The sequence below is a fragment of the Enterovibrio sp. QJM3NY_24 genome (assembly GCF_057786035.1).
Genome location: NZ_CM173519.1, coordinates 3170615 through 3227402, shown reverse-complemented (window position 1 = coordinate 3227402; position 56788 = coordinate 3170615). Strand labels below are relative to the sequence as shown.

General features: G+C 48.3%; 60 protein-coding genes, 1 other RNA gene and 1 pseudogene (2 of these 62 cut by a window edge). 36 read left to right on the top strand and 26 right to left on the bottom strand.

Going from position 1 to position 56788, the window contains the following annotated elements:
- Window positions 1–584: the end of a metalloprotease TldD gene (tldD, locus tag AC3CIC_RS14440; protein ID WP_016960797.1), read on the top strand. Its footprint begins 862 nt before the window's first position; 584 of the gene's 1446 nt are visible here — the last part of the coding sequence; its start codon lies off the left edge, out of view; it ends in the stop codon at window positions 582–584.
- A gap of 103 nt (window positions 585–687) precedes the next feature.
- Here tldD and yjgA read toward each other — a convergent pair whose 3' ends face one another.
- Window positions 688–1218, bottom strand: coding sequence for a ribosome biogenesis factor YjgA (gene yjgA, locus AC3CIC_RS14435; RefSeq protein ID WP_016960796.1), 531 nt, complete (start codon window positions 1216–1218; stop codon window positions 688–690).
- A gap of 318 nt (window positions 1219–1536) precedes the next feature.
- On the opposite strand from yjgA, the gene pmbA reads away from it, so the two are divergent.
- Window positions 1537–2877 (top strand): metalloprotease PmbA, encoded by a 1341-nt coding sequence (gene pmbA, locus AC3CIC_RS14430; RefSeq protein ID WP_016960795.1) that lies wholly within the window; start codon window positions 1537–1539, stop codon window positions 2875–2877.
- A gap of 135 nt (window positions 2878–3012) precedes the next feature.
- Here the strand turns inward: pmbA and mgtE are convergent, their stop codons facing one another.
- The 12 genes from mgtE to AC3CIC_RS14370 form a co-directional block, all read right to left on the bottom strand.
- On the bottom strand, window positions 3013–4380 hold the full coding sequence (gene mgtE, locus AC3CIC_RS14425; protein WP_016960794.1) for a magnesium transporter: 1368 nt from the start codon (window positions 4378–4380) through the stop codon (window positions 3013–3015).
- Between the two features lie 127 nt (window positions 4381–4507).
- Window positions 4508–4783, bottom strand: a complete 276-nt coding sequence (locus AC3CIC_RS14420; protein ID WP_016960793.1) for an HPr family phosphocarrier protein — start codon at window positions 4781–4783, stop codon at window positions 4508–4510.
- Complete coding sequence (gene rapZ, locus AC3CIC_RS14415; protein ID WP_017005098.1) at window positions 4780–5631, bottom strand: RNase adapter RapZ; 852 nt, start codon at window positions 5629–5631, stop codon at window positions 4780–4782. The genes AC3CIC_RS14420 and rapZ overlap by 4 nt, the downstream gene beginning before the upstream one ends.
- A gap of 18 nt (window positions 5632–5649) precedes the next feature.
- The gene (ptsN, locus tag AC3CIC_RS14410; protein ID WP_394211676.1) at window positions 5650–6093 is read right to left on the bottom strand and encodes a PTS IIA-like nitrogen regulatory protein PtsN; all 444 of its coding nucleotides are present in this window, start codon (window positions 6091–6093) and stop codon (window positions 5650–5652) included.
- A 2-nt stretch (window positions 6094–6095) separates the two neighbouring features.
- The gene (hpf, locus tag AC3CIC_RS14405; RefSeq protein ID WP_016960790.1) at window positions 6096–6383 is read right to left on the bottom strand and encodes a ribosome hibernation promoting factor; all 288 of its coding nucleotides are present in this window, start codon (window positions 6381–6383) and stop codon (window positions 6096–6098) included.
- A 25-nt stretch (window positions 6384–6408) separates the two neighbouring features.
- Complete coding sequence (locus AC3CIC_RS14400; RefSeq protein ID WP_016960789.1) at window positions 6409–7884, bottom strand: RNA polymerase factor sigma-54; 1476 nt, start codon at window positions 7882–7884, stop codon at window positions 6409–6411.
- Between the two features lie 74 nt (window positions 7885–7958).
- Window positions 7959–8684 (bottom strand): LPS export ABC transporter ATP-binding protein, encoded by a 726-nt coding sequence (gene lptB, locus AC3CIC_RS14395; protein WP_488514927.1) that lies wholly within the window; start codon window positions 8682–8684, stop codon window positions 7959–7961.
- A gap of 6 nt (window positions 8685–8690) precedes the next feature.
- Window positions 8691–9200 carry a lipopolysaccharide transport periplasmic protein LptA gene (gene lptA, locus AC3CIC_RS14390; protein ID WP_016960787.1) on the bottom strand — a complete coding sequence of 170 codons (510 nt, stop codon included), beginning with the start codon at window positions 9198–9200 and terminating at the stop codon, window positions 8691–8693.
- Window positions 9181–9747: an LPS export ABC transporter periplasmic protein LptC gene (gene lptC, locus AC3CIC_RS14385; protein ID WP_488514926.1), complete on the bottom strand. Its 567-nt coding sequence runs from the start codon at window positions 9745–9747 to the stop codon at window positions 9181–9183. Before lptC ends, lptA begins: the two co-directional genes overlap by 20 nt.
- A complete protein-coding gene (gene kdsC / locus AC3CIC_RS14380; RefSeq protein WP_016960785.1) occupies window positions 9744–10301 on the bottom strand; it encodes a 3-deoxy-manno-octulosonate-8-phosphatase KdsC in 558 nt (185 codons plus the stop codon). Before kdsC ends, lptC begins: the two co-directional genes overlap by 4 nt.
- A complete protein-coding gene (locus AC3CIC_RS14375; protein WP_488514925.1) occupies window positions 10301–11269 on the bottom strand; it encodes a KpsF/GutQ family sugar-phosphate isomerase in 969 nt (322 codons plus the stop codon). The genes kdsC and AC3CIC_RS14375 overlap by 1 nt, the downstream gene beginning before the upstream one ends.
- Window positions 11270–11280: 11 nt before the next feature.
- Window positions 11281–12243 (bottom strand): calcium/sodium antiporter, encoded by a 963-nt coding sequence (locus AC3CIC_RS14370; protein WP_488514924.1) that lies wholly within the window; start codon window positions 12241–12243, stop codon window positions 11281–11283.
- Window positions 12244–12643: 400 nt separating this feature from the next.
- Here AC3CIC_RS14370 and mlaF point away from each other — a divergent pair, with 400 nt between their 5' ends.
- The 7 genes from mlaF to murA are packed head-to-tail and all read left to right on the top strand — an operon-like array spanning window position 12644 to window position 17208.
- On the top strand, window positions 12644–13441 hold the full coding sequence (gene mlaF, locus AC3CIC_RS14365; RefSeq protein WP_394211673.1) for a phospholipid ABC transporter ATP-binding protein MlaF: 798 nt from the start codon (window positions 12644–12646) through the stop codon (window positions 13439–13441).
- Window positions 13438–14220 (top strand): lipid asymmetry maintenance ABC transporter permease subunit MlaE, encoded by a 783-nt coding sequence (gene mlaE / locus AC3CIC_RS14360; protein WP_488514923.1) that lies wholly within the window; start codon window positions 13438–13440, stop codon window positions 14218–14220. The genes mlaF and mlaE overlap by 4 nt, the downstream gene beginning before the upstream one ends.
- A gap of 4 nt (window positions 14221–14224) precedes the next feature.
- Window positions 14225–14701, top strand: coding sequence for an outer membrane lipid asymmetry maintenance protein MlaD (mlaD, locus tag AC3CIC_RS14355; RefSeq protein WP_017005096.1), 477 nt, complete (start codon window positions 14225–14227; stop codon window positions 14699–14701).
- A 6-nt stretch (window positions 14702–14707) separates the two neighbouring features.
- Complete coding sequence (gene mlaC / locus AC3CIC_RS14350; protein WP_488514922.1) at window positions 14708–15355, top strand: phospholipid-binding protein MlaC; 648 nt, start codon at window positions 14708–14710, stop codon at window positions 15353–15355.
- Complete coding sequence (locus AC3CIC_RS14345) at window positions 15352–15675, top strand: STAS domain-containing protein (protein ID WP_488514921.1); 324 nt, start codon at window positions 15352–15354, stop codon at window positions 15673–15675. Before mlaC ends, AC3CIC_RS14345 begins: the two co-directional genes overlap by 4 nt.
- 26 nt (window positions 15676–15701) lie before the next feature.
- On the top strand, window positions 15702–15935 hold the full coding sequence (locus AC3CIC_RS14340; RefSeq protein WP_371733296.1) for a BolA family protein: 234 nt from the start codon (window positions 15702–15704) through the stop codon (window positions 15933–15935).
- A 16-nt stretch (window positions 15936–15951) separates the two neighbouring features.
- Entirely contained in the window at window positions 15952–17208 is a 1257-nt protein-coding gene (gene murA, locus AC3CIC_RS14335; RefSeq protein ID WP_016960776.1) for a UDP-N-acetylglucosamine 1-carboxyvinyltransferase, read from the top strand.
- Between the two features lie 128 nt (window positions 17209–17336).
- Here murA and degS read toward each other — a convergent pair whose 3' ends face one another.
- The 3 genes from degS to zapG all read right to left on the bottom strand — a co-directional run bounded on the left by degS (window position 17337) and on the right by zapG (window position 20397).
- Complete coding sequence (gene degS / locus AC3CIC_RS14330) at window positions 17337–18401, bottom strand: outer membrane-stress sensor serine endopeptidase DegS (RefSeq protein WP_016960775.1); 1065 nt, start codon at window positions 18399–18401, stop codon at window positions 17337–17339.
- Window positions 18402–18529: 128 nt separating this feature from the next.
- Complete coding sequence (locus AC3CIC_RS14325) at window positions 18530–19897, bottom strand: Do family serine endopeptidase (RefSeq protein ID WP_017007147.1); 1368 nt, start codon at window positions 19895–19897, stop codon at window positions 18530–18532.
- A gap of 86 nt (window positions 19898–19983) precedes the next feature.
- A complete protein-coding gene (gene zapG, locus AC3CIC_RS14320; protein ID WP_016960773.1) occupies window positions 19984–20397 on the bottom strand; it encodes a Z-ring associated protein ZapG in 414 nt (137 codons plus the stop codon).
- 183 nt (window positions 20398–20580) lie between these two features.
- On the opposite strand from zapG, the gene zapE reads away from it, so the two are divergent.
- The 8 genes and pseudogenes from zapE to sspB all read left to right on the top strand — a co-directional run bounded on the left by zapE (window position 20581) and on the right by sspB (window position 26944).
- The gene (zapE, locus tag AC3CIC_RS14315) at window positions 20581–21684 is read left to right on the top strand and encodes a cell division protein ZapE (protein ID WP_016960772.1); all 1104 of its coding nucleotides are present in this window, start codon (window positions 20581–20583) and stop codon (window positions 21682–21684) included.
- Window positions 21685–21917: 233 nt separating this feature from the next.
- Window positions 21918–22346, top strand: coding sequence for a 50S ribosomal protein L13 (rplM, locus tag AC3CIC_RS14310; protein ID WP_016960771.1), 429 nt, complete (start codon window positions 21918–21920; stop codon window positions 22344–22346).
- 12 nt (window positions 22347–22358) lie between these two features.
- Window positions 22359–22748 (top strand): 30S ribosomal protein S9, encoded by a 390-nt coding sequence (rpsI, locus tag AC3CIC_RS14305; RefSeq protein WP_016960770.1) that lies wholly within the window; start codon window positions 22359–22361, stop codon window positions 22746–22748.
- A 394-nt stretch (window positions 22749–23142) separates the two neighbouring features.
- Window positions 23143–23733 carry a ubiquinol-cytochrome c reductase iron-sulfur subunit gene (gene petA / locus AC3CIC_RS14300; RefSeq protein ID WP_016960769.1) on the top strand — a complete coding sequence of 197 codons (591 nt, stop codon included), beginning with the start codon at window positions 23143–23145 and terminating at the stop codon, window positions 23731–23733.
- Complete coding sequence (locus AC3CIC_RS14295) at window positions 23733–24995, top strand: cytochrome b (protein WP_016960768.1); 1263 nt, start codon at window positions 23733–23735, stop codon at window positions 24993–24995. The genes petA and AC3CIC_RS14295 overlap by 1 nt, the downstream gene beginning before the upstream one ends.
- Window positions 24995–25731, top strand: a pseudogene (locus tag AC3CIC_RS14290) (cytochrome c1). Before AC3CIC_RS14295 ends, AC3CIC_RS14290 begins: the two are co-directional and overlap by 1 nt.
- An 86-nt stretch (window positions 25732–25817) precedes the next feature.
- Window positions 25818–26453 (top strand): stringent starvation protein SspA, encoded by a 636-nt coding sequence (sspA, locus tag AC3CIC_RS14285; RefSeq protein WP_016960766.1) that lies wholly within the window; start codon window positions 25818–25820, stop codon window positions 26451–26453.
- Window positions 26453–26944, top strand: coding sequence for a ClpXP protease specificity-enhancing factor (gene sspB / locus AC3CIC_RS14280; RefSeq protein WP_016960765.1), 492 nt, complete (start codon window positions 26453–26455; stop codon window positions 26942–26944). The genes sspA and sspB overlap by 1 nt, the downstream gene beginning before the upstream one ends.
- Window positions 26945–26994: 50 nt before the next feature.
- On the opposite strand, the gene AC3CIC_RS14275 is transcribed toward sspB, so the two are convergent.
- The 4 genes from AC3CIC_RS14275 to AC3CIC_RS14260 are packed head-to-tail and all read right to left on the bottom strand — an operon-like array spanning window position 26995 to window position 30337.
- Window positions 26995–27546, bottom strand: a complete 552-nt coding sequence (locus tag AC3CIC_RS14275) for a BON domain-containing protein (RefSeq protein WP_488514920.1) — start codon at window positions 27544–27546, stop codon at window positions 26995–26997.
- A 3-nt stretch (window positions 27547–27549) separates the two neighbouring features.
- Complete coding sequence (locus AC3CIC_RS14270) at window positions 27550–28140, bottom strand: phosphoheptose isomerase (protein WP_016960763.1); 591 nt, start codon at window positions 28138–28140, stop codon at window positions 27550–27552.
- Between the two features lie 3 nt (window positions 28141–28143).
- The gene (locus AC3CIC_RS14265; protein WP_017005092.1) at window positions 28144–28512 is read right to left on the bottom strand and encodes a YraN family protein; all 369 of its coding nucleotides are present in this window, start codon (window positions 28510–28512) and stop codon (window positions 28144–28146) included.
- Window positions 28496–30337, bottom strand: coding sequence for a penicillin-binding protein activator (locus AC3CIC_RS14260; protein WP_488514919.1), 1842 nt, complete (start codon window positions 30335–30337; stop codon window positions 28496–28498). Before AC3CIC_RS14260 ends, AC3CIC_RS14265 begins: the two co-directional genes overlap by 17 nt.
- 55 nt (window positions 30338–30392) lie before the next feature.
- Between AC3CIC_RS14260 and rsmI the strand changes: the two genes are divergently transcribed.
- From rsmI to lpxC, 17 genes are all read left to right on the top strand, one after another.
- A complete protein-coding gene (rsmI, locus tag AC3CIC_RS14255; RefSeq protein WP_016960760.1) occupies window positions 30393–31253 on the top strand; it encodes a 16S rRNA (cytidine(1402)-2'-O)-methyltransferase in 861 nt (286 codons plus the stop codon).
- A 146-nt stretch (window positions 31254–31399) separates the two neighbouring features.
- Window positions 31400–31798: RNase P RNA component class A (gene rnpB, locus AC3CIC_RS14250), an RNA gene on the top strand.
- A gap of 328 nt (window positions 31799–32126) precedes the next feature.
- The gene (mraZ, locus tag AC3CIC_RS14245; protein WP_016960758.1) at window positions 32127–32585 is read left to right on the top strand and encodes a division/cell wall cluster transcriptional repressor MraZ; all 459 of its coding nucleotides are present in this window, start codon (window positions 32127–32129) and stop codon (window positions 32583–32585) included.
- A gap of 12 nt (window positions 32586–32597) precedes the next feature.
- Window positions 32598–33551, top strand: a complete 954-nt coding sequence (gene rsmH, locus AC3CIC_RS14240) for a 16S rRNA (cytosine(1402)-N(4))-methyltransferase RsmH (RefSeq protein WP_017005090.1) — start codon at window positions 32598–32600, stop codon at window positions 33549–33551.
- The gene (gene ftsL, locus AC3CIC_RS14235; RefSeq protein WP_488514918.1) at window positions 33551–33862 is read left to right on the top strand and encodes a cell division protein FtsL; all 312 of its coding nucleotides are present in this window, start codon (window positions 33551–33553) and stop codon (window positions 33860–33862) included. Before rsmH ends, ftsL begins: the two co-directional genes overlap by 1 nt.
- Window positions 33862–35613, top strand: a complete 1752-nt coding sequence (gene ftsI / locus AC3CIC_RS14230) for a peptidoglycan glycosyltransferase FtsI (protein ID WP_488514917.1) — start codon at window positions 33862–33864, stop codon at window positions 35611–35613. The genes ftsL and ftsI overlap by 1 nt, the downstream gene beginning before the upstream one ends.
- Window positions 35613–37100, top strand: coding sequence for a UDP-N-acetylmuramoyl-L-alanyl-D-glutamate--2,6-diaminopimelate ligase (murE, locus tag AC3CIC_RS14225; protein WP_488514916.1), 1488 nt, complete (start codon window positions 35613–35615; stop codon window positions 37098–37100). The genes ftsI and murE overlap by 1 nt, the downstream gene beginning before the upstream one ends.
- Window positions 37097–38458 carry a UDP-N-acetylmuramoyl-tripeptide--D-alanyl-D-alanine ligase gene (locus AC3CIC_RS14220; RefSeq protein ID WP_488514915.1) on the top strand — a complete coding sequence of 454 codons (1362 nt, stop codon included), beginning with the start codon at window positions 37097–37099 and terminating at the stop codon, window positions 38456–38458. Before murE ends, AC3CIC_RS14220 begins: the two co-directional genes overlap by 4 nt.
- The gene (gene mraY / locus AC3CIC_RS14215; protein WP_016960752.1) at window positions 38452–39534 is read left to right on the top strand and encodes a phospho-N-acetylmuramoyl-pentapeptide-transferase; all 1083 of its coding nucleotides are present in this window, start codon (window positions 38452–38454) and stop codon (window positions 39532–39534) included. Before AC3CIC_RS14220 ends, mraY begins: the two co-directional genes overlap by 7 nt.
- Window positions 39535–40878 carry a UDP-N-acetylmuramoyl-L-alanine--D-glutamate ligase gene (gene murD, locus AC3CIC_RS14210; RefSeq protein WP_488514914.1) on the top strand — a complete coding sequence of 448 codons (1344 nt, stop codon included), beginning with the start codon at window positions 39535–39537 and terminating at the stop codon, window positions 40876–40878.
- Window positions 40875–42086, top strand: coding sequence for a cell division protein FtsW (ftsW, locus tag AC3CIC_RS14205; protein ID WP_016960750.1), 1212 nt, complete (start codon window positions 40875–40877; stop codon window positions 42084–42086). Before murD ends, ftsW begins: the two co-directional genes overlap by 4 nt.
- A complete protein-coding gene (murG, locus tag AC3CIC_RS14200) occupies window positions 42058–43128 on the top strand; it encodes an undecaprenyldiphospho-muramoylpentapeptide beta-N-acetylglucosaminyltransferase (RefSeq protein ID WP_488514913.1) in 1071 nt (356 codons plus the stop codon). The genes ftsW and murG overlap by 29 nt, the downstream gene beginning before the upstream one ends.
- 12 nt (window positions 43129–43140) lie before the next feature.
- Complete coding sequence (murC, locus tag AC3CIC_RS14195; protein ID WP_488514912.1) at window positions 43141–44604, top strand: UDP-N-acetylmuramate--L-alanine ligase; 1464 nt, start codon at window positions 43141–43143, stop codon at window positions 44602–44604.
- A 207-nt stretch (window positions 44605–44811) separates the two neighbouring features.
- Window positions 44812–45582, top strand: a complete 771-nt coding sequence (locus AC3CIC_RS14190) for a cell division protein FtsQ/DivIB (protein ID WP_016960747.1) — start codon at window positions 44812–44814, stop codon at window positions 45580–45582.
- A gap of 17 nt (window positions 45583–45599) precedes the next feature.
- Window positions 45600–46856, top strand: coding sequence for a cell division protein FtsA (ftsA, locus tag AC3CIC_RS14185; protein WP_016960746.1), 1257 nt, complete (start codon window positions 45600–45602; stop codon window positions 46854–46856).
- A 33-nt stretch (window positions 46857–46889) separates the two neighbouring features.
- On the top strand, window positions 46890–48068 hold the full coding sequence (gene ftsZ / locus AC3CIC_RS14180) for a cell division protein FtsZ (protein WP_371733282.1): 1179 nt from the start codon (window positions 46890–46892) through the stop codon (window positions 48066–48068).
- 118 nt (window positions 48069–48186) lie between these two features.
- A complete protein-coding gene (lpxC, locus tag AC3CIC_RS14175; protein ID WP_016960744.1) occupies window positions 48187–49104 on the top strand; it encodes a UDP-3-O-acyl-N-acetylglucosamine deacetylase in 918 nt (305 codons plus the stop codon).
- A 126-nt stretch (window positions 49105–49230) separates the two neighbouring features.
- On the opposite strand, the gene AC3CIC_RS14170 is transcribed toward lpxC, so the two are convergent.
- Window positions 49231–49701, bottom strand: coding sequence for a DUF721 domain-containing protein (locus AC3CIC_RS14170; RefSeq protein WP_016960743.1), 471 nt, complete (start codon window positions 49699–49701; stop codon window positions 49231–49233).
- Between the two features lie 459 nt (window positions 49702–50160).
- On the opposite strand from AC3CIC_RS14170, the gene secA reads away from it, so the two are divergent.
- Window positions 50161–52881 carry a preprotein translocase subunit SecA gene (gene secA, locus AC3CIC_RS14165; RefSeq protein WP_017005082.1) on the top strand — a complete coding sequence of 907 codons (2721 nt, stop codon included), beginning with the start codon at window positions 50161–50163 and terminating at the stop codon, window positions 52879–52881.
- An 85-nt stretch (window positions 52882–52966) separates the two neighbouring features.
- Entirely contained in the window at window positions 52967–53371 is a 405-nt protein-coding gene (gene mutT / locus AC3CIC_RS14160) for an 8-oxo-dGTP diphosphatase MutT (protein WP_488514911.1), read from the top strand.
- Window positions 53372–53470: 99 nt separating this feature from the next.
- Here mutT and yacG read toward each other — a convergent pair whose 3' ends face one another.
- The 5 genes from yacG to AC3CIC_RS14135 all read right to left on the bottom strand — a co-directional run.
- Window positions 53471–53668 carry a DNA gyrase inhibitor YacG gene (yacG, locus tag AC3CIC_RS14155; RefSeq protein WP_016960739.1) on the bottom strand — a complete coding sequence of 66 codons (198 nt, stop codon included), beginning with the start codon at window positions 53666–53668 and terminating at the stop codon, window positions 53471–53473.
- Between the two features lie 24 nt (window positions 53669–53692).
- Window positions 53693–54433: a cell division protein ZapD gene (gene zapD / locus AC3CIC_RS14150; RefSeq protein WP_016960738.1), complete on the bottom strand. Its 741-nt coding sequence runs from the start codon at window positions 54431–54433 to the stop codon at window positions 53693–53695.
- Window positions 54426–55046 carry a dephospho-CoA kinase gene (gene coaE, locus AC3CIC_RS14145; protein WP_488514910.1) on the bottom strand — a complete coding sequence of 207 codons (621 nt, stop codon included), beginning with the start codon at window positions 55044–55046 and terminating at the stop codon, window positions 54426–54428. The genes zapD and coaE overlap by 8 nt, the downstream gene beginning before the upstream one ends.
- Entirely contained in the window at window positions 55047–55919 is an 873-nt protein-coding gene (locus AC3CIC_RS14140; RefSeq protein ID WP_488514909.1) for a prepilin peptidase, read from the bottom strand.
- 139 nt (window positions 55920–56058) lie between these two features.
- Window positions 56059–56788 carry the 3' portion of a type II secretion system F family protein gene (locus tag AC3CIC_RS14135; protein WP_488514908.1) on the bottom strand. It continues 494 nt past the right edge of the window, so the window shows 730 of its 1224 coding nt (coding positions 495–1224); its start codon lies off the right edge, out of view — the gene reads right to left on this strand; the stop codon is at window positions 56059–56061.

Here is a 56788-nt window from a genome sequence, read left to right as displayed (position 1 = left end):
AAGTAACATCAACGCTTTGCACTATTGTTGATGACGGTACGCTGCAAGATCGACGTGGTTCGTTGAACATCGATGATGAGGGTGTTCCAGGCCAATACAATGTGCTGATTGAAAACGGTATTTTGAAAGGCTATATGCAAGATAAGCACAATGCACATCTGATGGGGGTTGCGCCAACAGGGAATGGCCGTCGTGAATCGTATGCTCACCTGCCCATGCCACGCATGACCAATACCTACATGTTGGGTGGTGAAAGCACACCGGAAGAGATGATCAGCAGTGTTGAATACGGTCTTTATGCACCGAATTTCGGCGGTGGTCAGGTCGATATTACATCTGGCAAATTTGTGTTCTCCACCAGTGAAGCCTACCTGATTGAAAACGGTAAAGTGACAACGCCAGTGAAAGGGGCGACTTTAATCGGCAGCGGCATTGAAGCGATGCAACAGATTTCGATGGTCGGTAACGATCTTAAACTGGATCGTGGTGTGGGCGTGTGTGGTAAAGCGGGTCAAAGTGTTCCAGTCGGGGTTGGACAGCCAACGCTGAAAATCGATGCGATGACCGTCGGTGGAACAGAATAACCGCCAGATACTGTGCGTTGAAGCAGAAACAAAAAAAACCGGGGATCTCCCGGTTTTTTTATAGATAGCAATGTCGCCCTGATTGGTCGCAAAACAGAAGTACCTATTTATCGGCTTCTGCTTTGAGTGCTCGTAGGATTTTGAAAATCTCACGAGACGCTTTAGGGGGCTTGTTGCTTTCTTGTTCTTTTTTCGCCTGACGAGCCAATTGACGAAGCTTCTGACGATCGGCATTAGGGTGCGCATCCATGACTTCATTAATGACGTCATCACCATCAGCAATCATGCGGTCACGCATTTTTTCAAGCTTATGCAGCTCGATGGTTTGCTGATTGTGCTTGTTCTGTAGAAGATCTATTGCAGCTTGAATAGGCTCAATGTCGCGGGTACGCATCATTTTACCGATAAGCTGAAACTGGCGACGTCGTGCTTCTTTTTCAAAGCGTTGTGCATCCGTTACTGCGGTACGCAGATCGTCGTCCAGTGGAAACTTTGCCAGTACTGACGGCCTAAGCTCGACCAGCTCTTGACCTAGTTTTTGCAATGCTTCCATGTCTCGCTTCATCTCGGATTTGCTGACCCAGATGATCTCTTCTTCCTCTTCCCAAGGCTCACGTTTGTTCTTACGGCCCATAATCTTTCCCGAGGTTATCGCTTACTTTAGCGCCTTAGTTTATACCAATATCTACAAATATTCGCTCATTCTTAGCGCTTAAAATCATCGAATATTATGTGATGAGCATTGATATGAACGTGTTCAGCCACTTCTGTGGTTGCTCGCCCATTGTGATTGTTTCATTGTGGCAGGATGTTGGGACAGCGCGGGATGTGAATTAGGGAGATTGATTCATGTTGGTATGGTTAAGAATGTGGAGTTTTGCAGGTGTTTTATAAGCACGGTAATGGCTTCGAATGGTATGCTTATTAGCAACACACATCAATTTAAGACTTTATGGACGTGAAACAACAGGTTGCTCAGCAACGTGCTGAGTTAGAAGCTGCGGTCACCCGTGCTTTAGAGCTGGCTGGGAAAAAAGCAGATGCCGCTGAAGTCGCGATCACCAAAACTACGGGGATCAGCGTTGCTACTCGTATGTGCGAAGTGGAAAGCGTCGAATTTAACAGCGACGGTGCTCTGGGTATCACGGTATATCGTGGCCAGCGTAAAGGCAGCGCATCAACGTCTGATCTGTCTGAAAAAGCCATTGCCCAAACTGTTGCTGCTGCGTTAGATATTGCTAACTACACGTCAGAAGATCCGTTTTCAGGTCCCGCACCCGCTGAATTGATGGCTTACGATTACCCCGATTTAGATTTGTTCTACCCTGACGAGCCTGAGCCTGACCATGCCGCTGAAAAAGCGATTGCCGCCGAACGTGCGGCACTGGATTACGATAAGCGTATCAAGTTCAGTGATGGTGCGAGTTACGACAGCCATTACGGCGTGCGTGTGTATGGCAACAGCCATGGCATGCTGGGTAGCTACGCTTCAAGCCGTCACAGCATTAGCTGTAGCGTGATTGCTGAAGACAGCAAAGGCATGGAGCGAGATTATAGCTACACGGTTTCTCGTGATAAAAACGAGCTTTGGGCTCCTGAAAAAGTCGGTATCGAAGCGGCACAACGCACGATTGACCGTATGGAGCCGCGTCGCCTAACCACGCGCAAAGTGCCTGTGATGTTTTCTGCTGATGTAGCAACAGGGCTGCTTGGTCACTTAGTTGGCGCGATTAGCGGCTCAAGTTTGTATCGTAAGTCTTCGTTCTTGTTAGATAAGCTAGGCCATCAGATTTTACCTGAGTGGTTTTCTATCTATGAGCGTCCACATATCCTTAAAGGGATGGCCAGCTCTCCGTTTGATAGCGAAGGGGTGATCACCAAAGATCTCGATATTATCAAAGATGGCACGCTACAAACCTACTTGGCGACCAGCTACGCAGCGCGTAAGTTGGGAATGCAACCGACAGGTCACGCGGGTGGGATTCATAACTGGTTTGTGGGTAACACGGGGCAATCTTTTGAGCAAATGCTGAAAGCCCTAGGCACTGGATTGTTGGTCACTGAAGTGATGGGCCAAGGCGTGAATATTGTTACGGGTGACTATTCGCGTGGCGCCGCGGGCTTTTGGGTAGAGAATGGTGAAATTCAATATCCAGTCAGTGAAATTACCATCGCAGGAAATCTTGCCGATATTTACAAACAGATTGTTGCTGTCGGTGCTGATATAGAATATCGCAGCCAAATCCAAACCGGATCGATTTTGGTGGAATCACTGAAAATTGGCGGTGAGTGATAGGTTAAAGGCTAGGAATAGCCGATCCTAGGAAAAGAAAAAGCGGCTCTGTTTTCAGAAGCCGCTTTTTTGTATCGAGTTCAGTTAAGCTTTTATTCAGGACCTAGGAACTAAGATTTGGCATCTAAGATCTCGTTAAACTAAGAAAACCGTCGCAAGACCGAGGAAAACAGACAAGCCAATCATATCGGTAATCGTGGTCAGTGCCATGCCGCCAGCAAGAGCGGGGTCGATTTTCATCTTCTTGAGCATGATGGGTACAGTCACACCTGCAACACCAGCCACCACTAAGTTGGTCAACATCGCTGCCGCGATAATTGCCCCTAGCATGAGGCTACCCTTCCAGAGAACGACCACGCCACCAATGATACACGCCCAAATAACGCCGTTGAGTAAGCCAACGAGTGCTTCTTTTCTTAGTAACCAACGCGTGTTGGAGTCACCAATGTGTCCGACGGCCAAGCCGCGAATAACCAGTGCCACGGTTTGGTTACCGGCAACGCCACCCATCGAGGGTACGATGGTCATCAAAACAGCAATAGCAGCCATTTGCTCGAGTGTGTTTTCAAATAGATTAGAGACGGATGCAGCGGCAAGGGCTGCGAGAACGTTGGCGCCGAGCCAAATGCTACGGCTACGGGCAGATTTGAGTACGGGTGCAAAGGTATCTTCTTCGTCATCCAGACCCGCCATGCTCATCATGGAATGCTCGGCGTCTTCACGAATAATATCTACCACGTCATCGATGGTGATACGCCCCACAAGGTGTTGATTTTCGTCAACGACAGGTGCGGAGACCCAATTTCGGCGTTCGAAAAGGCTCGCTACTTCACCATCATCCATATCAACAGGAATCGCTTCGTCTGCGTCTTCCATGATGTCGAGAATGTCGGTGTCGGGCTGCGTGGTCAACAGGGCAGTGATAGGTAATGAACCGATAAGATGACTGTTTTCATCCACCACATAGAGGGTATCAGTGGCTTCAGGCAGTTCGCCTTTCATACGCAGGTAACGCAGTACTACATCCACGGTAACATCAGAGCGAATGGTCACCACGTCGGTGTTCATCATCCCGCCTGCGGTGTCCTCTGGGTATGCCAGAGCTTGCTCAACCCGTGCACGATCTTGTGCATCCATTTGGGCAAGAACGTCTTGAGAGACGCTATTCGGTAGGCTTCGAAGTAGATAAGCGACATCATCTGTATCCATGCCTTCCGTTGCAGCGGCAAGCTGCTCCGGTTGCATACGGACCATGATGCCGTCTTTTACGTCTTCGGAAAGCTCTTCGAGGATTTCACCTTGTTCTTCGGGATCGGTAAGCTGCCACAGAACCAAGCGGCTCTTTGGTGGGGAGGCTTCTAGAAGGTGAGCAATGTCCTCAGGTTCCATGTCCTCAAGTAAACGACGGACGTGAACAAACATGCCGTTTTCTAAGGCGCGGCTAACTTCCTGCAAGGTTTGATGCGTCTGACTTGACGCTTCTACTTCGTAATTCTCTGCCATGGAAATGTCCGTGTGACGGCGAGTGGCGCAATGGTATGAATATTAACGTAATCTGAACAGGCTGTCTTATGCGTTTTTTGTCCCAAGCAGAACGAAATGGGCGGTTGCGTCTCAGATGAGAATTTACTCAGCTTTCTTCGTCAAAGCCCGCTTCGATGAGCGCGGTAACCGCGTCTAAGGCTTGCTGTGCCTGTTGCCCTTCGGCTGATATTGTAATTTGCTCACCCTGACTAGAATCCAGCAAAAGGATAGCCATCACGCTGTCAGCAGTGACGGTTTGGTCGTCTTTAGAAATCATTACTTCGGCTTCAAAGCTTTGTGCCATTTCTACCAGTTTGACGGCTGCACGAGCGTGTAACCCAAGTCGATTTTGAATCAGTACTTCCTTGCTGACATGATTCATATTTTCCCTTCGAGTGTGCGGTGTCTAATTTGGACTTGATGGTTATGCGCGGCGAAGTAATCGGCTAAAAATTGCGCGATATACACAGAGCGATGTTGCCCACCCGTACAACCGATAGCGACGGTCAGGTAGCTGCGGTTATTTTTTTCTAGCGCCGGTAACCAAGACTCGAGAAAGCTTTTGACTTGCGCGATCAACATGGCAACGTCTTGCTCTGCGGCGAGGAACATTTTGACCGGTTCATCGAGACCAGTGAGCGGGCGTAGTGCCGGTTCCCAATGTGGGTTTGGCAAAAAACGCACATCAAACACAAAGTCAGCGTCAGACGGTAAGCCATGCTTGAAGCCGAAAGATTCAAAGACCATCACCAGATCACGGTTGGTTCTTCCTAACACTAACGCACGAACCGCTTCACTGAGGTCATGGATGGAATGTTTGGAGGTGTTGATAACTTTATCGGCACGCTCTTTCAATGGCGTCAGCAGTTGCTTCTCTTTGTCGATAGCTTGTTCGAGCGAGAGGTTGTCGCGAGATAACGGGTGTAGGCGTCGGGTTTCGCTAAAGCGTTTCACCAATTCGTTGTCATCAGCATCAAGAAAGAAGATATCGACATCAACGTCATCAGGCAATTGGGCGAGGGTCTGGGTGATCTCTTCTGGGTCGGCCGGCATGTTGCGAATATCGATGCTGACGGCAATTTGAGAGTCGTCGCCATTTTGAGCCGCGACAAACTGAGGCAGCAAATTTACAGGAAGGTTATCGACACAGTAGTAGCCGAGATCTTCTAAAACACGGAGCGCAACAGACTTTCCTGAACCCGAACGGCCACTGACGATTTTCAACTGCATGGTGTATTCCTGGTGGCGTTATCCGGTAATGATGTCGTAAAGCTCTTGATCTGAGTTTGCATGACGCAGCTGCCGACAAATTTGTTTGTCGCCGAGTTTCTGCGCGATCAAAGACAGGGTCTTCAAGTGCTCTTTGCATTGATCATCAGGAACCAGTAGCGCGAATAAGAGATCGACGGGTTGGTTATCAATAGCATCAAACTCAATAGGTTCAGCACATTGAATGAATACACCGACGGCGTGATCGCTGTTGAAGATACGGCCATGGGGAATGGCTATTCCATTCCCAATGCCCGTACTGCCCATTTTTTCTCTGCCCAACATGCACTCAAAGAGTTTCTGTGGGTTTTGATCCAATTCGATGGCAGCGAGTTCACTGATCATTTCAAGTGCGCGTTTCTTACTTGAACAAAGGACTGCACTTTTCGTGCAGTCCAATTTAAGTACGTCTTTAAGTTCCATGATTAATGGTGATTCATCTTTTCTTTGTGTTTACTTAACTGCTTAATTAGCTTGTCTGTCAGCGAATCGATGGCAGCGTACATGTTCTCTGAATCTGCTTTTGCGAAAATTTCGCCGTTGTTTACATGCAGGGTCGCTTCGGCAATCTGTTGGAGTTTTTCGACGTTAAGCACGACATGAACGTTATTGATATGATCAAAAAATCGTTCGAGCTTATCAAACTTGGTTGTCACATATTCCCTAAGGGCGTCGGTGATCTCTACGTGGTGACCGGTGAGATTGATTTGCATAAACATCTTCCTTTTGATTGGACGCCTAGATAAGGCGTTTACGCTGATTTGACGGGGCAATACCCAGAGACTCGCGATATTTGGCGATTGTTCGCCTTGCGACCTGGATCCCTTGCTCCGCCAGCAGTGTGGCAATCTTGCTGTCGCTAAGTGGTTTTGCCTGATTTTCGGCGGCTACCAACTTTTTGACCAATGCACGAATTGCCGTAGAGCTGCATTCACCGCCATTGTCAGTACTGACATGGCTCGAGAAGAAGTATTTCAGTTCAAAAATGCCCCTAGGGGTATGCATGTATTTTTGGGTCGTCACCCGAGAGATGGTGGATTCATGCATTTCCACTGCCATGGCGATATCGTTTAGTACCATTGGCTTCATCGCTTCTTCGCCGAATTCAAAGAAATCTTGCTGATGCTCAACGATGCATCGTGCCACTTTGAGCAAGGTTTCATTTCGACTTTCTAAGCTTTTTATCAACCACTTAGCATCTTGTAAGTGGCTGCGAATAAATTGGCTATCTGCTGCACTACAGCCATTTTTGGTGAGCGCGGCGTATTGCTGATTCACCTTTAGACGAGGCACGCTGTCAGGATTGATGTTAACCATCCACTTGCCACGATCTTTGATCACAGACACATCTGGGATCACATATTCCGCTTCATTGGTCACAATGAGGTTGCCAGGGCGAGGCTCAAGCGTGTGAATGAGCTGCATCACTTCTTTGAGCTCGGGCTCGCGAAGTTTACTTTCTTTCATTATCAGCCGGAAATCGCGATTAGCCAACGCGTTCATGTGGCCTTTTAGCACCATACGGGCTTCAGCAAGCCATGGCGTATCTTCCGCAAAGGCGGCGAGTTGGAGCAGCAGACACTCTTGCAAAGATCGGGATGCGACACCGAGAGGGTCGAATTGCTGAACGCGTTTAAGAACGGCTTCAACTTCATCTAATTCAATGTCGTCATCTTCAGCGCCCATGCTCTCTAAGATGTCTTCGCAAGTTACGGTGAGGTAGCCTTTATCATCGACTGCATCAATGATAGCCGTAGCGATTGCGAGGTCGACTTCAGAAAATGGTGTGAGCTGGACTTGCCAAGTGAGGTAATCGTGCAGGGTTTCGGTGGTTTCCCCCTGATAGACAGGTATGTCATCACCGAGGGAAATACCTGTACTGCCGGTGTTGGCGCTGTACATGTCATCCCATGTTGTATCAACAGGAAGATCTTCGGGCATTTCCTGTTGTTCCATGGCATCAGAGCTATCGAGCGTGTCTTGTTGACTGTCGGCAGTGGCGCTTGTGTTGTCATCACCGTTAAACGTCTCTTCACCCTCACCGTCTTCGCTATCCGTCGACTCGTCCTGCTCTAGGAGAGGGTTAGCTTCCAATGCTTCTTGGATTTCTTGTTGCAGATCGAGCGTCGACAACTGCAATAGGCGGATCGCCTGTTGCAACTGCGGCGTCATCGCAAGTTGTTGGCCAAGCTTAAGCTGAAGCGAGGGTTTCATACTGATTCTGGCACCTTTCCTAATTTTATTATTAGTGCATATATTTGGAGCGGTTCGCCAACCGAACTCTATAACTATAGCCTGAACTGGTCTCCGAGATAGACTCGTTTTACATGCTCATCGTTGAGCACTTCATCAGGAGTACCATGCGCAATCAAGTGTCCTTGACTCACAATATAGGCGTGCTCACACACACTGAGCGTTTCACGTACGTTGTGGTCCGTAATTAAGACACCTAAGCCACGGTCTCGAAGATGTTCAATGATTTTTTTGATATCAATAACCGAAATGGGGTCAACACCCGCAAATGGTTCATCAAGAAGAATAAATTTTGGATTTGCCGCGAGTGCTCGGGCGATTTCCACACGGCGACGTTCACCACCGGACAATGCCATACCCATGCTGTTTCTGATATGTTGGATGTTGAACTCATCGAGTAAGTCCTCAGCTTTGTCTTGTTTCTCTTCTTTTGATAAATCTGAACGGGTTTGCAATACCGCCATCAAATTATCGTAAACACTGAGCTTACGAAAAATAGAGGCTTCTTGGGGTAAATAGCCAATTCCCATGCGAGAGCGGTTGTGCATGGGCTGGATGCTGATGTCGAGATCATCAATATGAATCGTGCCTTCATCGCGGGCCACTAGGCCAACAATCATGTAGAAAGAGGTGGTTTTACCGGCGCCATTAGGGCCAAGTAAGCCAACAATTTCGCCAGATTTCACTTCGAGGCTGACATCAGTAACGACCTTTCGGCCGTTATAGCTTTTCGCAAGATTTTTAGCGGTGAGTATGGTCATTCAGATTTATTTCTTATCTTGTTTGGTTTGTGGTTGCAGTACAGTCGTCACGCGACTGCTTGAATCACTTTCTGCGACCAAAAGCTGTTTATCGATGTTATAGGTGATCTTTTGACCTTCGACCTGATTGCCACCTTCTTGTGTCAATACGGCCCTGTTGGTCATCGTCAGGAAGCTTTTTGCTGTTTCGTACTGAAGATCGAGCGCTTCACCGTTTATCTTTTTGCCATCATCCAACGTTTGTTCAAAGGTCGCAGGCTTGCCATAAGCGTCAATAATTTCAGCGCCTTCTTGACCCGATGGGCGAGTCACCACAACTTTGTCGGCGTTCAAGCGAATAGAGCCCTGACGGAGATAAACATTGCCCGTGAAAATCACGGTGTTGGTTGTCATGTCTAGGTTTTGCGAGTCGGAGTCAATATAAATTGGCTGCTCAGCATCTGTTGACAAGGCCATAGCACTGCTTGAAATTAGCATCACAATGACGGCAAAGAATTTATTTCGTTTTTGCTTCATATCTACTCTTCACTTGTTCAATCAGTTCCATCTGATGGGAGCCAAAATTGCCTTTCGCCCTGAGCCCACTCGTTTGAAGCCCTGTTCCTGTGATTTCGGTTTCTGTATCTGACCAAAAATCATGTGAGGTAAGGTTGAGGGTGAGTTTCTCTGTGGTGACAACTTTTATCTGTGCGTCTGGCAACAGGTTAAAGATCCTGACTCGACCTGTCATCACTAGAATGTGCTTATTCTCAAGAACAGCAAACTCAGAGCTTATCCGCCACTCTTCGGCAGTGCCATCTTTATAAGTCCACAAGACGGGTTCATTAAAATGGGTCTCGTCAATTTGCTGATAATACTCTAGATGTGTTGAGTCCAGCGTGTAATTGCGAATACCTTGTTCGTTGTAGGAGGTAGATTTCACATCTTCCGCCGTGAATAGGGGTTTTTCTGCATCGGGAGCCACTTGTGTTTCGGTTTGCCAGTAGTGTTGGTTCAACAGGTAATAGCCTGTGTAACCGCACACCGCCAGCAGTACAACCATACCGAGACGTTGCAGCATCATATGCTCAGCCCTTTATGCGCATCGAGCTCTCCTCGCGCTTCAAGGATAAGATCGCAGACTTCACGAACCGCGCCGTAGCCGCCTGGAATACGTGTTACCCAATCAGCACGTTGTGCGAGCAAAGGGTGTCCGTCATTGACGCAGACTGACAGACCCACTTGTGACATGACCGCCCAGTCAATTAAATCGTCACCCATGTAGGCCGTTTGCTCGGCAGGTACACCCAGCTTTGCCGCAAGATCTTGATAAGCCGAAGCCTTGTCATCTTGGCCTTGATAAATGTGGGTGATACCAAGGGCAGACATGCGTCGTTCAACGATGGCTGACTTTCGGCCCGTAATGATAGCGATGTCGATACCTGCGCTCATTAGTGCTTTGATGCCGTAGCCGTCTCGGGTGTGGAACGTTTTAAGCTCCTCACCGTCGTTACCCATATAGATGCGTCCATCAGAGAACACACCATCCACATCGCAGATCAGCAGCTTTATCGATGCCGCACGTTCGACGATGCGGGTGGGAACGGGGCCGTATAGCGTTTCGGTCTCAGTATGCATTACATGACTCCAGCTTTAAGCAGGTCGTGCATATTTAGCGCGCCAATCAGCTTGCCGTTTTCAGTGACCAGCAAACCATTGATCTTTTTCTCTTCCATTTGCTTAAGGCCTTCAGCCGCCAGTAAGTCGGCACTGACAGACTGTGGGTTTTGACCCATCACATCGCCAATGCGTGTGGTGTGTAAATCCCAGCGTTGGTCGAGTAAGCGGCGTAAATCACCGTCAGTGAAAATACCGCATAGCGCACCATCATGCTCCACAATGGCTGTCATACCTAGCCCTTTGGCAGATATCTCGAGCAGGGCATCGCGAACGGTAGCATCGGGTATGACGGTCGGTAGCGCATCACCGGAGTGCATCACATCAGAAATGCGCAGCAGCAGTTTTCTACCAAGTGCGCCACCGGGATGAGACAGAGCAAAGTCATCGGCAGTAAAGCCTTTGGCTTGCATTAGCGCAATAGCGAGTGCATCACCCATCACCAATGTCGCCGTGGTGCTCGAGGTTGGTGCAAGGCCAATAGGGCAGGCTTCTTTTGGTACTTTGATACAAAGGTTAACTTGTGCCAAACGCGCCATGGTCGATGATGGGTTGCCCGTCATGGTGATCAGTGAAATGCCACGACGTTTAACGACGGGCAGCAACGTAATGATCTCCGCTGCTTCCCCTGAGTTTGATATTGCTAACACCACATCGCCTTTTTCGATCATGCCAAGATCGCCATGACTGGCTTCACCAGGGTGCACAAAAAAGGACGGCGTACCGGTACTTGCCAGCGTCGCCGCGATTTTATTGCCAATGTGACCAGATTTGCCCATTCCCATGACAACGACCTTACCTGTAGCACTTTGAATCAGCTGACAAGCTTGTTCGAAATCTTGGTTGATGTATTGCTCCAATTGAGCAATGGCATCCAGTTCGATTTTTAGTGTGGTGATGCCTGCTTGGCAAAAATCAAAATCAGTCATAGGTAATCCGATCAGGATGCAAAGTTAGTGAGCAAGTAGCCTTGATAGCCGACGAAACAAATCAACAGCACGATACCTTCCCAGCGTCTGATGATTCTGTTTTTGCCTGCTGCGAACAAAAATAGCAATACAGAGAGGGCGAGCATGACATAGAAGTCACGTTCCATCGCAAGTGGGTTAAGGGATGATGGTGCCAGAATCGCTGGGATGCCCATGACGGCAAGAATATTGAAGATGTTTGAGCCGATGATGTTACCCACCGCCAGATCGTCTTCACCTTTCAATACACCAGCGACAGAAGCCGCGAGTTCAGGAAGGCTTGTACCTACAGCGACAATGGTTAGACCGATGACCAGATCACTCATACCGAATGACTTAGCGATAATCACGGCTGAACCTACGACCATGTCGGCGCTGAAAATAAGTAGTGCCAGCCCGATAACAACCCATATACCAGCGGAAACATTGCTGACCCCTTGAGGGATCTCTGCTTCTTGTTCTGTAAGCATAGGGTCTTCTTTGTCACTCTCTTTACCAAATTGCATCATGATAAGTAGGAAAATGACAAACATAACGGCGAGCGCGATACCTTCAAAGTAGCCAAGGTAATTATCCCATAGCATGGCGCCGGCGACCAAGGTAACGGCAAGCATCAATGGCAATTCGCGGCGAAGGATGCCCGAACTGATAGCAAGCGGCTTGATAAGCGCAGTTACGCCTAAAATCAAAGCAATATTAGCGATGTTCGAACCAAGAACGTTGCCCACTGCCGTGTCGGTTTTACCACTAAGAGCCGCAGTTGCTGACACCACCATTTCAGGGGCTGAGCTGCCCATCGCAAGAATAGTCATACCGATGACTAACGGTGAAATCCCAACATTACGGGCTATAGCGGCTGCACCGTAGACCAGCCTGTCAGCACTCCATACTAACAAACACAGTCCAACGACGAGAATGGCGGTCGCTTCAAACATTTAATTACCTTTGATCAGAAATAGTGCGGATGAATCAAAAAGCAATTTTGACTGCTAATTGAGTAAATGTGAAGGAAAACGGCGTGATAGTTGCGACAGGCTTAAGTGTTAAAGGTTAATGAAGGGGTGAAGTGCCAAGTAATTAAGGCAGGCTAGGTCACATTCTTGGGGGAAAGTCTGTCTTTATCAGCGCGTAGTGGGGAGGAGTTTTCTAGCCTGATTAAAGAAGTGATCTTGATTCAACGTGATGCATACATAAAAAGACAGTGTTTGCGGGGAAATTGATAGTTTTCTTACTGAGAAATCACAAATGAATACTGTTCAATTACTTGTTTTGCAATACCGTTAACTCTATGATCGGGCGCTTAATATTCAAGGACGTTATTATCAAAGGCCGTCGATGAGTACAAATAACTTAGTGGAAATCAATAGCCTGTCCTTCTCCCGTGGTGATCGGGTGATATTTGATGATGTGAGCTTGACCGTACCCGTCGGCAAAATCACAGCAATCATGGGCCCATCCGGAATAGGTAAAACCACATTACTCCGTTTGATTGGCGGCCAGTTACCGCCTGATAGCGGCACTATCGAGTTTGCTGGACATGATATTCCGACCCTTTCACGTCGCAAATTATATGACGTTCGAAAGCGCATGAGCATGCTGTTTCAATCTGGCGCACTGTTCACGGATATGACCGTTTTTGATAATGTTGCTTTCCCTTTGCGAGAGCATACAGAGCTATCTGAAGCGCTTATTAAAACCATCGTCTTACTTAAGCTAGAGGCTGTGGGGCTTCGAGGGGCGGCAGATTTGATGCCGAGCAGTTTGTCTGGCGGCATGGCGAGACGTGCCGCGTTGGCGCGCGCGATTGCGCTTGACCCAGAAATGATCATGTTTGATGAGCCTTTTGTTGGGCAAGATCCGATCACTATGGGCGTGTTGGTCTCTCTGATTCGCAATCTCAATCAAGCGTTAGGTCTTACGGCGATAGTGGTGTCGCATGATGTACCTGAGGTAATGAGCATTGCTGATCATGTCTATTTGCTCACCGATGGCAAAATTATCGCATCAGGATCACCGCAATCATTACGTGACAATCCGGACCCGAGGGTTAGTCAATTTCTTAAAGGCGATGCAGATGGCCCTGTGCCATTTCGGTATCCCGCCAAAGACATCACACAGGAGCTGTTTTCGTGATCGTTAATACGGTTCAAGATCTTGGCGCCCGCGTCATGTCCGTGTCTCGGACAATGGGGCGTGCCACCTTTGTTTTAATGGGGGCGTTAATTGGCAAGCCGCAACCCAAGAAAATGTTCCCGCTGTTAATCACTCAGCTCTATTCCGTTGGTGTACGTTCACTCGCGATCATTATGGTGTCTGGTTTGTTCATTGGCATGGTTTTGAGCTTGCAAGGCTATCTGGTTTTGGCCGGCTTTGGCGCTGAAAGTTCTTTGGGACAAATGGTTGCACTGTCTTTATTGCGAGAATTAGGACCTGTTGTCACCGCGCTCTTGTTTGCGGGTCGTGCCGGTTCGGCGTTGACCGCTGAAATTGGTTTGATGAAAACCACTGAACAACTTTCTAGTTTGGAAATGATGGCAGTGGATCCGTTGCGTCGTGTCATTGTACCGCGTTTTTGGGCGGGAGTGATTTCTATGCCGCTACTGACCATGATCTTCATGATTGTCGGTATTTGGGGTGGTCAGCTTGTCGGTGTTGATTGGAAAGGAATTGATTACGGCAGCTACTGGTCCGTCATGCAGTCTTCAGTCGAGTTAGGCTATGACATTGGCCAGTCTTTCATTAAGAGTTTGGTGTTTGCCATTACGGTCACCTGGATTGCTCTTTTCAACGGCTACGATGCGATCCCCACTTCAGAAGGGATCAGCCGAGCAACGACACGTACTGTCGTGCATTCGTCTTTAGCAGTGTTGGGGTTGGATTTTATCCTTACAGCACTGATGTTTGGGAGCTAAGTAAATGCAACAAAATCGTAAAACAGAATTTTGGGTCGGCACGTTCGTGATTGTTGGGATCATCGCAGTGATGCTGCTTATTTTTCAAGTGGCTGATGTGAAGAGTTTTTCTCGTGGCGACAGCTATCGTTTGGAAGCACATTTCGACAATATTGGTGGTTTAAAGGTGCGTTCTCCTGTGAAAGTGGGGGGCGTTGTGGTCGGTCGTGTTAGTAGTATTGCTCTGACAGTGCCAGATTACGTGCCGTCGGTGACGATGGAAATTGATCGCCAATACGGCTTCTTTCCAGAAACAAGCTCCGCAGCAATTTTGACCTCAGGTCTGCTGGGAGAGCAATACATCGGTATCCGTCCTGGTTTTCTTGATGAAGACATTGAGCTACTTCAAGACGGCGATTTACTGGAAGACACCCGTTCAGCAATGGTGTTAGAAGATTTGATTGGTCAGTTCTTGTATAGCGTCGGGGACTCGAAGGAGTAATCAATAATGAAAAAATGGATAGTTTTGGTGTTTGCAGCAATCAGTATGATGTTGCCGTCGCTGTCTGTGGCAGCGACAGTAGATGCCACAAACCCCTATGTACTGATCGATGGCGTAGCAGAGAACGCTTTTAGTCGGTTGAAGAAAGATAAAGAGATCTATCAGGAAAATCCTGAGTTGCTTCGTGTGGTGGTAGAAGAGGAGTTAATGCCTTATATCAATGCGCGCTATGCGGCACTGAAAGTATTAGGGCCACAGGCTAGAAAAGCGAGTAAGGAACAACGCGATCAGTTTACGGATGCATTCTACGATTATTTGGTCGCATCTTATGCGCAAATACTGACCCAATATACTGATCAAGTCGTGAACGTGGAGCCGTCAAAATCCATTGCAGAGAATCGCACGGTGGTTTCTGTGCGCGTAGACATTGTTGATGCTGCCCGCCCACCTATTCGCTTGGATTTTAAGCTGCGTAAAAATCGAAAAACCGAGCAATGGCAGGGTTTTGATGTGCAGGTGGAAGGCGTCAGCATGTTGGACACTAAATCCAGTGAATGGAGTGGTCAATTACGCAGAAATGGTATCGATGCTGTTGCGAAAGAACTGACTGAGCGAGCCAAGGCTCCAATCACCAAAGACGAGAGTGAATCGTGAGTGAATCACTGGCGTTTGAAAGGCGCATAAATGGTGATTACTGCTTGTCAGGAGAGCTTGATCGTGACACAGTTCCTCAATTTTGGAGCCGCCGCACCGACTGGTTGCCGAAAGACTCGCATATCGTCCTAGATCTGTCTTCGGTAAAGCGCGTTGATTCGGCCGGAATGGCAATGTTGTTGCACCTACAACAGCAGCTCAAGATTAACCAGCAAACGCTGGCATTAAGTAACATCCCTTCACAATTGAAAGTGCTGTTACAACTGAGCAATGTAGAACGTTTTTTTACTGATGATACCTCATCGGTTCACGAGGAATAATTGTGGAACCAACAGAAATTAAAGCGATGCTCGAAGGCGCCTTATCTTTAGATGAACTGCATGTAAAAGGCGACGGAAGTCACTTCGAAGTTATTGCTGTCGGTGACATCTTTGACGGTATGTCACGCGTCAAAAAACAACAGACCATCTATGGGCCGTTGATGGAACACATTAGAACAAATGCTATCCATGCTCTTAGCATCAAAGCGCTGACCCCGACTGAATGGGCTCGCGACAAGAAACTGATGCAACCGCTATAAATCCACGAGGAACAGCATGCAAAAATTCCGTGTCCACGGTGGTGGCCCACTGCGTGGTGAAGTCACAATATCAGGTGCTAAAAACGCCGCATTGCCTATTTTATTTGCTGCTCTATTGGCTGAAGAGCCGGTAGAAGTTGCTAACGTCCCTAAACTGCGCGATATCGATACCTCGATGGAGTTGCTATCCCGCCTAGGGGCGAAAGTGTCACGCAATGGTTCAGTCCATGTTGATGCTAGCAATATTACTGAATACTGCGCGCCGTATGATCTGGTTAAGACCATGCGCGCATCTATTTGGGCGCTTGGCCCTCTGGTCGCGCGATTTGGTCAAGGCCAAGTGTCTTTGCCAGGTGGTTGCGCTATTGGGGCGCGTCCGGTTGATTTGCACATTCATGGTTTAGAGCAACTTGGTGCAACCATCACGCTTGATGAAGGCTATGTAAAAGCCCACGTTGATGGTCGCCTTAAAGGTGCCCATATTGTGATGGATAAAGTCAGCGTTGGCGCAACTGTCACTATTATGTCAGCAGCAACACTTGCTGAAGGTACGACGGTTATCGAGAATGCAGCACGTGAGCCTGAAATTGTTGATTGTGCAAAATTCCTCAACACTTTAGGTGCGAAAATCACAGGGGCAGGTACTGATGCCATTACTATCGAAGGTGTTGAACGTCTAGGTGGTGGTTACCACGAAGTGGTTGCTGACCGTATCGAAACGGGCACATTCCTTGTTGGTGCTGCAGTATCGGGTGGCAAAGTATTGTGCCGCAATACGTCACCTAAATTGCTTGAAGCTGTATTGGCTAAGCTCGAAGAATCGGGTGCGCTAGTAGAAACGGGTGATGATTGGATCTCGCTTGATATGACGGATCGCGAACTGAAAGCGGTAAATATCCGCACAGCGCCGCATCCTGGCTTCCCAACCGATATGCAAGCACAGTTCACTTTGCTCAATTTGATGGCAAAAGGAACAGGCATTATTACGGAAACCATCTTCGAAAATCGCTTTATGCACGTACCTGAATTACAGCGTATGGGTGCACACGCTGAGATTGAAGGCAACACGGTAGTTTGCGGTGATTGCGATGGTTTAAGTGGTGCGCAAGTGATGGCAACTGATCTTCGTGCATCAGCGAGTTTGGTGCTTGCCGGTGCGATTGCAACGGGCGAGACGGTTGTTGATCGTATCTACCATATCGATCGTGGCTATGAGCACATCGAAGACAAACTGCAGAAGTTGGGTGTTCAGATTGAGCGCTTCAGCGACTAACCATTATTTATCAATGGCTAATTGCTAACAGGCTAAACGTAAAAGGTCACCCAGAGGTGACCTTTTTTGTTGCTGTAAATCATGCTTAATTTGAAAAAGCCCAACCAGAGACCAAAGAGATAACAGGGTTATTGCGTCGGCTCTTCACCGATAGTGACGATGATCTCTTGAGGTTCGCCTTCTCGAATAACCTTAAACGGGACCTTGGTTCCGGGACGGTTGTCAGCAACAACATCGAGTGCACTACGAAAACTGCTGATGGGTAGATTATCAATCTCGATGATCAAATCATTTACCTTAAGCCCAGAGCGATCTGCAGGGCCATTGGGCTCAGTGCTTGCGATAAGCACACCACGCAATTGCTCCGCGTCTAATAGTCGCGCCATCACGGGATTCACTTCTCGTCCTTCAACGCCGATATAGCCGCGGATCACCCGTCCATCAGCAATCAGTTTTTGCATCACCTTGACTGTCAGGGAATAGGGGATCGCAAAGGAAATGCCGTAGGTATCCGTGTCTGTTGCTTGTTGGAATGAGGCGGTATTGATGCCGACTAATTCCCCTCTGCTATTCACCAATGCGCCACCAGAGTTTCCTTTGTTGATAGCCGCATCTGTTTGCAGAAAATCTTGCTGACGATTAAAGCTCATACCGGGGCGACCCGTAGCAGAAATAATCCCGAAGGTGGTGGTTTGTCCGAGGTTATAAGGGTTGCCTATTGCTAACACGACATCGCCAACCGCGGGTTCATAACTATCGTTAAAGGGAATCACGGGTAAGCTATCTGGGTCGATTTTCACCACGGCAAGATCGGTGCGTTGATCTTTACCAACGAGCTGTGCCGTGCTGATCCGTCCGTCTTGCAAGGCCACGATAATTTGATCAGCGCGTGCAACAACGTGGTAGTTGGTGACGATATAGCCTTTGTCACTCATGATCACGCCAGAGCCTAAACCCTCAGCGTTGAGCTGAAGTCGGTTTTCACTGCTGTAGCGGCGAGTGTAAATATTGACGACAGCAGGAGAGGCACGGCGGACGGCATAGTTATAAGAAAGCAATGAGGTATCGGTTTCAAACTGTGCCAAGGCGACATCAGAAACCAATTGGCCGGTTCGTAACGATGGAAGGGCAAGCAGCAAAACGACGGCGACTAAGGTGCCGTAAACTACAGAACGTGCCAGAAAAGCCAGCATGCTACTCCCTAAATGACCATCATTGAAAAACGATGAGCATACCATTGAAACAGCAATAAGAGTAGGGATTGGGTCGGGAAGAAACAGGAGCCTTAGCGGGACAGGCTCCTGTTTTTGCGATGAATTACTTAACGGATAACCAAATACATGGTTGAGCCATCACGCACAATGTTTAACGCGAGGACGTTAGGTTTGTCTTCAAGCTGTTTGCGTAGATCACCAAGGTTTTTCACTTTGTCACGATTTAGGCCAACAATAATGTCACCTTCTTTCATGCCATAGCGCGCCGCAACAGAATCTTTATCAACACTGGCAACACGTACACCATTGATTTTTCCTTCTGAATAATTTTCAAGCTTGGCGCCTTTTAACGCTTCATGAAGGGTTTCTGCATTGGTTTTGGCTAGTGCGGCTTCTTTTAGCTCAGCAGTGACGGTTTTCTCTTTGCCGTCACGAATGATACCCAATTTTACTTTTTTACCCGCACCCAGTGTCGCTACTTTAGCGCGCAGTTCACCGAAGGTGCGAATATCTTTACCGTTAACCGATACAATGATATCGCCGGCTTCAATGCCAGCTTTTTCTGCCGCTGAATCGGGTACCACTTGGCTGACAAATGCGCCGTGATTGGTTTCATACCCAAACGCTTCTGCAAGTTCAGACGTCAGTTCGCCACCTTGAACCCCAAGTACGCCGCGTTTGACTTCGCCAAACTCAAGAATTTGATCAGAGAGGTTTTTCACCATATTGACCGGAATGGCAAAACCGATACCGACGTTACCACCATTCGGGCCAAGGATCGCGGTATTGATACCAATCAATTCACCGTTGAGATTAACCAGTGCTCCGCCTGAGTTACCGCTATTGATAGCCGCGTCAGTTTGAATGAAGTTCTCAAAGTTCTCGAGGTTTAAACCACTACGACCTAGCGCAGAAATAATGCCAGAAGTGACAGTTTGGCCGAGTCCAAACGGGTTGCCGATTGCAATCGCAAAATCGCCAACACGCAGTCCGTCGGAGTCAGACAGTTTGATTTGTGTCAGGTTGTCCGCTTTTTCAAGCTTTAACAGTGCCACATCTGACATGCTGTCGCTGCCAATCAGCTCTGCGTCGTATTCGCGGCCATCATGAAGTTGCACCAAAATCTTATTGGCACCATCGATAACGTGATGGTTAGTGATCACATACCCTTTATCGGCATCTATAATGACGCCCGAACCTAAACCGCGAAAAGGTCTTTCTCTGGTTTGCTCTGCATCGAACTCAGGACCAAAGAAAAAGCGAAAAGATTCAGGGATGCGTTGTTTTGAAACATGGCTACCTTCGACAGAGATACTGACAACAGCAGGGCTGACAGTTTCTAGCATAGGCGCAAGGCTTGGCAGGCTCTCGCCAGCAATAGCGACAGGTAATGCTGCTGTTGCTGGCAAGGCTGTAAAAGTTGTACTAAACGCTAGCGCTACTGCACTTAGCGTAAGCAAAGATGTTTTCTTCATATCCACACTCCCCTTATAGGTACGTTTTAAGAGTGGGGATGGTTCAAAAAAGTTCAATGCCTTTGTATGGTAGATCTGTGATCTACTTAACTCGCTTTGCTTGTTTTTTCAGCATCTTTGAGTAAACCAGAGGCACCATCTGAATAGTCACGGGGTGGCTCTTGTGTTGACGCTGTATCGTCAATGACTTCTGACAGGTTACTGATACGCTTGGCAAATGGATTGTCTTGCTCTGGTAAGTTAGGCATCAATTCCGCTGAAGTGGTCGCCATGTGCTGATAAAGCTTACTGTAATCACGGGAAATGTTATCGAGTAATTCAGCGCTTTGGGCAAAGTGATCAACCAACTCTTGGCGATACTGCTCAAGCTCATAACGTGATTTTTCGAGCTCTTTCTTTAAATCTTTTTGTTGTGTGTTATCGCGCATCGTTAAACGGGCGATGATGAAGCCAATCACGACACCGATGATCACAAAAACAAGTGTGTTTATCCAAGCCATAAGCGCTCCTTAGCTTTCCGTAACAAATTGAATGTAATGCAATTCTCACCGTCTAGCGGAGAGTAATTAGGAAGTGGCATACCCCTTAATGTTCAGGTTTTACTATACATGGCAAAAGTTACGCGTGGTACTATTGATTTTGAGAACATTATTATTGTCACCAGTAAGGGTTAGGTTCAGGGAATGACGCCTTTAGAGCAATACAGTCACGATTTACAGCGGCCAGATTTTTTCGAGGATGCTTCGCAAAAGCAAGCGGTAACGATGCTGGATGATTTGTATCATCGCCTTATTGCGCGTGCCAATGCGCCTGCACAAAAGCCGAGTCTTTTACAGTCTATTTTCAAAAAGACAGAGAATAAACCGCGCCCAGAGCGTGGGTTGTACTTTTGGGGTGGTGTCGGGCGAGGCAAAACGTATTTAGTTGATACATTTTTTGAAAGCTTGCCGTTTGAGAAAAAGCAGCGGATGCACTTTCATCGATTTATGCATCGCATACACGATGAATTAAGAGGCCTTGATGGTGAGCAAGATCCGTTACTGAAAATTGCAGACAAGTTAGCAGACGAAGCGCATATCCTTTGTTTCGATGAGTTTTTTGTTTCAGACATCACTGATGCCATGATCCTCGGTACGTTGCTTGAAGCACTATTTGAACGTGGTATTTGTTTGGTTGCCACATCAAACATCATCCCAAATGAGTTGTATCGTAATGGATTACAGCGCGCTCGTTTTCTTCCTGCTATAGCATTAATTAATCAACACTGCGATGTTGTTAATGTTGATGCGGGGACAGATTATCGCTTACGAACATTGGAGCAGGCGGAAATCTATCACTCCCCATTGGACGATGCGGCCAATGCCAATTTGAAAGACTACTTTTATCAATTGGCGACAGAGCCTTGCTTTGATGCTCATGACATTGAGATCAATCATCGACAATTGCATGCAGTGAGGGAAGCGGAGGGGGTGGTGCATTTTGATTTTGTCACTTTGTGTGACAGCCCAAGAAGTCAGTCTGACTATATTGAGCTTGCCCGGCTTTATCACACGGTGCTTTTGGCCAATGTTCCTCAAATGGGGGCGGAAAAAGATGATGCAGCGAGACGATTTATTGCCATGATCGATGAATTTTACGAAAGGCACGTGAAACTGATCATTTCTGCGGAAGTCGCCCTGTCATCACTGTATGTCGGCGACAGGTTGTCTTTCGAATTTAAACGCTGTTGTTCGCGTTTAAAAGAGATGCAGAGCCATGATTACCTGGCGTTGGAACACCTTCCTTAGCGATATCCCATTTATTGGCATTATCTTTCGGGTCGAGAAGAAGAAAAAGTCGCGATTATTTTTGGAAAAAAGGTGATTTTTTCTCCACCCTTCCTTATAATCCTGCGACCCACCGTTACTGTTGAAAGGCTAAGGCCGAGGGAACACCACTCGAAGGGGTGTTGAATGGGCTCTTATACAGTGGGAGCGAAAGCTCCTTAAGTGAAATTTTTAATTATCGGGTATTTATTAGCATGAAAACTTTCGTTGCTAAACCAGAAAGCGTAAAACGCGACTGGTATATTGTAGACGCAGAAGGTAAAACTCTGGGCCGTATCGCAACTGAGATCGCATCTCGTCTGCGTGGTAAGCATAAGCCAGAATACACTCCGCACGTTGACACTGGTGACTACATCGTAGTTATCAACGCGGACAAAGTTACCGTAACTGGTGCGAAATTCACTGACAAGATCTACTACAGCCACTCAGGCTACATTGGTGGTATCAAGTCAATCAGCTTTGATAAGCTGCAAGTGAAGAAACCAGAAATGATCATCGAACTTGCCGTTAAAGGTATGTTGCCACGTGGTCCTCTAGGTCGTGCAATGTTCCGTAAACTGAAAGTTTACGCGGGCGCTGAGCACAAGCACGCGGCACAACAGCCGCAAGTACTGGACATCTAAGGGGATATAACAATGGCAGAACAATACTACGGCACTGGTCGTCGCAAAAGTTCCACAGCTCGTGTATTCATCAAGCCGGGCAGCGGAAACATCGTAATCAACAAGCGTGAATTGGAGCAGTACTTCGGTCGCCCAACAGCTTGTATGATTGTTCGTCAGCCGCTTGAACTAGTTGAAATGCTAGACAAGCTAGACCTATACGTCACCGTTTCTGGTGGTGGTATCTCTGGTCAAGCTGGCGCTATCCGTCACGGTATTACCCGTGCACTGATGGAATACGATGAAACTTTGCGTCCTGCTCTTCGTGCAGCTGGCTTCGTTACTCGTGACGCGCGTAAAGTTGAACGTAAGAAAGTTGGTCTACGTAAAGCACGTCGTCGTCCACAATTCTCTAAGCGTTAATTCGCTTCCGAATTTATTCGGGAATTATGGTCAAAAAAAGCCTGGCTTATTGCCAGGCTTTTTATTGTCCCAATTCAACGCAATAGCGTTTTTAAGACACACTATCCCTCTCTCTTTCTACACTTCTCCATTTTGATATTTTTCCGATTTTTTTCTTTTTTGGCAGTTAGTTAAAAAAACGGTGCATACCTCACATTTGTTACAAAAAAGTAGCTTTATCTTGTCAAAAAGTGGGGTTTTCCTTATCATTTAACCCACGTATGCCTGTGCTATCTTAAGATAATCAATAGGCTGTTTACGTAAGAAATATACTTTTTTGAGTTAGCCGTACGCTCCAGGGACGCATAAGGACAGTTTTTAAAAATCCATGCGGGAGCACATGGGAGAATGTTGGATGAGCAATGCGCCAGTGAATTCCGGCCGACGCCGTTTCCTGACTCTATCAACCGCTGTGGTTGGTGGTGTGGGTGCAGCAGCAGTCGCTGTACCTTTTATTAAGTCTTGGAACCCTAGCGCCAAAGCAAAGGCTGCCGGTGCCCCGGTTGAAGTCGATGTGAGTAAAGTTGAAGAAGGCCAGTTAATCAGGGTGATTTGGCAGGGCAAGCCTGTATGGATTGTTCGTCGTAGCGAACAGACCTTAGAGACGTTGAATGAGATTGGCGATAAGCTTCGCGATCCTGACTCTCTTGAACCACAGCAACCCGAATATATTACCAATACTTACCGTTCCATTAAGCCTGAGCTTTTTGTCGCAGTAGGATTATGTACGCATCTAGGTTGTTCGCCCACCTATCTACCAGACAGTTTTGGTGAGCAAGTTGAAGGTGTTACGTCCGGTTTCTTCTGCCCGTGTCATGGTTCGAAGTTTGATATGGCGGGTCGTGTATTCCAGAGTGTACCGGCGCCACTTAATCTAGTGGTACCTCCTTATACGTATCTTAATGATAAACGTATTCTGGTCGGTGCCGATGAGGGAGCAGCGTAATGGAAAACTTTCTTAACTGGATAGAGAAACGCCTTCCTGTGATGAATGCTTACAAAAAGCATTTGTCTGAATACCCAATGCCGAAAAACTTTAACTTCTGGTACTTGTTTGGCTCGCTAGCCATGCTGGTATTGGTCAACCAACTGCTTACTGGCATTTGGTTAACTATGAGTTACAACCCTTCTGCGGAGGGCGCGTTTGCTTCGGTTGAATACATCATGCGTGATGTGGAGTACGGCTGGCTATTGCGTTACATGCACTCTACGGGTGCGTCAGCATTTTTTGTCGTTATCTACCTACACATGTTCCGCGGCCTGATTTATGGTTCGTATCAAAAGCCTCGTGAACTGCTTTGGCTGTTCGGCATGTTGATCTTCCTAGCGCTGATGGCAGAAGCGTTCATGGGTTACTTGCTACCTTGGGGACAAATGTCTTACTGGGGCGCTCAGGTCATTATCTCGCTATTTGGCGCAATCCCTGTTATTGGTGATGATCTTACGTTGTGGATCCGTGGTGACTTTGTCCTCTCGGGAGCAACGCTAAATCGCTTCTTTGCGCTGCATGTCGTTGCGTTGCCAATCGTTATTCTATTGCTAGTGGTATTGCATATTCTTGCACTGCACGAAGTTGGTTCGAATAATCCGGATGGCATTGAAACCAAATTGCCAAAAGGTGCTAAGGGCGAAGGGTACGAAACCCAATTTGCTTTCCACAAGTACTACACCAAGAAATACGACATCATTGATGCTGTTCCTTTCCACCCATACGGAACGGTGAAGGATCTGATAGGTGTTGCAGGTTTTGGTATTTTGTTTGCCTACGTTATTTTCTTCAATCCAGAAATGGGCGGCTATTTCCTTGAGCCACCTAACTTCGAAGCGGCGAACCCGATAAAAACACCGGATCACATTGCACCGGTATGGTACTTCACGCCGTTTTACGCCATTTTGCGCGCGGTCCCTGATAAGTTGACGGGTGTTGTACTCATGGGCTTGTCAATCGCTGTGCTGTTCCTACTACCTTGGCTAGATCGCTGTAAAGTGCGCTCTTATCGCTATCGTAGCAAGTTGCATCTGGCGAACATTGTTCAGTTCGTTATCTCCTTCATTGCTTTAGGTGTTTTAGGTACTTTACCTGCGACTAGCCTTTACACACTGTTGGCTCAGATCTTTAGCTTTGGTTACTTTATGTTCTTTGTTCTGTTGTTTGTTTACAGCAAAAACGAGGCAACGAAACCATTACCGGAGAGGGTGAACTACTAATGAAGAAGTGGATTGTAATCTTGTTCGCATTGTTGCCTTCTCTCGCGATGGCAGCTGGTGCGAAGGTTCCGCTGGAAGCGGCGAATAACGATTTGTCAGACAAAGCTTCATTACAGAATGGCGCTAAGCTTTTCATGAACTATTGCTTTGGCTGTCACGCTACCCAGTATCAGCGCTATGAGCGTATCGCAGAAGATCTCGATATTCCCAAAGAACTGATGATGGAAAATTTGGTCTTTGACGAGAATGCAAAGATTGGCGACCTGGTCACCAATGCGATTACTGTTGATGATGCAGCCACTTTCTTCGGTGTCCAGCTCCTGACTTGACCTTGGTTGCACGTGTTCGCGGTACAGATTGGATTTATACCTACCTGCGTTCTTTCTATGCAGATCCATCACGTCCATTTGGTGTGAACAACACCGTATTCCCAAGTGTGGGGATGCCACATGTGTTGGAAGAACTTCAGGGCACACCAGTCAAGCAGTATAAATCTGTGATGATTGATGGTCAGCAAGTGGAAGACTTTATTGGTATTGAATCTTTGGGTAATGGTGAACTGAGCCCAGAAGAATACGATGATGCCGTCCGCGATTTGGTTAACTTTCTCGAGTATTCGGGGGAGCCAAATAAACTGGAACGCCAACAAATGGGTTATTGGGTGATTGGCTTCCTTGTTATTTTGCTCATCTTGACCATTCTGCTCAAGAAAGAGTATTGGCGTGACGTTCACTGATCGGTTAATCTAGTGAGTTGCTGATCCACAATGGGGGCAGGTGCTCCCATTGTTTTTTCTATAGATGAAATATTCTGGAGGGGTTAATGGCTGTTGCTGCCAATAAACGCTCGGTGATGACGTTGTATTCAGACGCATCAGACATGTATAGCCATCAGGTGCGCATCGTTCTCGCTGAGAAAGGTGTGACCTATGAGATTGAGCTTGTTGATCCTAATAACCTGCCAGAGGATTTACTCGATCTAAATCCGTACAACTCGGTACCGACTTTGGTTGACCGTGAATTGGCGTTGTATAACGCGAACATCATCATGGAATACCTGGATGAGCGTTTCCCGCACCCACCGCTAATGCCGGTTTATCCTGTTGCCCGTGGTAACAGTCGCCTAATGATGTACCGTATTGAACGTAACTGGTACACATTGGCTGTGAAAGTCGAAAAAGGCAATGCGGAAGAAGCTGATAAAGCTCGTCGTCAGTTACGTGAAGAATTGCTGGCTCTGGCGCCAGTGTTTGCTGAATATCCGTTCTTCATGAGTGAAGAATTTAGCTTGGTTGATTGCTACCTAGCACCTTTGCTATGGCGCTTGCCTGTCATGGGTATCGAGCTAAGCGGCCCAGGTTCGAAAGAAGTTAAGACTTACATGGCTCGCGTTTTTGAACGTGATTCATTCTTGGCTTCATTGACCGAAGCTGAGCGTGAGATGCGTCTGGCTCAGTAATGGATGATGCTACGCTAAAACCTCGTCGCCCGTATTTATTGCGGGCGTTTTACGACTGGTTGATAGACAACGATCTGACTCCCCATTTGGTTGTAGACGCAACACTGCCATACGTGAATGTACCGACTGAGTATGTTCAGGATGGCCAAATAGTGTTGAACGTTGCACCACGGGCTATAGGTAATCTTGATCTTGGAAATGATGAAGTTTGCTTTAATGCTCGATTTGGTGGTCGTCCAATGTTGGTGTCTGTACCGCTTTACGCCGTACTCGCCATTTATGCGCGAGAGAATGGCGCTGGTACTATGTTCGATCCAGAGCCTGCTTATGAAGCAGAATTGGAGAGAATTGAACTTGAGCCAGAAGTTGAGCCTAAAGACACTGATATCTCCGTCATCTCTGGTAACGTCGCATCCGATGACGATACCTCTGTTGATGCAGAATCAGACAATAAATTCAAAGGCCGCCCTACACTCACGGTCGTGAAATAAAAAAAGCAGCCAATGGCTGCTTTTTTCTTATCTAGAGTACCAACCGTAGTTCACTCTTCCGTGGATGCTTGAGGCTCGTAGTATTGAAAGCCTTTTATTACCTGTTTAACGCCACTAAGATTACGTGCAATCTCTGTTGCTTCTTCTGCTTGTTGTCGAGTGACATAGCCGAGCAAAAAGACTTCACCATCTTCAGATAACACCTTGATACTGACGCTTCTAAGCTTCTTGCTGCCAATCAACGCCGACTTCACCTTGGTGGTTAGCCAGGTGTCTTTGCTCACGTCAGTAAGAGATAGAGGCTCTTTTACACGTATTTGATCGTAAACGGTCTCAACGCCATCCAGTTCACGCGCTTTTGCTACCAGTGTTTTCTTTAATGCAGCGGTTTTGGCCTGACCAATCAACAACAATTTCCCATCGTAGGACACGGCATTGATTCGAGTTTCGCCCAAATAAGGCGCTTTATTAGCGATCCCTGCCACTTGCATTGAAATTTGTGTATCCGTCCATTCTGTTTTTGCGTTTCGTGTGTCCTGCTCATAAATGGCGGAACAGGCACTTAACACGAAGACTGCTGCAAGTAAAAGCGCCTTTTTCATGACTTATTCTCCGTGAGTCGGGAAAAGAAACTGGTCGATTAAATCGCAAAGTGTATGAAGCGTGACAAGGTGGACTTCTTGTATACGTGCTGTACGTTGTGAAGGAACACGGATTTCAACATCCAGTTCACCCAGTAAGCCAGCCATTTCGCCCCCATCTTTACCTGTAAACGCAATGATAGTCATATCACGTGTTACTGCCGCTTCCATGGCTTTGATAATGTCTTTACTGTTACCGCTGGTCGATAGTGCTAATAAAACATCGCCGGCTTGGCCAAAGGCGCGCACTTGTTTTGAGAACACCTCGTCATGGTGATAATCATTGGCGACGGCTGTGAGGGTAACGGTATCAGCGGTCAGTGCTAAAGCAGGCAAGCTAGGGCGCTCAGTTTCAAAGCGATTAAGCAAGCACGATGCAAAGTGTTGGGCATTTGCTGCCGACCCACCGTTACCGCAGCAAAGAATCTTATTGCCGTTTAGCAGGCACTGAACCATGACCATAGCAGCTTTTGATATTGGCTCTGGCAATGCTTCAGCGGCTGCGATCTGTGTTTGGATGCTCTCAGTGAAGCTATCTTTGATGCTGTCTAGCATTGATTACCCTTCAATAAATATATTCTTTATCCAGTTTACAGCGTTTATACCACCTTCAAAAGCCACAGCGTCAAAGCGAAATTCAGTATGTGTCGCGGAAAGCCCTTGTTTGGCTAGCCAAAGGTAGGCAGATTTCAGTAAGCGGCGCTGTTTTTGGCGTGAGATTGTGGCGGCTGCACCACCAAAACCAGATTGTTTTCGAAATTTGACTTCAACAAACACGATGCAGCTACCTTGTCGCATGACAAGGTCTAGTTCACCCACTTTGAAGCGAGCATTTTTGTCGAGAGCTATCAGGCCTTGCTGCTCCAAGAAGCGGCAAGCCTGTTGTTCATAATGGTCGCCAGTTTGCTTCTTATTTAACTGAAACAATCCCTTGGTCCCCAAACATCGCCCAAGACACGGAGCGGTTTACCGTGCAGTAATCACCCAGTGATAGCTCACCTGAGTGACCCTCATAGCGATATTGTGGCAATGCTTGCATCTGAGGCAGTGCTTCAATCAGAGCGTAGGCATCCATCCCCAGTGCATACAGGCGCGTCATGCCATTATCGAGGTCTGGCCAAAGCTGGTTAAATCTTGCAGCTGTTGGATTGTTTGCATCAACAAGTAAAGGGACATCACTGAATTCAATGCCGCGCAACTCGCCAATTTCACCCACACCATTGACGCGATTGTTACTGCGAGAACTTGCATATAGTTTCGGCGGTTTCACGTCTGGGTTGATAGCCACTTCAATAAAAGGTTTCAACAGCGTTAATTCACCCGCGTTGGCAACCAGATAGACAGCATCCACGTCGCGACGACTGCGTTGTTCAGATTCCATGTCCAAACCTAGCAATTGGTTCATTTGCTGGATACGGCCCTGACTCTCGGTCAAACCAAAGACGCGCTGAACGGTTTTCTGCATTGCAGCGCGGTTTTTAAAGAATTCCACTTCGGCTGGTTCGCCAGTCTCGGCTTCCCACTGCTTAGAAAAAGCCTCGCTAACACGACGACCAAAACCGTTGTTAGGTGCAATCACCAACGGAAACTTATGCTTGTTTTGAGCAATGTGCAGCGCAGCTTGTTCTGCTTCCTGTTCTGGCGACAAAGTAAAGAAGCAGGTGTTGGCTTCTCCATCTTCATTCTTAGGGATATTGAGTGCCAGCGTAGGGAAGCTGTTTTGGCTTGTTGTCAGGAAGGCGTCCACCTTGTCTTTTTGCAGTGGCCCAACAACGAATTGAATACCATCGTTACGCATGGCGTTGACAATCTCTGTCATTGGCATGGCGTTGGTATCATAAAACATAACAGAAGGGGCGATACTTTCTGAGTCATCATCAAGTAATGCCTGAACTAACCCATTTCTGATGGCTTCACCTTGCACTGCAAATTTGTCGCTAAGCGGCAGCATGACGCCAATACGCTCAGGACGTACGATTTCCATCGATTTCAGTGTTGCCAAATTCTCTGGCAGGTATCGATTCGCAGGATGTGCTGGATTGGCAGAAAGCCACTGATTAAGTGCCTCTTGTTGCTCTGCTGGACGGCCTGCATAGCGGCGTAAAACGTTGACGAGTTCTACCCAGCCAGCCAATACTTGATTGCCGCTTGCGGACAGCGTGTTTAGCTCTGATTGGGGCATTTTCACCAAAGCATCCCAAACGCGGTTCCAATTTTGTTGCTTATCGAAACTATCAGTCAGGTAGGGAGAGGCTTCGGCAAAAGACAACGCAGCACCAGGTTGATTACCCAATTGCTGATACAGTTCGCCTTTCAGCGTGTAATAGCGCTGATACTGAATGGCAGGAAGTTGCCATGCAGGTAAAAAGTTGAGGCTATCCACCGCCGCTTGCGCGTTTCCTTTTTGCTGAAGAAGGTGTGCTCGGCCAAGTTGCCATTCAGAAAGCTGCAATGGGGTAAGCGGCATTTTTGCCAATCTACCGACTAAAACATCCGCTTGCGCGACTTGTTTTTCTTCAATCAGTGCCTTTAATGCCAACAGGTACCAATCCGCTTTTTCTCCTGCGTCACTGGTTTCAGCTTTCAGCAAGTAGAATGTTGATGACTCACGCGCAGGCGCAGTGATGTCATATTGAGGTCCTTGCTCAACAGCAGGCGTGGTCTGACAGGCCGAAAGCACCAATGCCAGCGCGATTGGAGAGAGAAGTCGTGATACACTTTTGCACTTATGGGTTATTTTACGCATGAACATCTTCTGTCCGTAACTTGTTGCCCTCTATATTAATCGCCGAAGGGTTGTGAAACAAATGACTGATGAAACTTCAACCGTGGTTGACGTCTCAACTTTGTATATCGTGCCGACACCGATCGGAAACCTGGGAGATATCACCCAGCGTGCACTAGAAATTTTGCAGCAGGTTGACATCATCGCTGCCGAGGATACCCGCCATACTGGCAGACTACTGTCCCATTTTGGTATCACGACCCGAACTTTTGCTCTTCATGACCATAATGAACAACAAAAAGCGGATTTTCTGATAGAAAAATTGGTCAGTGGACAAACCATTGCGTTGGTTTCTGATGCGGGTACGCCGTTGATCTCTGATCCAGGTTACCACTTGGTCACGCGTTGTCGTCAGGCCGGTGTCAAAGTTGTGCCCTTACCGGGTCCTTGTGCGGTGATCACGGCGTTAAGTGCGTCGGGTTTACCTTCTGATCGTTTTAGCTTTGAAGGCTTCTTGCCGCCAAAGAGTAAAGGGCGACGTGATAAGTTTACTGAGATTGCGCAAGATCCGCGTACCTTAATATTCTACGAGTCACCTCATCGTATTACCGATACCTTGGATGACATGCTTGCCGTGCTGGGTGCGGATCGCCAAGTGGTCTTGGCACGTGAACTGACAAAAACGTATGAAACCATTCATGGCGCGCCACTGGGCGAGTTGATTGCGTGGTTGAATGAAGATAGAAATCGCCTCCGTGGCGAAATGGTTCTTTTGATTGCAGGTCACCGTGCAGAGAAAGATGATCTGCCTGTTGAAGCAACCAATGCTGTTGCATTGATCGCGAAGGAATTGCCGTTGAAAAAAGCGGCTGCGATTGCAGCAGAACTTTACAGCGTGAAAAAGAATGCCTTGTACAAATGGGGCTTAGAAAACCTCGACTAGTAAGAGGCGCTATAACGAGTCCTGTACCTGTAAATGGTGTTTAAAACGCCGTTTATAGGTGAATGTACTTACTGAGGCTTTTAAATTTGCGGATAAGCGCGTCTTGAGGTTGCTCGGCTATAGAGACTTCTATATAATCCGCGGCCTGAGTTGGCTGGGTAACCGCTGCTTCGTTGATGTCCTTTGGGAGACTGACGGGGGGGAGGAAAGTCCGGGCTCCACAGGGCAGGGTGCCAGGTAACGCCTGGGGGGCGCAAGCCTACGACCAGTGCAACAGAGAGCAAACCGCCGATGGCCTTTATATTCCGCAAGGAGATAAAGTGCACAGGTAAGGGTGAAAGGGTGCGGTAAGAGCGCACCGCGCGGCTGGCAACAGTTCGTGGCACGGTAAACTCCACCCGGAGCAAGACCAAATAGGTCCCTATTGGCGCGGCCCGCGTTGGGGACGGGTAGGTTGCTTGAGCCTGTGAGCGATTGCAGGCCTAGACGAATGGTTACCACCGTTTTTTACGGTACAGAACCCGGCTTACAGGCCGACTCACTTAATACCCCAGAAGGCGAGCATTAGCTCGCCTTCTTTAGTTTTAAAGATCGGAAAACCATTTTCTTGATCGGAATAATAGCTTTAAATGCCGGAGAATTTGATTTAGCGACTGCTAAAGTAGCCATATTGTCGTCGGCATGATATGCGGTTAAAAAAACAGCACCATCGAAATGGATGGCAAGCTGTTGAAATAGAATGTAGTTCACGAAACCGTGATCCGTGTCGCCCTACAGGGTTGCTTGACTTTCTTTTTGCCTGATACTTACACTTCTAAGTGGGAAATTGTGGAGTAAAGTGGGTTATTCTGGTGAGAAAGGGAATTAAGTGACATGTTGAGAGGGGTGAGCGCCATATCTCTCGACGTAAAAGGTCGAGTAGCATTGCCGAAGCGATATCGAGAAGATCTTGATGCGCTTTGTGATGGCGTGTTTGTGTGCACCATTGATCATCAGTTACCATGCCTGCTGCTTTACCCGTTACCGGAATGGGAGCGGATTGAAGCCAAACTTTCCCGTCTATCCAGCCTCAATCCCGCAGAGCGTCGATTGCAACGTTTGTTGCTCGGGCATGCGTTTGAGTGCGAGATGGACGGACAGGGTCGAATACTGATTGCCCCTACACTTCGTGACTATGCGGGGTTAGATGGAAAAGCCATGCTGGTTGGGCAGCTCAATAAGTTTGAGTTGTGGAACAGCGACAAATGGCAACAACAGATTGACCAAGATATTCAAATTCAAGCCGAATCAGCGGAAGCGTTGAGTGACAGGCTCAGCAATTTCTCGCTTTAGGTACCCAAGATTATGTCAGAGCAATTTTCACACATTTCCGTTCTTCTCCACGAATCCATTGAGGGTTTGGCCCTTAAGCCTGACGGCATTTATGTCGACGGCACATTTGGACGTGGTGGACACACTCGCGAGATTTTATCTCGTTTGGGCGAGAATGCGCGCCTTTACAGTATTGATCGAGATCCACAAGCTATCGCCGAAGCGGCCAAGATTGATGATCCTCGCTTTAACATTATCCAAGGTCCTTTTTCAGGTATTCAACAATACATTGAAGATCTTGGTTTGAGTGGTCAGATCAATGGCGTATTGCTTGATCTTGGTGTGTCCTCGCCGCAGCTCGATGACGCTGAACGTGGTTTCAGCTTTATGCGTGACGGCCCTTTGGACATGCGCATGGATCCAACGTCAGGTGTTTCAGCCGCACAGTGGCTTCAAGAAGCGGATGCAGACGATATTGCTTGGGTGTTGAAAGTGTTTGGTGAGGAGCGTTTTGCAAAGCGTATCGCTCGCGCCATTGTTGAGCATCGCGAAGACGAAGAAAAAGAGCCGCTGACACGTACATTGCAACTGGCGAAACTGATCGCTAACGTCGCGCCGTCTCGTGACCGGAAAAAACATCCAGCCACGCGAAGCTTCCAAGCTATCCGCATCTATATCAACAGTGAGTTGGATGAAATTGAAACCGCTCTGCAAGGTGCATTAAATGTTCTTGCACCAGAAGGGCGCTTATCCGTTATCAGCTTCCATTCGTTGGAAGATCGCTTGGTGAAGCAATTCATCCGAAAACAAAGCAAAGGGCCATCAGTACCTCATGGCTTGCCTCTGACGGAAGCGCAAATTCGAGCCTTGGGCAGTGCGAGCATGAAACCTGTCGGTAAGGCCTTAAAGCCAACAGACGGAGAAGTGTCAGACAATACACGCTCTCGCAGTTCTGTATTGCGAATTGCAGAAAAATTGGGTGACTAATGGAACGAGCACCAGGACTTAGCAGACAAATTTTTCAAGATCTTACCTCTGTCGGTAAGGTGCCTTTGGTGTTGCTATTGCTGGTGCTGATTTCTGCGTTATCCGTGGTGTTTGTCACTCAACAAACTCGGACGACCATTGCACATCAAGATCAGTTGTTGATGGAGCGAGAAAGGCTAGAGGTTGAATGGCGAAACCAAATCCTCGAAGAACATGCATTATCTGAACACAGCCGTGTCGAGTCGATGGCACGCAATGATCAGGATATGATCCGTCCTGATAGTCGACGTGAAATCATAGTGAGCCAATAGTGTTTAAGGGAAAGAGCAAACCAGGCAACCAACGAGCGAAGAAGCAAGCGCCTACGCTGATTAAGTGGCGTTTCGTTACGGTTTGCGTCTGTATTTCTCTTGCCTTGTTCGCGCTCATTGCCCGCGCTGCTTACATTCAAGTTATTGAACCCGATCGCCTTCGTTATGAAGGCGATTTGCGTTCAGTTCGCGTCAAAGCCCTTCCTTCTGCTCGCGGTATGATCACTGACAGAAACGACGAGTCACTTGCGGTGAGTGTGCCTGTCGAAGCGGTGTATGTTGACCCTGTTACTGTGTTTAAAAATGGCGGGCTAGCTGAAAAAGACCGTTGGTTTGCGCTTGCTGATGTACTGGGGCTTGATCGTCAAAAGATGCTGGATCGTATCGAAAAAAACCGCAAAAAACGATTTATCTATCTCCAGCGTCAGGTTGGCCCAGCCATGGCAAATTACATTGCCGCACTCAAATTGCCAGGCATCGGTATGAATGATGAATCGCGTCGCTTTTATCCTGCGGGAGAGGTGAGTGCCCATTTGGTCGGTGTAACGGGTATCGATGGGCGCGGTCTTGAAGGTATTGAGCGAGGTTATGACGGTTGGCTAAGTGGTGAGCCTGGGCGCCGAACTGTGCGCAAAGACAGATACGGTCGCGTGGTTGAAAACATTTCACTGGAAGCCAAAGAAGAAGGCAAGCCGTTACAGTTGAGTATCGACCAACGTCTCCAAGCCATTTCTTATCGCGCAATAAAACAAGCGGTTGCTGACTATCGAGCCACATCAGGGTCATTGGTTATGGTTGATGTGCGAACGGGAGAAGTGTTGGCGATGGTCAATGCGCCATCATACAACCCCAACAATCGCGCTGACCTAAAAAGCTTCAAAATGCGTAACCGTGCGATTACGGATGTTTTTGAACCCGGTTCAACCATTAAACCGCTGGTGGTATTAGCTGCCCTTGAAAATGGTGTGGCTGATGAGAGCACCATTATCGATACCGGCAATGGCGTCATGTCCATTGGCGGAGCCCGAGTGCGTGACGTGTCAAAAGCGGGCAAAGCCGACCTTCGTAAGATACTGAAAAAATCCAGTAATATCGGCGTCAGTAAATTATCCCTTTCTATGCCGGTTGAAGCCTTATTGGGCATTTACAGCAGCTTTGGCATGGGTGATGCCACTGGGGTCAACCTTGTGGGTGAATCCTATGGTCTATTTCCAAATCGCCGTCGTTGGTCTGATTTCGAGCGAGCCACCTTGTCATTTGGCTATGGCTTATCAATCACGCCCGCTCAGTTGGCACGCGCTTATGCAGTCCTTGGTAGCTTAGGTGTTAATCGCCCATTATCGATTCTAAAAACCGAAGCGGTGGTACCCGGTAAACAAGTCGCGTCTCGGGAAAACACACGAAAGGTCATTGATATGCTTGAGTCGGTGACTCAAGAGGGCGGCAGTGCGCGACGCGCGGCGGTTAATGGGTATCGTGTTGGTGCCAAAACGGGTACGGCAAAAGTTGCGATTGCTGGTGGCTACGGCGACGAATATATCGGATATACCGCAGGGATTGCTCCAATCAGCGATCCCCGCATTGCCTTAGTCGTGGTCATCAATGAACCACAAGGCGATAAATATTACGGTGGTCAGGTTGCGGCCCCTGTGTTTTCAGACGTAATGAAGAGCGCACTGCAGATATTGAACATTGCGCCAGACGCTCAGCAACCCTCGTTACATATTGCTAAAACGGACAAGCAAAACTGATGTCTATTACCAGCTTTAAAGAACTTTTGGCACCGTGGTTTGATGTTGTGCCAGACATTGAGATAACCGGCTTGAAACTGGATAACCGCCAGATCCAACCAGGTGATGTGTTTGTGGCTGTTCAAGGCCACAGCCTAGATGCACGTCAGTATATTCCTAACGCGATTGCAGCCGGTGCCGTTGCAGTGATTGCAGATGATGGCGATACCAGCGGTCAGTTTGGCATTACGCTAAACGGTCATGTGCCTGTCGTGGCATTTCCGCACATGAAATCGACGCTTTCCGATATCGCCGCGCGTTTTTATCAAGCGCCTAGTCATGGTTTGACGAATATTGGTATCACGGGAACGAACGGTAAAACGACAATTAGTCAGCTTATCGCGCAGTGGATTGATTTACTTGGCGGTAAAGCTGCCGTCATGGGAACCACGGGTAATGGCTTTCTGGCATCACTTGAGCCCGCGTTAAACACCACGGGTAGTGCGCTAGACATTCAGCACCAACTGGCGCAATTCAAGCAACAAGGCGCGACGCATGTCGCCATGGAAGTGTCTTCTCATGGTTTAGTACAAGATCGGGTGAAAGCGGTTTCCTTTGATGCGGCGATTTTTACTAATTTAAGTCGTGATCACCTTGATTACCACGGCACCATGGAAGCGTACGCCGAAGCCAAGTTGCGTCTGTTTACCCACTATGGGACGCCAGTATCCGTTATCAATGCGGATGATGTTGTGGGGGCGAGCTGGGTGGCAAATATGCCAGAAGCGATTGCGGTGTCCATGTCCGAAGCCGCAGTGAACACTCACCAAGGACGCAAGCTTTGGTTGACCTCCGTGAGCTATGCGACCAGCGGTGTATCTATTGCATTCTCTTCATCGTGGGGAGAAGGGGAATTCACAGCATCACTGGTTGGTGAATTCAACGTGATGAACCTGTTGCTTAGCTTGGCAACATTGCTCGGTTTGGGATATGACAAAGCCGGGCTTCTGTATGTCGCCCCACAACTTCAAGCCGTTATCGGCCGTATGGAAGTTTTTCACCACGCTGACAAACCTATGTTAGTGGTTGATTATGCTCACACGCCCGATGCGCTTGAAAAAGCGCTTCATGCATTACGTCGCCATTGTGAAGGAAAGCTGTGGTGCTTATTCGGTTGCGGTGGAGACAGAGACACGGGCAAGCGCCCAATGATGGCAGAAATTGCAGAACGTCTCGCCGATGTCGCTATTTTAACTGACGACAACCCGCGATCAGAATCTCCAGAAATCATCGTGGCAGAGATGCTCAGGGGCATGGTCTCGCCAGAGAAAGCTGTTATCCTCCATGATCGCGCAGAAGCTTGCCGTTATGCCTTTGAAAATGCATCAAAAGATGATGTGATATTAGTGGCAGGAAAAGGCCATGAAGACTATCAAGTCTTGGCATCAGGAACGGTTCATTATTCTGATCGTGAAACGGTTCGCGATCTTTTGGAGGTAAAGGGATGATCCCGGTTTCACTTCAGACATTGCAGTCTGTTTTACAGGCTGACCTAAAAGGTGAAGACGTCGTCATCAATGCCGTATCAACCGATACGCGCACACTGGGTCAAGGCGCACTTTTTGTGGCGCTGGTCGGTGAGCGTTTCGATGCACACGATTTTGTTGATACTGCAGAAGCCAATGGTGCCTCAGCACTGCTGGTTTCCACGCCTGTTGCGTCAGAGTTACCACAGCTGGTGGTGAATGATACCAAGTTGGCTTTAGGTCAGCTCGGTGCGTGGGTAAAGGCTCAATGTGATGTGAAAACCATCGCACTGACAGGCAGCTGTGGCAAAACCACGGTCAAAGAAATGCTGGCGGCTATTTTGTCGCAAAAGGGGCAAACCCTGTATACCGCTGGCAATTTTAACAATGATATCGGCGTGCCATTAACCTTGCTTCGTTTAACACCTTTCGACGATTTTGCTGTCATGGAATTAGGGGCAAATCATATCGGTGAAATTGCCTACACCACGCAACTGGCACAACCAGATATTGCCATGGTGACTAACCTTGCGGCAGCTCACCTTGAAGGGTTTGGCTCGTTGGAAGGCGTGGCACAAGCCAAAGGCGAAATCTTTGAAGGATTGGCCGATGGCGCTCTTGCTATCGTGAACCTTGATAGTTGTGGTGGGCATTCTTGGGACGCCGTGCTGAAAAGTAAGCAAGTACTTACCATGACAGTGGCGGGTAAAGATGCTGACTATCGCGCAGAGAATATTCAACAGGCTGAAAACGGTTGTTATCAGTTTGATTTAGTCGCACAAGGCGTTGTTTCTCCACTATTTGTTAACTTGCCTGGTGCGCATAATGTCGCGAATGCGGTCTTGGCGGCAATGACAGCGCTGAATGTTGATGGCATTACCATGGACGATGTGGCGCGCGGTCTCGCATCTGTGTCGCCTGTGAAGGGACGTGGCGCGATAAGCTTCCCGCGCCCTGGACTTCGTCTCATTGACGATAGCTACAACGCAAGCCTTGCTGCGATGAAAGCCGCCGTTGATTTACTGGATGGTTTTGACGGCGACAAGGTGATCGTCTTGGCAGATATGGGTGAGATGGGAGAGCACTCTGATGCTGTGCATCAGGAAGTGGCAGAGCATCTCAGTCAGGCGTCGATTCAAACCTTACTCACATATGGACCCGCCAGCGCCGCGATTAGCGAGCGTTGTGGTGGACAGCATTTTGATAATAAAAGCGCACTGATAGCGCATGTAGTAGAACTCATGAAAACAAAACGTGAAGTATCTGTTTTGGTCAAAGGGGCCAACGGAATGAAAATGTCAGAAGTCGTCGCAGCTATCGAGGAGACAGCGTCATGCTAGATTGGCTATCGGACATTCTTGCCCAGCACATACCGTTTTTCCGACTGTTTGATTACCTGACGTTTCGCGCCATCTTAAGCGTGTTAACCGCCTTAGTGATGTCACTTTGGATGGGGCCGCGCTTGATTGCCCGTTTGCAGATGCTGCAAATCGGTCAGGTTGTTCGTAACGAAGGCCCTGAATCTCACTTCAGTAAACGTGGCACACCGACAATGGGTGGGTTAATGATCTTAACTGCCATAACTGTGACTGTGCTGCTTTGGGCCGATTTATCCAATCCGTATGTGTGGGCCGTGCTGTTTGTGACCTTGGGTTACGGTGCTATCGGCTTTGTGGATGATTATCGTAAAGTGGTGCGCAAGAACACTGACGGACTTATTGCGCGTTGGAAGTACTTTTGGCAATCCGCCATTGCGCTGATTGTCGCTTTCGCGCTGTATGCCCATGGTAAAGATACTGCCGCTACGCAGTTGGTGGTGCCTTTCTTCAAAGACATCATGCCTCAGCTTGGCTTGTTCTATGTCGTGTTCACTTACTTCGTGATTGTTGGTACCAGTAACGCCGTTAACCTCACTGATGGCCTTGATGGCTTGGCCATCATGCCGACCGTCATGGTAGCAAGTGGTTTCGCATTCATTGCTTGGGCAACGGGCAACGTCAACTTTGCCGAATATCTGCATATTCCTTATATCAAAGACGCGGGCGAGCTGGTGGTGGTGTGTGCCGCCATTGTTGGGGCGGGTCTTGGCTTTTTATGGTTCAACACTTACCCAGCACAAGTCTTCATGGGCGATGTCGGCTCATTGGCGTTGGGTGGTGCATTAGGCACGATTGCTGTATTGGTGCGTCAAGAATTCTTGCTGGTGATCATGGGCGGTGTGTTTGTTATGGAGACCTTGTCTGTGATTTTGCAGGTCGGTTCTTACAAACTGCGCGGACAGCGTATTTTCCGCATGGCACCTATCCACCATCACTACGAGCTGAAAGGCTGGCCTGAACCGCGTGTGATTGTCCGTTTTTGGATCATTACCTTGATGCTGGTACTCATCGGCCTTGCAACCTTGAAGGTGCGTTAAATGAAGACAGACGCCGCGAACAAGCACATTGTGGTGATAGGGCTTGGTATGACCGGGCTCTCTGTTGTGAATCATCTTGTCGCTAAAAATGATGGCGCGATGATCAGTGTGATTGATACGCGAGATGCGGCTCCAGGCGCAGACAAGTTGCCGCAAAACGTGGCGCTTCATGCGGGCGGCTGGAACATGGATTGGCTACTCAATGCTGATTTGATCGTCGCCAGCCCAGGCATTGCGTTAGCAACGCCTGAGCTGAAAGCCGCTGCGCAAAAAGGCATCGAGATTGTCGGTGATATCGAGCTGTTTGCTCGTGATGTTGCCGCACCAGTGATCGGTATTACCGGTTCAAACGGAAAAAGCACGGTCACGAGTCTTTTGGGTGAAATGGCCAAGGCCGCGGGTGTTAACGTCGGTGTGGGTGGCAACATCGGTTTTGCTGCGCTCGATATGCTGGCATATGACCACGCGCTTTACGTACTCGAATTATCAAGCTTCCAGTTAGAAACCACGTCGTCGTTAGATATGGCTTCTGCCGTGTTTTTGAACCTGTCAGAAGATCATATGGATCGCTATGACGGCATGGAAGATTACCGACAGGCCAAGCTGCGCATTTTTGATCAAACCCAACTGGCACTGTGGAATCATGACGATCTGCAAACCAAAGCACTTGAAGATAAATACTCTGAAAGCTTTGGTTTCTCGCAAGGGGATTACACACTTACCTTGAAAGAAGGTAACGAGTGGTTAACCGCAAAAGGTGAACCAGTGATGGCAGTGTTTGACATTGCCTTAGTGGGGCGCCATAACGTTGCCAATTGCCTTGCTGCGATGGCGTTGGCAGATTCTGTTGGCATTGCGCGAGACGCACAATGTCAGGCGATGCGCGAATACTGTGGCTTGCCTCACCGTTGTCAGCAAGTGTTGGAACATAACGGCATTTTGTGGGTCAACGATTCAAAGGCTACCAATCCAGCCAGCACGCTAGCGGCATTAGATGGGCTGCAATTGCCAGGTAAGCTGCATCTTCTTGTTGGCGGCGATGGTAAAGGGGCAGAGTTTTCATCACTACAACCTGTACTAGCAGCGCTTGATGTCACCTTGTATTGCTATGGCCGCGATGGACAAGCATTTGCAGGGTTGGTCGAGACACCTGTTGTCGTCGACACCATGCAGCAAGCCATGGATATTGCCGCACAAACCGCGAAGTCAGGAGACATGGTATTGCTATCGCCAGCGTGTGCTAGCTTCGATCAATTTACTAATTTTATGGTGCGCGGAGAGACGTTCGCGGCCTATGCACAAGCTATTACTGCACATAGCGCCTTGGAGACGGCTTCCGAATGACGAGCATGAAGTGGGAAGACATGCATGTCTTGCGCTGGTTATCGCGACCATCGCCCACTGCTTTGTACGACAGATATATCGTTTGGCTCTCGTTTGGTTTAATGATGGTGGGCCTGATCATGGTCTCATCTGCCTCTATCCCAGTTTCAACACGTCTGGTTGATCAGCCGTTCTACTTTGCTATGCGACAAGGGATTTATTTAGTCGGTGCGTTGGCCATTGCCGCGATCGCCTTGCAAATTCCGCTTACTCGCTGGCAACAATTCAGCGTGCCAATGCTGTTTATCTCACTGGTATTGCTCGTCGCGGTATTAGTGGTTGGCCGCTCTGTTAACGGCGCAGTGCGTTGGTTGCCATTGGGTGTGATCAACTTACAACCCGCAGAAGTGGCGAAACTGTCACTGTTCCTGTTTATGGCAGGTTACCTGGTACGTCGCCATGGCGAGGTGAGAGAGAGCGTGATGGGCTTTTTGAAGCCACTGGCAGTGCTGGTGATCATTGCCGGCCTCTTACTGATTCAGCCTGATTTGGGCTCCGTGGTGGTAATGTTTGTCACGACTGTTGGCATGTTGTTTATCGCTGGTGCCAAGCTATGGCAGTTTGGTGTTCTGCTATTTAGCGGTTTGGGGCTAGTCGGTCTACTGATCATCGCAGAGCCATACCGTGTTGCGCGTGTCACTTCATTTTTAGACCCATGGCAAGACCCTTTTGGGAGCGGCTATCAGTTGACGCAATCTTTAATGGCCTTTGGTCGTGGAGATTGGTGGGGCCAGGGGTTGGGTAATTCGATTCAAAAACTCGAATATTTACCTGAAGCGCACACCGACTTTGTTATTGCCGTTTTGGCTGAAGAGTTAGGTTTGGTCGGCGTGGTTGCTGTACTTTTGATGGTTTTTGGGCTGGTATTTCGCGCCTTGTTTATTGGTAAACGCTGCCTTGAAAGTAACCAGCTTTTCGGTGGGTTCCTCGCCTTTGGTATTGGGATCTGGTTTGCGTTTCAAGCTCTCGTCAATGTCGGTGCAGCGGCTGGCATTATGCCCACCAAAGGTTTGACCTTGCCGCTGGTCAGTTATGGCGGTTCCAGTTTATTTATTATGTCGACAGCGGTCGCTATTCTTCTTCGTATTGACCATGAATACCGGCTAGAGACCTCTCAAGCGCACCAACGAATTGTGACTCATGAAAAACGAAAACGAACAAAAGCATAAACGATTATTAGTGATGGCCGGCGGAACTGGTGGTCATGTATTCCCAGGGCTTGCGGTGGCCAGTGAATTGCAGCAACAAGGTTGGGAAATCCGCTGGTTAGGGACAGCGGATAGAATGGAAGCGGATCTGGTGCCGAAACATGGCATCGAGATCGACTTTATTGAAGTAAAAGGGCTGCGTGGCTCAGGCTTTACGCGTAAACTTCTCGCCCCCTGGATGGTACTGAATGCCGTTATTCAAGCGCGAAAACATATCAAGAAGTGGCAACCAGATGCTGTTCTTGGCATGGGCGGATATGTGAGTGGACCTGGAGGTTTGGCTGCTTGGTTAAGCGGTGTTCCTGTTGTGTTGCATGAGCAAAATGCCGTGGCGGGATTAACCAACCAATGGCTAGCAAAGATTGCCACGCGCGTATTGCAGGCTTTTCCGGGCGCATTTCCTCATGCTGATGTGGTCGGAAACCCAGTAAGAAAAGATGTTTGCGAGTTGCCTGCCCCTAAGGCTTATCAGGATGGCACGCCGCTTAACGTGTTGGTGATGGGCGGTAGCCAAGGCGCACGTATTCTTAACCACACCGTGCCAGCGGCATTAGCATTGCTCAAACGCGATGTGGTTATTCGCCATCAAGCGGGTAAAGGTAATCAAGCGGACACCGCAGAGCGGTTTAGTCACGCAAGCGTCGCTAACACTGACGTTACTGAGTTTATTGACGACGTTGCAGAAGCTTATCATTGGGCGGACATCCTGATTTGCCGATCTGGAGCGTTAACTGTTTCAGAAGTGGCCGCCGCCGGTGTCCCTGCGATTTTTGTTCCGTTTCAGCACCAAGATCGCCAACAAGCATTGAACGCAGAGCATTTAGTCCAAGGTGGCGCAGCCATCATGATTGAGCAGCCGGAATTGACCGCTGAAAAGCTGGCGACGGTATTGGAAAACCTAGATTCACAGTCGTTGATGACGATGGCGCGTTCGGCAAAACAAGCAGCGATTACCGATGCTGCCACGCGAGTTGCATCAGTCATCAAAGACGTAGCGAAATAAGAGAACACAGTGATGGGCAAGTTTGATAGTCATCAGTTAGAAAAAATCCGAACCATGGTGCCAGAAATGCGCCGTGTAAAACGCATTCACTTTGTCGGTATTGGCGGCGCTGGAATGTGTGGTATCGCCGAAGTGTTATTAAATGAAGGCTATGAAGTATCGGGTTCTGATTTGTCAGAAAATCCGGTGACTCAGCGCCTTGTGAGTAAAGGTGCGACGGTCTTTTTCGGTCACGCTGAAAGCAATGTGGACGGAGCTAGCGTGGTGGTAGTGTCTACCGCCATCCAGCAAGATAACCCGGAACTGGTTGCGGCAAAAGCGGCACGTATTCCCGTGGTTCGCCGTGCAGAAATGCTGGCTGAACTCATGCGTTATCGCCATGGCATTGCAGTGGCTGGTACGCACGGAAAGACCACCACCACAGCACTAACCACGCTGATTTATCAAGAGGCAGGCCTTGACCCAACATTTGTGAATGGTGGGTTAGTCAAAAGTGCTGGCACCAATGCGCGTTTAGGTTGTAGCCGCTACTTGATTGCTGAAGCTGACGAAAGTGATGCCTCCTTCCTGCATTTGCAGCCGATGGTCGCGATTGTGACAAACATCGAAGCGGATCACATGGACACCTATGGTGGTGATTTTGAAGTCTTAAAGCAGACCTTCATTGATTTTCTGCACCAGTTGCCGTTTTACGGACAGGCGGTGATGTGCATTGACGATCCTGTAGTGCGAGACGTGATACCGTCCATTGGACGCCAAGTGATCACGTACGGCTTTTCTGATGATGCTGATGTGAAGTTGGAGAACTACCGTCAAGAAGGCCAAAAGGGCATTTTCACGATTTTGCGTAAAGACAAACCTGCGCTGAATATTGAGCTGAATATTCCTGGACGCCACAATGCACTCAATGCCGCAGCAGCGGTTGCTGTCGCGACTGAAGATGGCGTGGAAGACGATGCGATTTGGCGTGCGTTAGTGAATTTTGAAGGCACAGGTCGCCGCTTCGACCAATTGGGCTTGTTCCCTGTTGACGATGGCGAAGTATTGCTGGTGGATGATTACGGTCATCACCCGAGTGAAGTTGATGTGACCATTCAGGCTGCACGAGCAGGCTGGCCAGATAACCGTCTGGTAATGGTATTCCAACCGCATAGATATAGCCGTACACGCGATTTGTATGATGACTTTGCCAATGTACTAGAGAATGTCGATGTGCTGCTGATGTTGGATGTATATTCAGCGGGTGAAGCACCTATCGCAGGCGCAGACGGGCGTAGCCTTTGTCGTACTCTTCGTGGTCGTGGGAAAATCGATCCAATCTTTGTTCCGGACGTGGACTCATTACCTGCCGCGTTAGCAGCTGTGATGCAAGCGGGGGATTTGGTTTTGACCCAAGGTGCGGGCGATGTTGGCAAAGTAGCCAAAAAACTGGCTGAATTGAAACTTGATAAAAAAGCGTTGAGCAAAGAGAAATAAGTGTAATGTGAGGCGTTGCAGAGCCGAGAAAAGAGTTGTGTCTAACTTTTAACCTGATTTTGCGTGTTTTGCATGTATTTGATCTCAGCTTTATCACTTATGCGTCAACAAGGCTTGGTGACCTGTCAAACTGACCGTTATAATCCGGTCGACTTTGTACGCAACAAAGCGACAGGTTGCCCAAGAGAGGCGAGGCAATAGCCTGATATGACTAATGTGACCGCGAATGACATACCGGCTCAACCTTCAATGTTAAAAGCGCATTGGGGGGGGCTGGTGTTTTTGGTATTTGTCATTCTTGCGATTCTTTGGTTATTGCTCCGTGTTCTGACGTGGATGGGTGACGAAAAGCAGTTGCCGTTGTCCCAGATAGTTGTACAAGGTGAATTGGCACACTTGTCGACCCTTGAAGTGCGAAATGCGGTGCTTCAGATTGGTCCATTAAACAGCTTTATGCTGCAAGATGTGGATGATATCCACGGTGCGATTTCAGTTTTGCCTTGGGTCGCCAATGTGGCGGTTCGAAAGCAATGGCCAGATACCATTAAAGTGGATGTGACTGAATACCAGCCTGAAGCAGTCTGGAATGGGTCGCAGCTACTGGATGTTGGTGGTATTGCGTTCAGCGCAAGCCCCGATGATGTTAAAGAGAGAGGCTTAGTCTCTTTGCATGGGCCTGAGGGCAGCGAAAAGGAAGTGTTGGCAGCATGGCGTGAAATGCGTGACATTCTGCTACCAACAAAGCTTCACATCACGGCACTGGCGCTAAATGAACGTCGTTCATGGCGAATCGTCACTCGAGGCGGCGTCCGTATCGAGTTAGGGCGAGAGTCGAGAAATGAGAGATTACATCGCTTTGTGGACTTGTTTGATGACATGAACGCAACAGGGCGAAATATTCAATACGTAGATTTGCGCTATGACACGGGTGCTGCCGTGGGTTGGAAAGCCCCTGATGAAGCACCCAGTGAAGAGTAAGCCTAAGAGTAAATGGAATGAAGCAAGCAACTGACAGACCGCTGATTGTTGGATTAGACATTGGGACATCAAAAGTCTCAGTGTTAGTCAGTGAGATATTGCCTGACGGTGCTGTCAATATACTGGGCGTGGGTACAACACCGTCTCAGGGTATGGATAAAGGCGGCGTGAACGACCTGGAATCTGTAGTAAAATCGGTTGAACGTGCAGTCAATGGCGCAGAAATGATGTCTGACTGTAAAATTCGCTCCGTGTTTTTGTCACTGTCAGGAAAACATATCCATTGCTTAACAGAGCGTGGAATGGGCACGATTTCTGACGAAGAAGTGACTCAAGATGACGTGGAAATGGTTATCCATACCGCGAAGTCTGTAAAAATTAGTGATGAGCAGCGCGTGCTGCATGTGATCCCGCAAGAATACAAAATCGATTATCAAGAAGGGATCAAAAACCCGGTAGGACTATCGGGTGTGCGCATGGAAGCCAGCGTACATCTTATTACCTGCCACAGCGACACAGCACGCAACATTGAAAAAGCGGTTGAGCGTTGCGGCCTGAAAGTCGATCAGTTGATTTTCTCCGGTTTGGCGGCAAGCCACGCGGTGATCACCGCTGATGAAAGAGAATTAGGCGTTTGCGTCGTCGATATTGGCGGCGGAACCATGGACATTGCAGTATGGACAGGTGGTGCGTTGCGACATGCAGCGGTGATCCCATACGCAGGTAATGTAATCACCAGTGACATTGCTTATGCATTCGGTACGCCCTTGAGTGACGCTGAGAAAATCAAAGTGAAGCATGGGTGTGCGTTAGGTGAGCTGGTAAACAAAGATGCCAAGGTCAATGTACCGAGCGTCGGTGGGCGTCCTTCGCGAAGCCTACAGCGTCAAACATTGGCTGAAGTCATTGAGCCACGTTGCAGTGAATTGCTGGGGTTGGTGCAGCAAGAATTGGAGCGTGTTCAGGAGCGTTTACGCGCGCAGGGTGTGAAGCATCAATTGGCCGCAGGTATTGTCCTGACTGGCGGTGCGGCACAAATGCAAGGATTGGTGGAGTGCGCAGAACGCGTATTCCAAAACCAAGTCCGCGTGGGCCTTCCTTCTGGCGTGACGGGTTTGACGGATTACGTCAATGCCCCTTATCACGCTACCGCGGTGGGTTTGCTGCACTATGGCAAAGACAACCTATTGAACGAAACGAGCGAGCCAGAGCCTAAACGTACTGTATCAGGAATGTTCAGTAAGTTTAGTGGCTGGCTCAAGAAAGAATTTTGAACCTGATGCGAACAGGAATGACGGAGAGAACACATGTTTGAACCGATGATGGAAATGTCCAATGATGCGGTAATTAAAGTCGTTGGTGTTGGCGGCGGCGGTGGTAATGCAGTCGAGCACATGGTGCGTGAGTCAATTGAAGGGGTGGAGTTCATCACCATCAATACGGACGCTCAGGCGCTTCGTAAGACGGCAGTTAGCACGGTAATTCAAATTGGCGGCGATATCACAAAAGGCTTAGGTGCGGGTGCAAACCCACAAGTAGGTCGTGAGTCAGCGCTTGAAGATCGTGAAGCGATTAAAGCTGAGCTCGAAGGTGCCGATATGGTATTTATCGCAGCGGGAATGGGCGGTGGCACAGGTACAGGTGCTGCTCCGGTTATCGCTGAAATCGCAAAAGAGCTGGGTATTCTTACCGTAGCCGTTGTGACTAAGCCATTTAGCTTTGAAGGTAAGAAGCGTCTTGCGTTTGCTGAGCAGGGAATTGAAGAGCTATCTAAGCACGTCGATTCACTGATCACCATCCCGAATGAGAAGCTACTGAAAGTATTGGGTCGTGGAATTACACTACTTGATGCTTTTGCAAAAGCGAACGATGTGCTGCGAAATGCAGTCCAAGGTATTGCTGAGTTAATCACGCGTCCTGGCTTGATCAACGTCGACTTTGCGGATGTACGTACCGTGATGTCGGAAATGGGTCATGCCATGATGGGTAGTGGGATTGCAACCGGTGAAAACCGTGCAGAAGAAGCCGCTGAAATGGCGATTTCTAGCCCACTACTAGAAGACATCGATTTGGCTGGAGCACGAGGTGTTCTTGTAAATATTACAGCTGGATTCGATATGCGACTGGATGAATTCGAAACTGTAGGCAACACTGTTAAGGCTTTTGCCTCAGATAATGCCACTGTGGTTATCGGTTCGTCGATGGATCCTGATATGAGTGATGAGCTTCGAGTGACCGTTGTTGCTACTGGCATCGGTAACGAGCGTAAGCCTGATATCACTTTGGTTCCGGGTACACAGAAACCAGCGCCAGTGGAAAATAAGGCACAACCTTTGCAAGAAAAGACGAAGGTGGCAACGAATGTCCAAAGCGGACATGCAGTCGAATCATCTGTTCAAACACAGACAACGAACGTTGCACCTAAGCCTAAGCAAGAACAAGACTATCTGGATATCCCTGCGTTTTTACGTAAGCAAGCGGATTAATCAGGCAGCGCTTGGTTTGTGTACAGCAGCATGATATTATGCTGCCCGTTTTGTCTCGTTGTGACACTGTAATGAGTGACATGGGGCGCAAAAAGAGATTTTCAGTTGGGAATGACAGATGATTAGACAGCGAACATTAAAGACTATTGTTCAAACGACAGGAGTGGGTTTGCACTCTGGACGTAAGGTCACGTTGATCCTGCGCCCAGCTGCAGCTAACACTGGCGTTATCTATCGTCGTACTGACTTGAATCCTCCTGTGGATTTCCCGGCGGATCCAGCTTCAGTGCGCGATACAATGCTGTGTACTGCACTGGTTAACGACGATGGTGTTCGTATTTCTACCGTTGAGCATCTTAATGCTGCATTGGCAGGTATGGGTATCGACAACGTTATCGTTGAAGTAGACGCACCAGAGATTCCAATTATGGATGGCAGCGCAAGCCCATTCATATATTTGCTGCAATCAGCGGGTATTGAAACCCTTAATGCACCAAAACGCTTTGTGCGCATTAAGAAGCCTGTTCGCATCGAAGATGGCGATAAATGGGCTGAGTTGTTACCGTATGACGGTTTCCGCTTAGACTTCGCCATTGATTTCAATCACCCAGCGATTGAATCAGAGCAGCAAAGCCTGGTGATGGATTTTTCTTCACAAGCGTTTATCAAAGACATTAGCCGAGCACGAACCTTTGGTTTCATGCGCGATATCGAATACCTCCAGTCACGTAATCTGTGTCTTGGTGGTAGTTTCGACTGTGCCATTGTCCTTGATGATTACCGCATCCTTAATGAAGACGGTCTGCGTTTTGACAATGAACTCGTCAAACACAAAGTACTGGACGCTATTGGCGACCTTTACATGTGTGGTCATAACATCATTGGTGAAATGCGTGCGTTTAAGTCAGGCCATGCGTTGAATAATCAGCTACTTCGCGCAGTACTTGCAGACCAAGAAGCTTGGGAATGGGCGACATTTGAAAACGAGCAGACTCTGCCCGTTAGATTTGCAGAACCCGGTATGGTTCTGGCCTAAGAAAATCAAGAATACAAAAAAACCGGAGTGATTCACTCCGGTTTTTTTATGTCCGTATAACCCTATTCGTCGTACTTGCACACTGGGTAGGATCCCTAGGCGGTAGGGCAGCAGTCGTCAATTGTATTACTTGTGCCTATTTCGCTCTGCTAATTCTGCAATAGCTTCCAGCTTCTTTCTCACGTTGTCAGGTGCGCTTTGAGCAATGGCTTTCAGGTATTCAGCCGCAGCCGGACTGACTGTTCGCCACTCTTTCGCTTTCTCAACTTTTTCCGCTTCTGCACGTTCACGTCTTGCCAGTTCAGGGTTAACCTTGATTTCGATAGTCATGAGCGAGGGCAAAGTGCCACGGCGAAGCGCTGACATCAGCGTATGGCGGTCATAATTGAGCCGAGTCGCCCAAGACGACGAGCCACATTCCAACACTAAAATCCCATCACGATAGTTTGCCACTCGGCAATGCTCTGCAGAGGCTGGGGGCAATAGCGCTTTCACTTGCTGGCTGAGTTGCGACAACACCATCGCGCGCTGGCGTACTTGTCCCGTCAGGCCATTTTCCAGTAAATCTTGTGCCGCTTTGGGTCTGTGGTCTCTCATAATCAATTCGCTGTGGTAGCACTGCTTCAAAGAGTAACAGGGCTTTAGGGTTCCGACCATGCTTGTTGTAGATAACTGAGTAACAGCCTTCCACATAAGAGAAGAAAAAACGCACCAAGATTGAACATAAAATGCACTAACTTGGTTCTAGTGAATGAACAGGTTCTAATTTTTACTATCTAACTTGATGCGACCCGCATTACAGGTGGGATGCACCGCAGTTATGGCTTATTATAAATAGCCTTAGTGCTAACCTAGCTTTATTAATTGAATCATTGCCCTTGAAAACATCATTTTAAGGCACAAGATCAATGCTACGAAAAGAACCATGCTTTTTAATCATCGCTAATTCTTCTGAAAAGAATTTTGGGCAGAGGGACATGCTGACTTTCTCTGCCGTGCAGTATCCAGGCTTTGATCCCGACGCTAAAGCGACAAAATGAGAGAAACGGCAAAGCCATGTTATCGAAATTAATCACAAAAGTAATCGGAAGCCGCAATGACCGTACACTGCGTCGCCTTCGCAAAGTCGTAAATGAAATCAACAATCTAGAGCCTCAATTTGAAGCCCTCACCGATGACGATCTGAAAGCGAAAACCGCTGAATATCGCCAGCGTATCGAGCAAGGCGAATCGCTAGATTTGATCCTGCCAGAAGCGTTTGCAACGGTGCGCGAAGCATCAAAGCGTGTATTCGGCATGCGCCACTTCGACGTACAGCTGATTGGCGGCATGGTGCTGAACAATGGCCAAATTGCTGAAATGCGTACTGGTGAAGGTAAAACCCTGACTGCGACCTTGCCTGCCTATTTGCATGCGTTGACTGGTAAAGGCGTTCACATTGTTACCGTGAATGACTACCTGGCCAAGCGTGATGCTGAAACCAACCGTGCCCTGTTTGAGTTCCTTGATATGACGGTGGGTGTGAATGTGCCAAATATGGCACCACCTGAGAAAAAAGCCGCTTACCTTGCAGACATTCTTTATGGAACAAACAACGAGTTTGGTTTCGATTACCTGCGTGACAACATGGCCTTCCGTCCAGAAGATCGCGTTCAGCGTGAGCGTTACTTTGCCGTGGTGGATGAAGTCGACTCCATCTTGATCGATGAAGCGCGTACACCGCTGATTATTTCTGGTCCTGCGGAAGACAGCTCTGAGATGTATGCGCGTATTAATACGTTGATCCCACAGCTGATCCGTCAGGAAAAAGAAGACAGTGAAGAGTATCGCGGCGAAGGCCACTTCACCGTTGATGAAAAATCTAAGCAAGCTCACCTGACAGAAAATGGTCAAGAGTTTGTTGAAGATATGCTGAAGAAAAATGAATTGATGGACGAGAACGATACCCTGTACTCGCCTGCTAATATTTCATTGCTTCACCATATCAATGCCGCATTACGTGCCCATGTACTGTTTGAGAAAGACGTCGATTACATCGTTAAAGACGACGAAGTTATCATCGTTGATGAGCACACTGGACGTACTATGCCGGGTCGTCGTTGGTCTGAAGGTCTTCATCAAGCCATTGAGGCAAAAGAAGGCGTTAAGATTCAGAACGAAAACCAAACACTGGCGTCGATCACTTTCCAGAACTTCTTTCGTTTGTACGACAAACTGTCAGGCATGACAGGTACGGCTGATACCGAAGCGTTCGAGTTCCAATCCATTTATGGTTTGGACACCGTCGTTATTCCGACCAATAAACCCATGGTTCGTGATGACATGGCGGATCAGGTCTACATGACTGAACGCGAAAAATTCGACGCTATCATTGAAGACATCAAAACTCGCAGCGCCAATGGCCAGCCTAGTTTGGTGGGTACTGTGTCGATAGAAAAATCTGAACTGCTGTCAGAAGCACTGAAAAAAGCAGGTGTAAAACACGCCGTATTGAACGCGAAGTTCCACGCTCACGAAGCGGATATTGTTGCAGATGCGGGTTCGCCAGGTGCGGTTACCATCGCAACCAACATGGCGGGTCGTGGTACGGATATTGTGTTAGGTGGTAGTTGGCAATCAGACATTGCCAAGCTGGAAAACCCGACTGAGCAGCAAATTGCGGATATCAAAGCCAAATGGCGTGAAACGCACGAAGCAGTAAAAGCATCAGGTGGCCTGCACATCATCGGTACAGAGCGTCATGAGTCTCGCCGTATTGATAACCAGCTACGTGGTCGTTCTGGTCGTCAGGGTGATCCGGGTTCTAGCCGTTTCTATCTGTCTATGGAAGATTCACTGATGCGTATTTTCGCGTCTGAGCGTGTATCTAACATGATGAAGAAGCTAGGTATGGAAGAAGGCGAAGCTATTGAGCATCCATGGGTGAACAAAGCGATTGAAAACGCACAACGTAAAGTTGAAGGCCGCAACTTCGATATTCGTAAACAGCTTCTCGAGTTTGATGACGTAGCCAACGACCAACGTAAAGTGGTTTATGAGCTGCGTGACGAACTGATGAACAGCACGGACATCAGCGAGATGATTGAACACAACCGCGAGGATGTGTTGGGTGATGTGGTTGATCAGTACATTCCACCACAATCTCTGGCAGAAATGTGGGATGTTGAAGGTCTTGAAACGCGCCTTAAGGCAGACTTTGATGCTGACTTGCCGTTGCGCGAGTGGTTGGAAAATGACGACAAGTTGTATGAAGAGCAGCTACGTGAGCGCATTCTAAGTACGATTATCGACGTCTATCAATCGAAAGAAGGTACTGTGGGCGCCGAAACCCTACGTAACTTTGAGAAAGCCGTGATGCTGCAAACGCTGGACACGCTTTGGAAAGAGCATCTAGCGGCGATGGATCATCTACGTCAAGGTATCCATCTTCGTGGCTACGCACAGAAAAACCCGAAACAGGAATACAAGCGTGAATCGTTTGAGCTGTTTGAAGGCATGCTTGACTCACTGAAGTCTGATGTCGTGATGACGCTAAGTCGCGTGCGTGTGCAGCAGCCAGAAGAAGTTGACCGTATGGAAGAGCAGCGTCGTGCACAAGCGGAAGAAGCAGCACGTCGCCAGCAAATGAGCCATGAGGAAGCGGGAAGCCAACTGGAAGACAATCAAGATCCAGCGTCTGAAACGGTGGTTCGTGATGGTCGTAAGGTCGGTCGCAACGATCCTTGCCCTTGTGGTTCAGGTAAAAAATTCAAACAATGCCACGGTAAGATGAGCTAAGAAAATTAGCGAATCAAAGGGCATAAACAACGAAACACAAAAGGCCGCTAAGCGGCCTTTTTTATGGGACGAGAGCGCGTCAAACATGGATAAGAAACGAATACACATCGCCGCAGGGATCATCCTCAATCCTGATTACAGCAAGATCTTCATTACCCAGCGCCCAGCGAAAGCACACAAAGGTGGGTTTTGGGAATTTGCTGGAGGGCAAGTTGAGCATGGGGAAACGGCAGAACAAGCGGTGATCCGAGAGCTTGAAGAAGAGGTTGGAATTACCGCGACCGTCGTAGAAGCGTTTATGTCGATGACACATGACTACCCTGACAAAGCGCTGACGTTTGATTTCTTTCTTATTAAAGTGTTTGATGGCGTGCCGTATGGCAAGGAAGGGCAACCTGGACAGTGGGTTGAGATCTTAGCGCTTTCTGGGTTTGAATTTCCAGAAGCGAACAGCCCTGTGTTGGCAAAGATACAAGAGATGTTTGCTTAGGCTTAGGCTGGCATTGAGAATAACGAGGAACGAGTAAAAGCGCTAACGTTGGATATTGTCGCCCTGATGACTCGAACCTCGTGTTCTCGTCATTTGGCTCTATTGATTTTCCGACCAGCCATCGCTGTCGGACATATCTGGCGCGCCCGCAATGCGTTTTTCTTCTTCAGCCCACTCACCGAGGTCAATAAGCTGGCAGCGCTTGCTGCAAAATGGCCTAAAAGGACTCACTTCGCCCCAAACAACCGGTATTCCACATTGTGGGCATTTTACGACGATGGGTTTTTCTTGGTTCACGGAAACCTCATTTCTTCTAACTGATCAGCACACCGCTATCGAGAGTGTCATTTTCTCGGCAATAGCTTGGTTTTCATCAAACGGCATGAAGCGTATAGCAAACCGAGATTTATGACCAGACACCAAAGGGTATGCATTGTAATCGGGGGAGATTCTCATGCGCAACAAACTCGCGCCGTCGACCTCTTGTTGATAAAAACCATTGCTCACTGTGCGGGGCTGCATGGTGGCACCACCACGTGTGAGTTGCAGCCAAAATGTCAGCGCATTTTCTAACGGATGAAGTGTGTCGCACCAAGTCTTTGCATCTGATTGACGATGTGCCAATGGCAGGTTGAGCCAATGATGCAGTGAAGGCAAATCGAAACTGCAGGTGCCACCCGGGATAGAAAAGCGTTGACGAATAGAGGAAAGAAACTTGTCTTCTCTTAACGTTTGCCCCAACCGAGGAGATTGCAGCAAGGTTTTTTGTAACTGACGACTTTCGCGCAACAGGCTATTTAGCTGCTCAGTATCAACATTGGGCACATTGAGCCATGCTTCCAGCTTGGATCGCTGCTTTTCGAGATCTTTCGCCAGATCGCCTTTCACTTGCACTTGTTCAAGGATCTCCGCTAAATCAAATAAGCTTTTAAAGAAAACCCGCCATTGCGAATCCTCAGTTAGCGTTGCAGATTGGGTGATTTGATTTAGCAAATACTCGAGCCGCAGATAAACGCGAACCTGCTCAGTCAAAGGGTGCTCGTAAAGGGTATCGCTACTCATGTTGATTCTCAGTATCGTGTCCGGCTAATGTGAGGTAGTGCAGATGCAAGGTGTCAATCTGACCGTTGAGTTCTTCTTGCGTGCACTCGTTTACGATAACGTCATCAGCAAGGGCAAGTCTATCCTCACGCGTCGCTTGAGCCGCCAAAATGCGTTTAACCTGCTCATTTGAGACGCTGTCTCTTCGTGATGCACGTTCAACTTGTGTTTGCTCTGACACATCCACTACCAAAACGCGGTCACACAAGCTTTGAAGTCCATTCTCAACGAGAAGAGGGATCACGAGTAAACAATATGGCGAACCTGCTTGAGTCGTTTGGCGAATCATTTCTTGGCGGATCTTTGGGTGAAGCAGATTATTGAGCCAATCTTTGTCTTCAGGATGTGAAAATACGTGCTCACGCAGCGCAGCGCGATCCAGCGTGCCGTCTGCTGATAGCATCGAGTCACCAAACTTTGCAGCAATGGCGCTTAGCCCCTCCGAGCCGGGCTCGACGACTTGACGCGCGATCACATCGGCATCAATGACCTCAATGCGTTTATCGGCAAACAGGTTTGCTACTGTGGTTTTTCCGCTACCAATGCCGCCCGTGACGCCAACAACAAAAGCCATCTAATAACCCAAATATGACGTTAAATACCAATCAATGATGTTATTGCCCCACAGCAGACTAATCCAGCCTGCAATGGCAAGGTATGGTCCAAACGAGAACGGGGTCTCTTTCCCCGTGCCTTTTATACGCATCATGATGATGCCAATGATTGCACCCGCAAACGACGCAATGAGGATCACCATAGGGAGCGGTTGCCAGCCAAGCCAAGCGCCAAGTGCGGCAAGTAATTTGAAATCACCGTATCCCATGCCTTCTTTGCCAGTCAGCAATTTAAACAATTGGAACACGCTCCAAAGCGACAGATAGCCTGCCATGGCACCAATCACCGCATCTTGCAGTGAAACCGGCGATATACCAATCACCGCCAGTAGAATACCCGCCCACATTAGAGGCAGCGTCATTTGATCGGGCAGCAGCATGGTATCGATATCGATAAAGCACAGAGCGACCAACACAAACGTCGCAGCAATCACGGCGAGAGACCAATAAGAGCCCGGCAGGAAATACGCCGTGGTGCCCACAAGCAGTGCGGTCAGCAATTCCACAAAGGGGTAGCGAATGCTAATCGGAGTTTTGCAGTGTCGGCACTTACCACCAAGGATCAGCCAGCTCAATACGGGAACGTTATCCATCGCTTTAACGGGCGCTTGGCAAGAAGGGCAATGCGAACGGGGGAGGCTGAGGTTAAATACGCCCATATCTTTAGGTGCAGGCATCTCGCTTGGAAAACACTCATGACAATCAGTACGCCATTGCGCTTCCATCATTTTTGGAAAGCGATAAATCACGACGTTGAGAAAGCTGCCTACGATAAGCCCAAACACAGACGCGAGAAACACATACAGACTCGGAGAGTCGAACAGCCAATTCATGTTGAAATCCAGTGTAAGTTGATGGGGACATGATAACGGGTTGTTTGGCTCGCCTCTATCCTCTTATTAACTGAATTTAAACATCTATCGAATACTCAGAGTATTTAGGTGAAATAAGAGAACAGAAGGCTAGGAGTGTCTACCCCATGACGTTCATCAGATCAAACATCGGCAAGTACATCGCCACGACTAACGAGCCAATCAACACGCCAAGCAGCACAATGATCATAGGCTCGAGGATTTTCCCCAAGTTATCGACCGTGTTATCGACATCGGCTTCATACAGCCCCGCGACCTTGTTCAACATGTCATCCAATGCGCCGGACTCTTCGCCGATCATCACCATTTGGATCATCATGTCAGGAAACGCGTCAGTTTCTCTGATGGCACGATGCAAAGGACGCCCGCCAGAAGTCTGCTTATGAACGTCTTCAATCACCTGTTTGAAGTAGGTGTTATTGGCCGTTTTACCTGCTGCCGACAAACCATTGAGCAGTGGGATACCGGCACTGAACGTGGTGGCGAGTGTGCGCGTAAAACGTGAGAGGGTGGCTTTTGTGAGTACGTCGCCAAGAATAGGGATGCGCAGGGAAAATCGACTGGCTTTGAGACGAAAAGCGTAACTCTTTTGATAGCTGGTTTTGAACGCCAATGCCGCCAGTATTATTCCAATCAGCATGTACACGCCATAATCATGGATAGCATCAGACACACCGAGAACTTTTTGCGTAAACCAAGGCAACTCGGCGTTGAATGACGAGAAGATGTCTTTAAAGGTTGGGATAACAAATAACAGCATACCGATGGTCACCAATATGGCAATGGAGCAGACAATGCCGGGGTAAATCATCGCCTTGATGACTTTGGAT

Coding starts and splice junctions, on each gene's coding strand:
- ptsN (WP_394211676.1), bottom strand. CDS start 6,093: ATGGAACTTAAAGACGTACTTAAATTGGACTGCACGAAAAGTGCAGTC.
- murG (WP_488514913.1), top strand. CDS start 42,058: ATGAAAAACGAAAACGAACAAAAGCATAAACGATTATTAGTGATGGCC.
- hpf (WP_016960790.1), bottom strand. CDS start 6,383: ATGCAAATCAATCTCACCGGTCACCACGTAGAGATCACCGACGCCCTT.
- lpxC (WP_016960744.1), top strand. CDS start 48,187: ATGATTAGACAGCGAACATTAAAGACTATTGTTCAAACGACAGGAGTG.
- murD (WP_488514914.1), top strand. CDS start 39,535: ATGAAGACAGACGCCGCGAACAAGCACATTGTGGTGATAGGGCTTGGT.
- murC (WP_488514912.1), top strand. CDS start 43,141: ATGGGCAAGTTTGATAGTCATCAGTTAGAAAAAATCCGAACCATGGTG.
- zapG (WP_016960773.1), bottom strand. CDS start 20,397: ATGGCTTGGATAAACACACTTGTTTTTGTGATCATCGGTGTCGTGATT.
- rplM (WP_016960771.1), top strand. CDS start 21,918: ATGAAAACTTTCGTTGCTAAACCAGAAAGCGTAAAACGCGACTGGTAT.
- mraZ (WP_016960758.1), top strand. CDS start 32,127: ATGTTGAGAGGGGTGAGCGCCATATCTCTCGACGTAAAAGGTCGAGTA.
- lptC (WP_488514926.1), bottom strand. CDS start 9,747: ATGATGCTGCAACGTCTCGGTATGGTTGTACTGCTGGCGGTGTGCGGT.
- AC3CIC_RS14400 (WP_016960789.1), bottom strand. CDS start 7,884: ATGAAACCCTCGCTTCAGCTTAAGCTTGGCCAACAACTTGCGATGACG.
- AC3CIC_RS14270 (WP_016960763.1), bottom strand. CDS start 28,140: ATGCTAGACAGCATCAAAGATAGCTTCACTGAGAGCATCCAAACACAG.
- rsmI (WP_016960760.1), top strand. CDS start 30,393: ATGACTGATGAAACTTCAACCGTGGTTGACGTCTCAACTTTGTATATC.
- AC3CIC_RS14275 (WP_488514920.1), bottom strand. CDS start 27,546: ATGAAAAAGGCGCTTTTACTTGCAGCAGTCTTCGTGTTAAGTGCCTGT.
- AC3CIC_RS14220 (WP_488514915.1), top strand. CDS start 37,097: ATGATCCCGGTTTCACTTCAGACATTGCAGTCTGTTTTACAGGCTGAC.
- sspB (WP_016960765.1), top strand. CDS start 26,453: ATGGATGATGCTACGCTAAAACCTCGTCGCCCGTATTTATTGCGGGCG.
- ftsZ (WP_371733282.1), top strand. CDS start 46,890: ATGTTTGAACCGATGATGGAAATGTCCAATGATGCGGTAATTAAAGTC.
- mlaC (WP_488514922.1), top strand. CDS start 14,708: ATGAAAAAATGGATAGTTTTGGTGTTTGCAGCAATCAGTATGATGTTG.
- AC3CIC_RS14370 (WP_488514924.1), bottom strand. CDS start 12,243: ATGTTTGAAGCGACCGCCATTCTCGTCGTTGGACTGTGTTTGTTAGTA.
- petA (WP_016960769.1), top strand. CDS start 23,143: ATGAGCAATGCGCCAGTGAATTCCGGCCGACGCCGTTTCCTGACTCTA.
- mraY (WP_016960752.1), top strand. CDS start 38,452: ATGCTAGATTGGCTATCGGACATTCTTGCCCAGCACATACCGTTTTTC.
- zapD (WP_016960738.1), bottom strand. CDS start 54,433: ATGAGTAGCGATACCCTTTACGAGCACCCTTTGACTGAGCAGGTTCGC.
- AC3CIC_RS14375 (WP_488514925.1), bottom strand. CDS start 11,269: ATGACTGATTTTGATTTTTGCCAAGCAGGCATCACCACACTAAAAATC.
- AC3CIC_RS14295 (WP_016960768.1), top strand. CDS start 23,733: ATGGAAAACTTTCTTAACTGGATAGAGAAACGCCTTCCTGTGATGAAT.
- mlaD (WP_017005096.1), top strand. CDS start 14,225: ATGCAACAAAATCGTAAAACAGAATTTTGGGTCGGCACGTTCGTGATT.
- rpsI (WP_016960770.1), top strand. CDS start 22,359: ATGGCAGAACAATACTACGGCACTGGTCGTCGCAAAAGTTCCACAGCT.
- ftsW (WP_016960750.1), top strand. CDS start 40,875: ATGACGAGCATGAAGTGGGAAGACATGCATGTCTTGCGCTGGTTATCG.
- mutT (WP_488514911.1), top strand. CDS start 52,967: ATGGATAAGAAACGAATACACATCGCCGCAGGGATCATCCTCAATCCT.
- ftsA (WP_016960746.1), top strand. CDS start 45,600: ATGAAGCAAGCAACTGACAGACCGCTGATTGTTGGATTAGACATTGGG.
- rsmH (WP_017005090.1), top strand. CDS start 32,598: ATGTCAGAGCAATTTTCACACATTTCCGTTCTTCTCCACGAATCCATT.
- AC3CIC_RS14190 (WP_016960747.1), top strand. CDS start 44,812: ATGACTAATGTGACCGCGAATGACATACCGGCTCAACCTTCAATGTTA.
- AC3CIC_RS14140 (WP_488514909.1), bottom strand. CDS start 55,919: ATGAATTGGCTGTTCGACTCTCCGAGTCTGTATGTGTTTCTCGCGTCT.
- degS (WP_016960775.1), bottom strand. CDS start 18,401: ATGCTGGCTTTTCTGGCACGTTCTGTAGTTTACGGCACCTTAGTCGCC.
- mgtE (WP_016960794.1), bottom strand. CDS start 4,380: ATGGCAGAGAATTACGAAGTAGAAGCGTCAAGTCAGACGCATCAAACC.
- AC3CIC_RS14170 (WP_016960743.1), bottom strand. CDS start 49,701: ATGAGAGACCACAGACCCAAAGCGGCACAAGATTTACTGGAAAATGGC.
- sspA (WP_016960766.1), top strand. CDS start 25,818: ATGGCTGTTGCTGCCAATAAACGCTCGGTGATGACGTTGTATTCAGAC.
- AC3CIC_RS14420 (WP_016960793.1), bottom strand. CDS start 4,783: ATGAATCATGTCAGCAAGGAAGTACTGATTCAAAATCGACTTGGGTTA.
- murE (WP_488514916.1), top strand. CDS start 35,613: ATGTCTATTACCAGCTTTAAAGAACTTTTGGCACCGTGGTTTGATGTT.
- murA (WP_016960776.1), top strand. CDS start 15,952: ATGCAAAAATTCCGTGTCCACGGTGGTGGCCCACTGCGTGGTGAAGTC.
- AC3CIC_RS14260 (WP_488514919.1), bottom strand. CDS start 30,337: ATGTTCATGCGTAAAATAACCCATAAGTGCAAAAGTGTATCACGACTT.
- yjgA (WP_016960796.1), bottom strand. CDS start 1,218: ATGGGCCGTAAGAACAAACGTGAGCCTTGGGAAGAGGAAGAAGAGATC.
- rapZ (WP_017005098.1), bottom strand. CDS start 5,631: ATGCAGTTGAAAATCGTCAGTGGCCGTTCGGGTTCAGGAAAGTCTGTT.
- coaE (WP_488514910.1), bottom strand. CDS start 55,046: ATGGCTTTTGTTGTTGGCGTCACGGGCGGCATTGGTAGCGGAAAAACC.
- kdsC (WP_016960785.1), bottom strand. CDS start 10,301: ATGCATACTGAGACCGAAACGCTATACGGCCCCGTTCCCACCCGCATC.
- mlaF (WP_394211673.1), top strand. CDS start 12,644: ATGAGTACAAATAACTTAGTGGAAATCAATAGCCTGTCCTTCTCCCGT.
- AC3CIC_RS14325 (WP_017007147.1), bottom strand. CDS start 19,897: ATGAAGAAAACATCTTTGCTTACGCTAAGTGCAGTAGCGCTAGCGTTT.
- lptA (WP_016960787.1), bottom strand. CDS start 9,200: ATGAAGCAAAAACGAAATAAATTCTTTGCCGTCATTGTGATGCTAATT.
- lptB (WP_488514927.1), bottom strand. CDS start 8,684: ATGACCATACTCACCGCTAAAAATCTTGCGAAAAGCTATAACGGCCGA.
- pmbA (WP_016960795.1), top strand. CDS start 1,537: ATGGACGTGAAACAACAGGTTGCTCAGCAACGTGCTGAGTTAGAAGCT.
- secA (WP_017005082.1), top strand. CDS start 50,161: ATGTTATCGAAATTAATCACAAAAGTAATCGGAAGCCGCAATGACCGT.
- AC3CIC_RS14340 (WP_371733296.1), top strand. CDS start 15,702: ATGCTCGAAGGCGCCTTATCTTTAGATGAACTGCATGTAAAAGGCGAC.
- ftsL (WP_488514918.1), top strand. CDS start 33,551: ATGGAACGAGCACCAGGACTTAGCAGACAAATTTTTCAAGATCTTACC.
- zapE (WP_016960772.1), top strand. CDS start 20,581: ATGACGCCTTTAGAGCAATACAGTCACGATTTACAGCGGCCAGATTTT.